General features: G+C 38.2%; 55 protein-coding genes (2 of these 55 cut by a window edge). 16 read left to right on the top strand and 39 right to left on the bottom strand.

All coding sequences use genetic code 11. The features are described from left to right. A protein-coding gene (gene pdxK, locus BT1A1_RS04915; RefSeq protein ID WP_034768686.1) for a pyridoxine/pyridoxal/pyridoxamine kinase crosses the window boundary here: on the bottom strand, positions 1–716 show its 5' portion. 124 nt of this gene lie to the left of the window's left edge; 716 of the gene's 840 nt are visible here — the first part of the coding sequence; the start codon lies at positions 714–716; the stop codon falls past the left edge of the window. Between the two features lie 378 nt (positions 717–1,094). Between pdxK and orr the strand changes: the two genes are divergently transcribed. Further along, positions 1,095–2,228 (top strand): ornithine racemase Orr, encoded by a 1,134-nt coding sequence (gene orr, locus BT1A1_RS04910; RefSeq protein ID WP_072012642.1) that lies wholly within the window; start codon positions 1,095–1,097, stop codon positions 2,226–2,228. A gap of 93 nt (positions 2,229–2,321) precedes the next feature. Here orr and BT1A1_RS04905 read toward each other — a convergent pair whose 3' ends face one another. From BT1A1_RS04905 to mutY, 5 genes are all read right to left on the bottom strand, one after another. Then, on the bottom strand, positions 2,322–4,067 hold the full coding sequence (locus BT1A1_RS04905) for an ABC transporter ATP-binding protein (RefSeq protein WP_034768684.1): 1,746 nt from the start codon (positions 4,065–4,067) through the stop codon (positions 2,322–2,324). Positions 4,068–4,299: 232 nt separating this feature from the next. Continuing rightward, a complete protein-coding gene (locus BT1A1_RS04900; RefSeq protein WP_034768682.1) occupies positions 4,300–4,833 on the bottom strand; it encodes a nucleoside tri-diphosphate phosphatase in 534 nt (177 codons plus the stop codon). A 319-nt stretch (positions 4,834–5,152) separates the two neighbouring features. Further along, positions 5,153–5,392 (bottom strand): gamma-type small acid-soluble spore protein, encoded by a 240-nt coding sequence (locus tag BT1A1_RS04895; RefSeq protein WP_034768680.1) that lies wholly within the window; start codon positions 5,390–5,392, stop codon positions 5,153–5,155. A gap of 206 nt (positions 5,393–5,598) precedes the next feature. Beyond that, positions 5,599–6,348, bottom strand: a complete 750-nt coding sequence (fabL, locus tag BT1A1_RS04890) for an enoyl-[acyl-carrier-protein] reductase FabL (protein ID WP_034768678.1) — start codon at positions 6,346–6,348, stop codon at positions 5,599–5,601. 54 nt (positions 6,349–6,402) lie between these two features. Then, entirely contained in the window at positions 6,403–7,500 is a 1,098-nt protein-coding gene (mutY, locus tag BT1A1_RS04885; protein WP_034768676.1) for an A/G-specific adenine glycosylase, read from the bottom strand. Between the two features lie 208 nt (positions 7,501–7,708). On the opposite strand from mutY, the gene BT1A1_RS04880 reads away from it, so the two are divergent. Together BT1A1_RS04880 and BT1A1_RS04875 are read left to right on the top strand one after the other, a co-directional pair. Next, entirely contained in the window at positions 7,709–8,689 is a 981-nt protein-coding gene (locus BT1A1_RS04880) for a metal-dependent hydrolase (protein ID WP_034768674.1), read from the top strand. A 185-nt stretch (positions 8,690–8,874) separates the two neighbouring features. Continuing rightward, entirely contained in the window at positions 8,875–9,039 is a 165-nt protein-coding gene (locus BT1A1_RS04875; RefSeq protein ID WP_034768730.1) for a small, acid-soluble spore protein K, read from the top strand. Positions 9,040–9,106: 67 nt separating this feature from the next. On the opposite strand, the gene BT1A1_RS04870 is transcribed toward BT1A1_RS04875, so the two are convergent. Further along, complete coding sequence (locus tag BT1A1_RS04870) at positions 9,107–9,481, bottom strand: YfhH family protein (RefSeq protein WP_051989009.1); 375 nt, start codon at positions 9,479–9,481, stop codon at positions 9,107–9,109. Positions 9,482–9,540: 59 nt separating this feature from the next. Further along, a complete protein-coding gene (gene recX, locus BT1A1_RS04865; RefSeq protein ID WP_051989008.1) occupies positions 9,541–10,374 on the bottom strand; it encodes a recombination regulator RecX in 834 nt (277 codons plus the stop codon). 134 nt (positions 10,375–10,508) lie between these two features. Between recX and BT1A1_RS18575 the strand changes: the two genes are divergently transcribed. Together BT1A1_RS18575 and BT1A1_RS04860 are read left to right on the top strand one after the other, a co-directional pair. After that, positions 10,509–10,619, top strand: a complete 111-nt coding sequence (locus BT1A1_RS18575; RefSeq protein ID WP_072012641.1) for a YfhE family protein — start codon at positions 10,509–10,511, stop codon at positions 10,617–10,619. Positions 10,620–10,723: 104 nt separating this feature from the next. Beyond that, entirely contained in the window at positions 10,724–10,915 is a 192-nt protein-coding gene (locus BT1A1_RS04860; protein WP_034768673.1) for a YfhD family protein, read from the top strand. A 497-nt stretch (positions 10,916–11,412) separates the two neighbouring features. Here BT1A1_RS04860 and BT1A1_RS04855 read toward each other — a convergent pair whose 3' ends face one another. From BT1A1_RS04855 to BT1A1_RS04795, 13 genes are all read right to left on the bottom strand, one after another. Continuing rightward, complete coding sequence (locus tag BT1A1_RS04855; RefSeq protein WP_034768671.1) at positions 11,413–12,870, bottom strand: alanine/glycine:cation symporter family protein; 1,458 nt, start codon at positions 12,868–12,870, stop codon at positions 11,413–11,415. Between the two features lie 563 nt (positions 12,871–13,433). Further along, complete coding sequence (gene nhaC, locus BT1A1_RS04850; RefSeq protein ID WP_034768670.1) at positions 13,434–14,813, bottom strand: Na+/H+ antiporter NhaC; 1,380 nt, start codon at positions 14,811–14,813, stop codon at positions 13,434–13,436. Between the two features lie 604 nt (positions 14,814–15,417). Further along, positions 15,418–16,479 (bottom strand): Gfo/Idh/MocA family oxidoreductase, encoded by a 1,062-nt coding sequence (locus tag BT1A1_RS04845; protein ID WP_034768668.1) that lies wholly within the window; start codon positions 16,477–16,479, stop codon positions 15,418–15,420. Between the two features lie 12 nt (positions 16,480–16,491). Continuing rightward, complete coding sequence (locus BT1A1_RS04840; protein WP_034768666.1) at positions 16,492–17,460, bottom strand: sugar phosphate isomerase/epimerase family protein; 969 nt, start codon at positions 17,458–17,460, stop codon at positions 16,492–16,494. A gap of 100 nt (positions 17,461–17,560) precedes the next feature. Further along, positions 17,561–18,586, bottom strand: a complete 1,026-nt coding sequence (locus tag BT1A1_RS04835) for a Gfo/Idh/MocA family protein (protein ID WP_034768664.1) — start codon at positions 18,584–18,586, stop codon at positions 17,561–17,563. Positions 18,587–18,765: 179 nt separating this feature from the next. Further along, positions 18,766–19,527 carry a sugar phosphate isomerase/epimerase family protein gene (locus BT1A1_RS04830; RefSeq protein ID WP_034768662.1) on the bottom strand — a complete coding sequence of 254 codons (762 nt, stop codon included), beginning with the start codon at positions 19,525–19,527 and terminating at the stop codon, positions 18,766–18,768. A gap of 5 nt (positions 19,528–19,532) precedes the next feature. After that, positions 19,533–20,258 (bottom strand): ThuA domain-containing protein, encoded by a 726-nt coding sequence (locus BT1A1_RS04825; RefSeq protein WP_034768654.1) that lies wholly within the window; start codon positions 20,256–20,258, stop codon positions 19,533–19,535. Positions 20,259–20,339: 81 nt separating this feature from the next. Beyond that, positions 20,340–21,218, bottom strand: a complete 879-nt coding sequence (locus BT1A1_RS04820) for an AraC family transcriptional regulator (RefSeq protein WP_034768652.1) — start codon at positions 21,216–21,218, stop codon at positions 20,340–20,342. Between the two features lie 594 nt (positions 21,219–21,812). Then, on the bottom strand, positions 21,813–22,610 hold the full coding sequence (pstB, locus tag BT1A1_RS04815; RefSeq protein ID WP_034768724.1) for a phosphate ABC transporter ATP-binding protein PstB: 798 nt from the start codon (positions 22,608–22,610) through the stop codon (positions 21,813–21,815). Between the two features lie 78 nt (positions 22,611–22,688). Next, positions 22,689–23,567, bottom strand: a complete 879-nt coding sequence (pstA, locus tag BT1A1_RS04810) for a phosphate ABC transporter permease PstA (RefSeq protein WP_034768651.1) — start codon at positions 23,565–23,567, stop codon at positions 22,689–22,691. A 53-nt stretch (positions 23,568–23,620) separates the two neighbouring features. Continuing rightward, positions 23,621–24,562 carry a phosphate ABC transporter permease subunit PstC gene (gene pstC, locus BT1A1_RS04805; RefSeq protein ID WP_034768650.1) on the bottom strand — a complete coding sequence of 314 codons (942 nt, stop codon included), beginning with the start codon at positions 24,560–24,562 and terminating at the stop codon, positions 23,621–23,623. Between the two features lie 117 nt (positions 24,563–24,679). Then, positions 24,680–25,657: a PstS family phosphate ABC transporter substrate-binding protein gene (locus tag BT1A1_RS04800; RefSeq protein WP_034768648.1), complete on the bottom strand. Its 978-nt coding sequence runs from the start codon at positions 25,655–25,657 to the stop codon at positions 24,680–24,682. A 422-nt stretch (positions 25,658–26,079) separates the two neighbouring features. Further along, positions 26,080–26,892, bottom strand: a complete 813-nt coding sequence (locus BT1A1_RS04795; protein ID WP_051989006.1) for a serine/threonine protein kinase — start codon at positions 26,890–26,892, stop codon at positions 26,080–26,082. A 398-nt stretch (positions 26,893–27,290) separates the two neighbouring features. On the opposite strand from BT1A1_RS04795, the gene BT1A1_RS04790 reads away from it, so the two are divergent. Beyond that, entirely contained in the window at positions 27,291–28,655 is a 1,365-nt protein-coding gene (locus BT1A1_RS04790) for a cobyrinic acid a,c-diamide synthase CobB (protein WP_034768646.1), read from the top strand. Positions 28,656–28,995: 340 nt separating this feature from the next. Continuing rightward, positions 28,996–29,793 carry an ABC transporter substrate-binding protein gene (locus BT1A1_RS04785; RefSeq protein WP_034768644.1) on the top strand — a complete coding sequence of 266 codons (798 nt, stop codon included), beginning with the start codon at positions 28,996–28,998 and terminating at the stop codon, positions 29,791–29,793. A 147-nt stretch (positions 29,794–29,940) separates the two neighbouring features. Here BT1A1_RS04785 and BT1A1_RS18570 read toward each other — a convergent pair whose 3' ends face one another. The 9 genes from BT1A1_RS18570 to BT1A1_RS04760 all read right to left on the bottom strand — a co-directional run bounded on the left by BT1A1_RS18570 (position 29,941) and on the right by BT1A1_RS04760 (position 38,388). After that, on the bottom strand, positions 29,941–30,078 hold the full coding sequence (locus BT1A1_RS18570; RefSeq protein ID WP_156103186.1) for a hypothetical protein: 138 nt from the start codon (positions 30,076–30,078) through the stop codon (positions 29,941–29,943). Positions 30,079–30,126: 48 nt separating this feature from the next. Further along, positions 30,127–30,390, bottom strand: a complete 264-nt coding sequence (locus BT1A1_RS18565; RefSeq protein ID WP_156103185.1) for a hypothetical protein — start codon at positions 30,388–30,390, stop codon at positions 30,127–30,129. 278 nt (positions 30,391–30,668) lie between these two features. Next, positions 30,669–30,806 (bottom strand): hypothetical protein, encoded by a 138-nt coding sequence (locus BT1A1_RS18560; protein WP_156103184.1) that lies wholly within the window; start codon positions 30,804–30,806, stop codon positions 30,669–30,671. A 70-nt stretch (positions 30,807–30,876) separates the two neighbouring features. After that, positions 30,877–31,065: a hypothetical protein gene (locus BT1A1_RS18555; protein ID WP_156103183.1), complete on the bottom strand. Its 189-nt coding sequence runs from the start codon at positions 31,063–31,065 to the stop codon at positions 30,877–30,879. A gap of 203 nt (positions 31,066–31,268) precedes the next feature. After that, positions 31,269–32,996 (bottom strand): thiol reductant ABC exporter subunit CydC, encoded by a 1,728-nt coding sequence (gene cydC, locus BT1A1_RS04780; RefSeq protein WP_034768642.1) that lies wholly within the window; start codon positions 32,994–32,996, stop codon positions 31,269–31,271. Further along, positions 32,997–34,718 (bottom strand): thiol reductant ABC exporter subunit CydD, encoded by a 1,722-nt coding sequence (gene cydD, locus BT1A1_RS04775; RefSeq protein WP_034768640.1) that lies wholly within the window; start codon positions 34,716–34,718, stop codon positions 32,997–32,999. Beyond that, entirely contained in the window at positions 34,718–35,734 is a 1,017-nt protein-coding gene (gene cydB / locus BT1A1_RS04770) for a cytochrome d ubiquinol oxidase subunit II (protein WP_034768638.1), read from the bottom strand. The genes cydD and cydB overlap by 1 nt, the downstream gene beginning before the upstream one ends. After that, positions 35,725–37,131 (bottom strand): cytochrome ubiquinol oxidase subunit I, encoded by a 1,407-nt coding sequence (locus BT1A1_RS04765; RefSeq protein WP_034768636.1) that lies wholly within the window; start codon positions 37,129–37,131, stop codon positions 35,725–35,727. The genes cydB and BT1A1_RS04765 overlap by 10 nt, the downstream gene beginning before the upstream one ends. A 321-nt stretch (positions 37,132–37,452) precedes the next feature. Next, a complete protein-coding gene (locus tag BT1A1_RS04760; RefSeq protein WP_034768634.1) occupies positions 37,453–38,388 on the bottom strand; it encodes an MBL fold metallo-hydrolase in 936 nt (311 codons plus the stop codon). 300 nt (positions 38,389–38,688) lie between these two features. On the opposite strand from BT1A1_RS04760, the gene BT1A1_RS04755 reads away from it, so the two are divergent. The 4 genes from BT1A1_RS04755 to BT1A1_RS04745 all read left to right on the top strand — a co-directional run bounded on the left by BT1A1_RS04755 (position 38,689) and on the right by BT1A1_RS04745 (position 42,028). Further along, a complete protein-coding gene (locus BT1A1_RS04755; RefSeq protein WP_034768632.1) occupies positions 38,689–40,038 on the top strand; it encodes a cytochrome ubiquinol oxidase subunit I in 1,350 nt (449 codons plus the stop codon). Beyond that, a complete protein-coding gene (locus tag BT1A1_RS04750) occupies positions 40,035–41,045 on the top strand; it encodes a cytochrome d ubiquinol oxidase subunit II (RefSeq protein WP_034768630.1) in 1,011 nt (336 codons plus the stop codon). Before BT1A1_RS04755 ends, BT1A1_RS04750 begins: the two co-directional genes overlap by 4 nt. An 18-nt stretch (positions 41,046–41,063) precedes the next feature. Beyond that, positions 41,064–41,177 carry a cytochrome bd oxidase small subunit CydS family protein gene (gene cydS, locus BT1A1_RS19630; protein WP_375293555.1) on the top strand — a complete coding sequence of 38 codons (114 nt, stop codon included), beginning with the start codon at positions 41,064–41,066 and terminating at the stop codon, positions 41,175–41,177. 83 nt (positions 41,178–41,260) lie between these two features. Continuing rightward, on the top strand, positions 41,261–42,028 hold the full coding sequence (locus BT1A1_RS04745; protein WP_034768629.1) for a MerR family transcriptional regulator: 768 nt from the start codon (positions 41,261–41,263) through the stop codon (positions 42,026–42,028). Between the two features lie 180 nt (positions 42,029–42,208). Here the strand turns inward: BT1A1_RS04745 and ftsH are convergent, their stop codons facing one another. After that, the gene (ftsH, locus tag BT1A1_RS04740) at positions 42,209–44,041 is read right to left on the bottom strand and encodes an ATP-dependent zinc metalloprotease FtsH (protein WP_408917230.1); all 1,833 of its coding nucleotides are present in this window, start codon (positions 44,039–44,041) and stop codon (positions 42,209–42,211) included. A gap of 27 nt (positions 44,042–44,068) precedes the next feature. Beyond that, positions 44,069–44,512: a MarR family winged helix-turn-helix transcriptional regulator gene (locus BT1A1_RS04735; protein WP_231553292.1), complete on the bottom strand. Its 444-nt coding sequence runs from the start codon at positions 44,510–44,512 to the stop codon at positions 44,069–44,071. Between the two features lie 178 nt (positions 44,513–44,690). Here BT1A1_RS04735 and BT1A1_RS04730 point away from each other — a divergent pair, with 178 nt between their 5' ends. Continuing rightward, positions 44,691–45,623 (top strand): aldo/keto reductase, encoded by a 933-nt coding sequence (locus tag BT1A1_RS04730; RefSeq protein WP_034768625.1) that lies wholly within the window; start codon positions 44,691–44,693, stop codon positions 45,621–45,623. 347 nt (positions 45,624–45,970) lie between these two features. Then, the gene (locus BT1A1_RS17770) at positions 45,971–46,129 is read left to right on the top strand and encodes a GHKL domain-containing protein (protein WP_081912272.1); all 159 of its coding nucleotides are present in this window, start codon (positions 45,971–45,973) and stop codon (positions 46,127–46,129) included. A gap of 78 nt (positions 46,130–46,207) precedes the next feature. On the opposite strand, the gene BT1A1_RS04725 is transcribed toward BT1A1_RS17770, so the two are convergent. Together BT1A1_RS04725 and BT1A1_RS04720 are read right to left on the bottom strand one after the other, a co-directional pair. After that, a complete protein-coding gene (locus BT1A1_RS04725; protein WP_034768623.1) occupies positions 46,208–47,785 on the bottom strand; it encodes an ABC transporter permease/substrate-binding protein in 1,578 nt (525 codons plus the stop codon). Next, positions 47,785–48,909: an ABC transporter ATP-binding protein gene (locus BT1A1_RS04720; protein ID WP_034768622.1), complete on the bottom strand. Its 1,125-nt coding sequence runs from the start codon at positions 48,907–48,909 to the stop codon at positions 47,785–47,787. Before BT1A1_RS04720 ends, BT1A1_RS04725 begins: the two co-directional genes overlap by 1 nt. Positions 48,910–49,192: 283 nt before the next feature. On the opposite strand from BT1A1_RS04720, the gene BT1A1_RS04715 reads away from it, so the two are divergent. Next, entirely contained in the window at positions 49,193–49,813 is a 621-nt protein-coding gene (locus BT1A1_RS04715; RefSeq protein WP_034768620.1) for a GntR family transcriptional regulator, read from the top strand. Between the two features lie 139 nt (positions 49,814–49,952). Here the strand turns inward: BT1A1_RS04715 and BT1A1_RS04710 are convergent, their stop codons facing one another. Then, positions 49,953–51,461, bottom strand: a complete 1,509-nt coding sequence (locus BT1A1_RS04710) for a DHA2 family efflux MFS transporter permease subunit (RefSeq protein ID WP_034768618.1) — start codon at positions 51,459–51,461, stop codon at positions 49,953–49,955. A gap of 181 nt (positions 51,462–51,642) precedes the next feature. Between BT1A1_RS04710 and BT1A1_RS04700 the strand changes: the two genes are divergently transcribed. Continuing rightward, positions 51,643–52,533, top strand: coding sequence for a TetR/AcrR family transcriptional regulator (locus BT1A1_RS04700; RefSeq protein WP_034768614.1), 891 nt, complete (start codon positions 51,643–51,645; stop codon positions 52,531–52,533). Positions 52,534–52,576: 43 nt separating this feature from the next. On the opposite strand, the gene cyoE is transcribed toward BT1A1_RS04700, so the two are convergent. The 4 genes from cyoE to BT1A1_RS04680 all read right to left on the bottom strand — a co-directional run bounded on the left by cyoE (position 52,577) and on the right by BT1A1_RS04680 (position 57,111). After that, positions 52,577–53,485, bottom strand: coding sequence for a heme o synthase (gene cyoE, locus BT1A1_RS04695; protein ID WP_034768612.1), 909 nt, complete (start codon positions 53,483–53,485; stop codon positions 52,577–52,579). Between the two features lie 326 nt (positions 53,486–53,811). Then, positions 53,812–54,780 carry a cation diffusion facilitator family transporter gene (locus BT1A1_RS04690; RefSeq protein WP_051989004.1) on the bottom strand — a complete coding sequence of 323 codons (969 nt, stop codon included), beginning with the start codon at positions 54,778–54,780 and terminating at the stop codon, positions 53,812–53,814. 102 nt (positions 54,781–54,882) lie between these two features. Further along, the gene (locus BT1A1_RS04685; RefSeq protein ID WP_034768610.1) at positions 54,883–55,767 is read right to left on the bottom strand and encodes a DMT family transporter; all 885 of its coding nucleotides are present in this window, start codon (positions 55,765–55,767) and stop codon (positions 54,883–54,885) included. A gap of 141 nt (positions 55,768–55,908) precedes the next feature. Then, the gene (locus BT1A1_RS04680) at positions 55,909–57,111 is read right to left on the bottom strand and encodes an MFS transporter (RefSeq protein ID WP_269147484.1); all 1,203 of its coding nucleotides are present in this window, start codon (positions 57,109–57,111) and stop codon (positions 55,909–55,911) included. A gap of 388 nt (positions 57,112–57,499) precedes the next feature. Here BT1A1_RS04680 and BT1A1_RS04675 point away from each other — a divergent pair, with 388 nt between their 5' ends. After that, positions 57,500–57,671 carry the 5' portion of a DEAD/DEAH box helicase gene (locus tag BT1A1_RS04675; RefSeq protein WP_034768606.1) on the top strand. The gene runs 974 nt beyond the window's last position, so only the first 172 of its 1,146 coding nucleotides appear in the window; the start codon lies at positions 57,500–57,502; its stop codon lies off the right edge, out of view.

Genomic DNA, 57,671 nt, shown 5'->3' with positions numbered 1-57,671 from the left:
TTGGCTTTGAGTACAGCCGTAAATACCTCTTCACCTTTTGCCAAGTTTGCTGTTATCGCGGCAGCAAATGTACAGCCGGCACCATGGTTATACGTTGTATCAATTTTTTCCGTTTCTAAAAGGACAAACTCTTTTCCATCGTAGAACAGATCCACCGCTTTTTCATGATCCAAAGCTTTCCCGCCTTTAATAACAACATTTTTTGCACCGAGGGCATGAATTTTTTCAGCCGCTTTTTTCATATCAGCTACCGTTTTAATTGGACCTACTTTTGATAATTGCCAAGCTTCAAAAAGATTCGGTGTTGTAACAAGTGCTCTCGGTAAAAGAAGCTCTCGGGAAGCATCGACCGTTTCCGGTAAAAGGACTTCATCTTCACCTTTGCAAACCATAACCGGGTCGATGACAACATTTTTTAAACTGTATTGGTCGATATACTTTGCTCCAAGTTGAACGATTTCAACCGAACCGAGCATACCGGTTTTCATTGCATCCAAACCAACGGAAAAGGCACACTCCAATTGTTTATCAACGATATTCGCTTCAATTGGAAAAACATTATGTTTCCACCCTTCATTCGGGTCCATTGCTACGATTGATGTAAGGGCAGTCATGCCATATGTTCCGTGTTCTTGGAATGTTTTCAAGTCCGCTTGTATTCCTGCTCCGCCACTCGTATCAGATCCGGCAAGCGTTAATGTTTTTTTCAAACTCATTGCTGTTCCCTCCTAAATCAAATCTGGTAGTTTAAAAATTTCTATGTTTTTATCCCACTCTAAACAGGGTGTTAAAACTCCCTTGGTTAAACAAAAAGGATTGATGGAAATAGTATAACACTGTTTTTTATGTAAAATAAATAAAAATACTTATCGTTTTGAGGAAAAAAACATTATTTTGGCATAATCAAGGGGAGTTCGGTCATTCGTGATACTTGTTTTGAAAGGAGCATCTTCCTTGCGTCTTTTGTAATCTCTATTCTAAAATAAAAGTAAGCCAAGTAGTGAAGAGTGGAAATGTTTCATCATTTGCTTTCCTTTTGAAATATCGATCTTATGTTTTTACTAGTCAATTGAGTTTTAAAAGGAGGTATTTGAATGAATCCAAAAATTATTATTGACCTGAACAAATTTACGGATAATCTTGATTATATTGGCAAAAAAATGAAAGCAAAAGGTTTAACGTTAACTCATATAACCAAGGTATACGCCGCTGATCCGAATATTGTCAAGGTAGCGGACGAAAATAAATATGTTGATTATCTAGGCGATGCTCGAATTGAAAACATTAGAAATTATCCCCAAGTCAGCAAACCAAAAATTCTTATTCGCATTCCGATGCATAGTGAAATAGAGGATGTGATTCGCTATGCTGATATTAGTTTCAATTCCGAAATCAGTACGATCCGTTTTTTAAACAATGAAGCAAAAAGACAAAAGAAGATCCATAAAGTTGTCCTCATGGTTGATTTAGGCGATCTTCGCGAAGGCTATTTTGATGTGAAAGAATTACATAAAGCGGTTGCCGAAATACTGACCATGACAAATATTCAATTATTCGGGTTGGCTGTCAATTTAACCTGTTTTGGTGGCGTCATTCCTGATAAAGGTATTCTACAAAAACTTGTTGATTATAAAAATTCAATCGAGTCCTCATACGGCTTGTCACTGTCAATGATTTCCGGCGGCAACTCAAGCTCGCTTTATTTACTGGATAAAGATGGAATTCCTGAGGGCATTAATAATTTACGTTTGGGTGAAGCGATTGTCATTGGAAAGGAAACCGCTTTCGGACAATTTTATGACGAAATGCATCATGACGTATTTACCCTTTCAGCTGAATTGGTAGAAATAAAGGAAAAGCCTTCTGTACCCATTGGAAAGATCGGTATGGATGCATTTGGTCAAAAACCGGTATTTGTCGATAAGGGACAAATGCTCCGGGGAATCGTCGCAATCGGCAGACAGGACATTAATCATTTAGGTCTTATTCCAATCGACAAAAGAATTGAAATCGTAGGGGCAAGTTCCGATCACCTTATTTTGAACTTAACAAAATGTAAAAAGGATTACAAAGTTGGAGATTCCGTACGGTTCTATATGAATTACTCAGCTTTACTTAGAGCTTTTACAAGTAAATATGTAAATCGGACATACATTCAACAACAATACAACATGCGGAACTTCTTTTACAAAAAAGGAGACAGGCCAATTGTACTTTGTCACCATTAACAAGAATAGTGGGACTTTGTTCAACCTTTGGCAATTGAAATTATCATTGCACGATTGCTCTATCAATCTGCCAAAATACGACAACCTGTCTTCTTAATCAAATTGTTGGACCGTAAATAAATCATAATAATGACCTTTTTTTGCCATCAATTCATCGTGCGTTCCTTTCTCGACAATTTTTCCATGCTCGATAAGGACGATACAATCAGCATGGGTAATTGTCGACAATCGGTGGGCAACGATTAAAGTTGTCCGATCTCTCGCTAAATTATCCAATGCTTCTTGGATCAAGTGTTCACTTTCCAAGTCTAGTGCGGAAGTGGCTTCATCCAATACAATTATTGGCGGATTTTTCAAAAAAACTCGAGCGATCGCGATTCGCTGTTTTTGCCCACCAGATAATTTCACCCCCCTTTCCCCGACCTTTGTATCGAATCCTTGAGGTAAATTCATAATAAAATCGTAGGCATTGGCGAGTTTTGCAGCATGAATCACTTCCTCATCTGATGCATCCGGTTTCCCCAATAAAATATTTTCTTTTACCGTATCACTGAATAAAATGTTGTCCTGGAGAACCATTCCAATTTGATCCCGCAAGTCCTTCACTTTCAAATCACGAATATCCGTACCATCAAGTAAAATACTTCCTCCCGTTACATCATAAAATCGTGGAAGCAAACTGACTAAAGTTGATTTGCCACCCCCACTCATTCCAACAAAAGCAACCGTTTGTCCCTTTTTTATTTGTAAGTTAATATGTTCAAGAACGGGGCGCTCCGTTTCTTCATAGGCAAAAGAAACCGAGTCAAACTCAATATTTCCCTCCGTTTTCTTAATCGGTTTTGCATCTATCTTATCAACGATGTCATACTCTTCGTCCAGCAAATGAAAGACGCGATCCATTGATGCAATTGCTTGGGTTAATGTTGTCGATGAGTTGACGAGTCTTCGAAGTGGATTGTAGAGTCGGTCTATATAACCAATAAAGGCAACCATTGTACCAACCGTTAAATTCCCCAGAATGACTTCATAACTCGCAAAAGCAATTATCAAGAGCGGTGAAATATCCGTAATCGTATTGACAACAGCAAACGCTTTTGCATTCCAGCTTGTATGTTTTATCGCTCGATGTAAGAAATTGTTATTCGTTTTATAAAATCGTTTTTTCTCATGTTCTTCAATGGCAAAACTTTTAATAACGGAAACGCCTTGAACACGTTCATGCAAATATCCTTGAACTTCTGCTAAAGCTTGTGATCGTTCTCGAGTTAACTTCCTTAAATTCCCAAAGAAGTATTTGACGGAAAAACCATAAAACGGAAACATAAGTAAGGAGATTAGTGATAATTTTACATTCATTGTGAACATAATCGTTACCGTAATCACAATAGTGGCCAAGTCTATCCATACATTCATAAGACCGGTCACAACAAAATCCTTCGTTTGTTCGACATCATTTATTACCCTGGAAATAATTTCTCCGGTCTTCTTATTTGAATAATACTTTAATCCCAGTTTTTGCAAATGTACATATAATTTTTCACGAATATCAAATAACACTTTATTTGCAGTCCATTGAGCAAAGTATTGGCGATAATATTCTACCGGTGGACGTAAAAAAATAAAAATAAGGGCCATTAGTCCCATTGCTATCCCTAATTGGGAAAATTTTTCCTGTTTCGATAACGCTTCATTAACAATGACATCATCAATCAAATATTTCGATAGTAGTGGAATTAGTAATGGTATGGCGAATTTAATCACACCGATAAACAGTGTAGCAATGATTTGAACTCGATACGGTTTCACGAATTGCATGTACCGTTTGATACTCCCCATTTTTTTCTCTCCCTAAAAAATCATTCCACGTTATTCCAAACTAAACGAAAATGACTAAGATTGCTTCTTTCAAAACGAATCCGAAATAACCATTTATTGATTCGGTTCTTGTATCTTCAGTATTTCAAAAATTCATTTTTCACCACTTGATCAACATGGCGTGAAGAAACGATATCCTTTAATTGTATTGACAAAAAAATTCACGGACCTTTTTTTACCAACAGAATTCTTATTAAAAATTTCTATATGTTAAAAATCGTTCATACCATTGATCAACAAAATCCGGTGCAAACGGTCCCTTTTTTTGACGAATCCAATCAATTAATTTCTCCATATTTGCTTTCAAAATTTTATCGATAACATCCGGGTATCCCATTAATTTTCGGTGTTCTTCATATTCATCTTCATCAAGTAAAACATAAGTCATATCCGGAAATACTTTTATATCTAAGTCATAATCGATATATTTTAATGCTTCATCATCGAACACAAATGGTGAACTTAAATTACAATAATAGTGAATTCCGTCTTCTCGAAGCATGCCTAAAATATTAAACCAATATTGGGAATGGTAATAACAAATCGCCGGTTCTCTCGTGATCCAAGTTCGTCCATCTGATTCTGTTACCATTGTTCGATCATTTCCCCCAATGACGACTGTGTTTGTTCCTTTTAACACCGTTGTTTCTTCCCATATGCGATGAATATGTCCATTATGTTTATAACTATGTATTTGGATTGTTTCTCCTTCCATGGGAACTCCCATTTTTAATCCCTACTTTCTACATCCCGCTCAAGTTTTCTATCTGACAATAAAATAATTGTTTCCAATTTATATTCGTTATTTTTATATTATAACGTTTCAACCAAATTTTTAAAACCGGGATATAAAGAAAACTCGGCGATTGCCGAGACTTTAGGCGAGAGCAGAGCCGCAAGAGCACTTATGCGTTAGGAAAGTAGAAATTAAAAAATTTCTACTTTCCTATTAGCCAAAAAAGGTGCTCCGATAATGAAGCACCTTTTGGAACTTATAAGGGGTTGGTTCTTTATGGTTCACCCTAGATGTATATGTGATGTATATGTTATGAATTTTTATTTTTTTTAGCCTCTGCTTGTTGATTTTGACGACGTACTTCTTGTGCATTCGTTTCACTAGCAAACTCAGTACCAAATTGACCTTGTCCACCTTGTGCAGATTGAGCATTTTGTTGTCTTACTTTTTGTACATTCGTTTCACTAGCAAACTCGGTACCGAATTGGCTTTGTCCGCCTTGTGCAGATTGAAAATTTGTACCAGCTTGTGTTTTATTGTTTTTTGCCATCTGTTATCACCTCCACGTTCTTAACATATCCAAGTGGAGGGATAAGTATCCAAAGATTTTGTGGAAATTTTTGGTATCACCAATTAATTGACGATTTCACTTTTCAAATAACCAAAAGTTTATTTTTCCGGCATTTCTATTCCTATAGAACGCATTGAAAAATACGGTAATGTTTTGTTCATGAAACATCCATGGCAAAAAAACATTCAAACTAACAGTGATCTTCCACCGTCAACGATCAACGTTTGCCCACGAATCATGGATGATTGATCGGATATGAAAAACATAATTGCATTGACCATATCATCCATCTCCACCATTCTTCCGGCCGGCGTGTTTTTTCTGGCATCTTCCAGCAATTTCTCTCGATTTGGGAAATGTTGAAGTGCTTCTGTATCTATCGCACCCCCGGAAACGGCATTCACAACAATATTTTTCGGTGCCAATTCAACAGCCAAATAACGGGTTAATGCTTCGAGGGCTGCTTTTGAAACACCAACAAGTGTGTAGTTTTCCAAATAACGGATGGAACCAATCGAACTAATACTGACTATTTTGCCGCCACCGTTCCGTTCCATTAATTTTGCCGCTTCTTGTGCACAAAACAGCAGTGCCTTACTATTTATATTCATTGTCCAGTTCCAATGAGTTTCTTCAATCTCCATTACCGGACGTAAAACACCGGAAGCTGCATTATTAATAAGGACATCCAGACGGCCAAATGTTTCATCAATCGTTTGAAACATTGCTTTGATTTTATCTACATCCCCTACATGGGCTCTGACAACAAGCGCTTTTCTCCCCATTTGTTCAATTTCTTTAGCCGTTTCCTCTGCAGCTGATTTACTGCGAACATAGTTAATGACAATATCATAACCTTCTTCTGCCAAGCGAAGAGCTGTTTTTTTGCCGATCCCGCGGCTGGCCCCGGTTACTAATGCTACTTTGTTCGACATATACTCATTCCTTTCTAAAGTAAATATTGTGGGACATTACATATGGACGCATACTTATATAGCGATCTTCTTTTTATACTCTTTCCACATCTTTTGATACGGAACCGGAAACGGATATTCATCTACTTCCTCAAAAGCCACAACTTTCATATTTTGTGGCAACTCCCCCTTTACCAAGCCGACAAATGCATGAATCTTCCATGTTAAATGGGAGAACACATGCTCAACAACACATAATGGTTCCAATAAATCCACATTTGCCCCATACTTGTCCAACCATTCATTTTCAAAATCGATAATCATATTTTTCTTTCCGCTAATAACTTCTTCGTTTGGAAATTCCCAAAGACTTGCCAACAATCCTTCATCAGGGCGTTTACGAATAACGACTTTTCCTCTTTCATCCAGCAAAATTGCTGCAATATACTGAACGGTCCTTCCCTTTTTCTGTTTGCTTTTTACCGGAAGCCTCGTTTCTGTACCGTGTTGAAAGGCACGGCAATGGTCACGAACCGGACATAACAAACAGTCCGGTGAAGTCGGTTTACAAATCAATGCACCGAGTTCCATCAACCCTTGATTGAAACTGGACGGATCTTCACGGGAAATGATCTCTTCCACTAATTCTTCAAAAAGCTTTCTTGTCCTTACCTTTATAATATCATCCTCAATTTCAAAAATCCGGGATAATACCCGCATCACATTGCCGTCAACAGCCGGAATCGGTTTGTTATAAGCAATACTTAAAACGGCTCCGGTCGTGTAAGGTCCGACCCCTTTTAACTTACTGAACGTTTTTTTCTCATCAGGGACAACCCCGCCGTATTGAGTTTGCACCTCCTTTACCGCTGCTTGTAGATTTTTCACACGTGAGTAATAGCCTAATCCTTCCCACGTCTTCAACAGCTCTTGTTCATCCGCATTAGCTAATGCTTCGATATTCGGATATTTCTCAATAAAGCGGTAAAAGTAAGGGATCACCGTATCGACCCGGGTTTGCTGTAACATGACCTCTGAAACCCAAATCTTATAAGGGTCCTTATCTGCACGCCACGGAAGGTTCCGCTTTTCCTCTTGGAACCATTCAATTAAAGATTTTTGAAATTCCTCTATGTTAAAATTTTTTAAAAGTACGGATACTCTTTCATTCACAGCTTGTCCTCCACATGATAAAATCTGATTAAGAGTTGGTTAAAATAAAATTTGTATATAATGCGTTCTTTGAATTATGCTAAAAATAATCATATCATTTTTAATAAAATTAAGCAGAGTTTATTATTCGCACAAAATTTATTTGATATGGTACATATATTAATCGTATGCTTGTCATCTAAAGAGTTATCATACTGGAGGTATTTTTGTGGATACTGGTACACATTTTGTCATGGGTATTGCCCTTGGTGGATTGGCCACCATTGATCCGGTTGTATTCAATCATCCTGATACCTATCAATCCGTTTTGATCGCAACGATTGTCGGTTCACAAATTCCGGATATTGATACAGTATTAAAATTACGTAATAATGCGATATATATCCGAAATCATCGCGGTATTACTCATTCAATTCCCGCAGTTGTTTTGTGGCCGTTCATCATAGCCTTACTATTGTATTTATTTTATCCTGAAGTTAATCTGCTGCATGTTTGGTTATGGACTTTTCTTGCTGTTTTCTTGCATGTATTTGTTGATATTTTCAATGCCTATGGGACCCAAGCTTTACGTCCGTTTTCCTCCAAATGGGTTGCACTCGGTTGGATTAACACGTTCGATCCGTTTATTTTCGGCATTCATGCACTCGGTATCGTATTCTGGATATTCGGAAATGATCCAAGGGTAATCTTTTCTACTATGTACATTGTCTTGATTGGCTATTATTTGTACCGGTACTCTATAAGGAAAACATTAGTATCTGTAATTAAAAAACGAATTCCCGATACAGAACAAGTCATCTTAAGTCCAACGATGAAATTTTTTCAATGGCGTATTGCCGTTATTACCAAAAACAAATTTTATGTTGCCTACGCTTATCAAAGCAGTTTTACAATCGTTGATGAATTTGAGCGAATTCCTTTACCGGATACACCGGTTATGAATACAGCTATTAAAGATACTAATGTCGCCGCCTTCCTTTCTTTTTCACCGGTTTATCGCTGGGAAATAGAAGAAGGAATCCGTTATATTGAAGTTCGCTTTATCGATTTACGCTATCGCAGTAAAGATCATTACCCGTTTTTTGCTGTTGTTAAGATGGATCATAATATGAACATTCTAACTTCATATACCGGTTGGATTTATAGCAAAGAAAAAATTCGCAAAAAGCTGGAAATCCTTCCCCAATAATTCCCTGAAAAATTGTCGTAAACGAAATCTTTTTTTAGCCATACTATTAGTGCGTATTATTTGCGCACTATTTTTTTCTGTTTAGTTTAACGTGATTTGTCAAAAACTCTATACCATTATATGTAAATTTACTGTTTCCGACAACTGGTACGGTAAATAGCATCCTTATAGGAGGAATAACGATGGTGCGTAACAAGGAAAGAGGGTTCCCCAATCAAAAGGACCAAAAATTGGAAGGAATGCCCCGTGCACAAGCAAGATTTGCCTCATTAAGGGCAGACGGGACGATCAATACAAGACCACAGGAACGGATGCACGCCTCAAATCAAAGAGAAAGAGACGATTCATAGCTCTTGAAAACGGAAACGGGAGTCCAGGAAGTGCGGGCTCCCTCCAGTTAATCTTCATGCTCATCTTTTACTCCACTATGCTGCTTCTATATAAATCAGCCCGTCCAGTAAGTTTAGTACATTTTTTTACTTTTTCCAAAAGCGAAATCGGAATTCCTTCTTCTTTTCCTTCACCATTCAGACGATTTCCCCAAGCAAAGAAACCTTTCAAATATTTTATTCGGAAGTAAGTATCCGGTTCATTACGCAGTCGATAGATTTCACCCTTTTTAAAATCTTCCGGGTTCAGTAAATAACACTCAGCCATCAAAGCTTTCCTTTCAAGCACGGCAAATTCATTTATAATACCGAGCTGCTCTGCTTTCCTTGCCTGCTCCCTTAAATGTGCAATTTCTTGTTTCAATTCAATTTCCGACATTTCACTATACCTTTTTTTAGTCATTGAAAACACCTTCCACATCATTTTTTGTCTTTTTTTCTGTAAACGTGCTAATACATTCTTTATTCATGATTATTTATGTCAATTCCATCAAGAAATTTTTCAATATCAGCAAGTTGGAATCCTTTACGATAAAGAAATTGCTTAACTTTCATAATCCTTTTTTCAGGTGGTACTAGTCGATATTTTTTCAACGCTTTCTCACCTTGAATTTGAATCGTTTCTTCATCACGGTGATCGGGAACATTTTCCAATGCAAGTGAAACGGCTTTCTGAATCGTTACCTGTTCAAACCCTTTCCGGACTAAAAAAATACGCAAATGACTGCTCAACTGCTTAGTGGAAACTGTTTTATTTTTCAATATTTGTTTTTCACAAAGCTTAACTGCTTTTTCCAGTTTTTCTTCATTCGTAAAAAGCGCCAATGATTCATCAATGATACTCGGATGGATTCCTTTTTTCCGCAGACCTTCTTTAATAACATTCGGACCTTTATCCGAGGTATTGATTTGTGTTTTTACAAAAGCAAGTGCAAATTCCCGATCATCTAAATATTTTTGATTCAAAAGGCGCCCAATCACTTCTTGAATTACATTTTCCTCATAACCTTTTTCCTGTAAATGTTCTTTAACTTCTTTTATCGATCTCATGCGGAATGATAAGTAATGAACAGCTTGAATGTACGCCTTTTGTATTTCCTCATTATAAAAAATTTCCGCAAGTTGTTGTTCATCCAATTCTTTCCCTTTTCGTAAATCATATTTTATTAAAATATCCTCACTGACACTAAAGGCGTATTGACCATCTTTTCCATCGTCAAAAAACACATTATAGCGATCCGTATTTCTTTTCTGAACGGTAATCTTTTTTATGATTGGCAGGATGAACACCTCCATTCATGTTTCTTTAGCACAAATGTATCATAAAATAGAAAATTTGTATGCAATTTCGCTCGTCTACGTATGCTTTGCCGGGGAATGGAAAAACTAAAAATATAGTGTGTACACGAAAACACGGAGGTGTAAAAGCGATGGCTAATCCAAAGAAAAACCGGGGAGAAGAAAAGAAACAGTTGAAAAAAGCACAGGAAATTATTTATGGTCGCGATTTTAAACGAGCTGACAGAGCTGCCCGGGAATAATAACAGACTTGCTAACACTTACCTGTCATATTCGCGAGTTACTTGGCTAATCTAAAAGATGAAGATCATTTATCTTCAAAACTCCTGACGAAAGGGGTCTCAACATGGGACGAGCTCGTGGACAAAGAACTCGCGACAAAAATAAAGCAAACTTACCTCAAGTTCCGAAAAATATGAAGTCAGATGGTCTTGATATCGAGTATGCACAGGAATTGGCGGACTTGCAAGACCGAGAAGCTATTGCGCGATCCAATGCAGCCGACAGTCGGGTAAAAGCGCGAGGAAAAAGAAAATAAATTGACTCGTGAGCCAACTTTTCGTTTTTCAAAAATTATCTATTGCTAAACAATCATAAATAGATTTTTTAGGAACTCTTCTTCATCTGAAGGGTTCCCTTTCTTTTGCTCCTATTACATCTCACCCTTCCTGCGATAAATTTTAACGCGATTAAGAAAGTGCAAGGCGCCCGCTTAGCGTCGTACATCTTGGCCGGCTTAAATCGCACCCTCCTGTTGCAATGCCGGCCCCACTTTACCTTTTGTCATAAAAAAACTTAACACATGATCCGTTAGTAAAAACGGCGACTGCCAAGCCTTTAGGCGAAGGCAGAGCCGTAGTCAGCGAAAAAACATTTTCGCTTGCGAGGTAATGCTACCGAAGCCTCTCTAGTTGTAGCATTTTGCACTTATACTTATACTAAAATTTCCAACAACGTACAATCTTTCCTGGAAATTTATACTTTCTGGTGTAAAAAAGTAGCCAGGTTTTGTGGCTACTTGAAAGGAAATCTTGGTTAAACAGCTTCTTCTTCTTTCTTATACCCGTCTTCCCAAAAATCAGCATTCTTCACACCAAGTTTTGTTGAATTATATTCCGGGTCAAGACCTTGCTTTTTCTGTTCTTCATAATCTTTTAATGCCTGAATGGCCGGTTTGTAAAGGAATACTAAGCCGATTAAGTTAGTCCAAACCATGAAGCCGAGACCAATGTCACCCAATGTCCAAGCCAGTGTTGAAGTCCTGACCGTACCATAGAAAGTTGCCGCAATCATAGCTATTTTTAAAATCATCATCGGAATTTTTAAATTACGGCCTTTAAATAAGTAAACAACATTCGATTCAGCAATATAGTAATAAGCCATAATAGTTGTAAAGGCAAAAAAGAACAGAGCTATTGCAACAAACGGTGAGCCGAAACCAGGTAATTGACTGTCAACGGCCATTTGTGTATAAGCTGTCCCTACTTCTACACTATCACCGATATTATTGACAATAAGCGTTGACTGGTCAGATTCATATACATTATAGGAACCAGTAAATAAAATCATAAATGCAGTTGCGGAACATACGAGCAATGTGTCAATATAAATCGAAAACGCTTGAACCAATCCCTGTTTTGCAGGATGAGATACTTCAGCGGCACTGGCAGCATGCGGTCCGGTTCCTTGTCCTGCCTCATTCGAATAAATTCCGCGCTTTACTCCCCACGCGATGGCACTTCCTAAAATACCGCCAAACAATTGATCAGCACCAAATGCACTAGTAAAAATCAATTTAAAAACGCCCGGAACAGCTTCAATATTCATAAAAATGATTACGAGCGCAACAAGAATATAACCAAGAGCCATAAATGGAACAACCAATTGGGCAACATTGGCAATCCGTTTAACTCCCCCAATAATGATAACACCTAATAAAACTGCTAAAAAGATCCCCGTAATCCACGGACTAATCGAAAATGCATTATCAAACCCGGCAGAGATGGCATTTGATTGAACCCCCGGCATAAGAACAGCCATTGCTAGCAAACCGGCAACCCCAAAAATCATTCCTGCCCAACGACGATTCAAACCTTTTTCAATATAATAAGCAGGACCGCCGCGATACTCACCATCGACTTTTTCTTTATAAATTTGGCCGAGCGTAGATTCTACATATGCAGTCGCAGCTCCGAAAAAAGCGATTAACCACATCCAAAAAACAGCACCGGGACCACCATAAGCAATTGCCGTTGCTACCCCTGCAATATTCCCCGTACCGACACGACCGGATAAAGCTAAAGATAATGCCTGAAATGAGGAAATTCCGGATTTTGAACTTTTTCCTCTAAACATTTGTTTGATCATGTCCCCAATTAATCGTACTTGGGCAAATTTCGTCATTAATGTAAAAATAACCCCAGCTGCAATACAGAACACAATCATTGGTGTACTCCAGAGCCAGCTATATAACGTATTAATAAAATCAGCCATTGCACTACCCCCTTGTTTTTATAAACAATACTTTTTCAAAAAATTAGAAACTTGGCGATATAATAGATTATTATAATTTATCATTTGTTATAAGACAATATGATTTTCAAATATATTTATACTCTTCTACATATTGGAAAATATCCCCAAAAAGAAAAGAGGATTTTAATTGATGGCGGAAACGGTCAAACTGAACTGCAAAAGACATACTACAAACGAATTAATTTGGAATTATCTTTCACTTCTTTTCAAACAAGAAAACTAGGGCGTCTATGCCTTTAGGCCACATGTGATGCGTAAGTTCACCGAAAAAATATAAAATTTTTTCTGGTACGATGTATTCGTTGAAAAAGACATTGCTTTTTCAACTACGGAGCCTATACTTTCGGTTCTTCATAGCCTTTCTTGTGAGCTTATACTTTTTCTCACTACTTCGAATTCGCATCTCTGCTGAAAATTTATAATTCTTAACATAGAACACAAGCCAAAAGCACCACAACCTTATGACAACACTTGTGTGACCAACATCCTTTCCTCCCTAGCAATCATGCATTCTTCATACCTTATTTTAAATACGTCAATGTTTTCCCGGAAATACCAAATAGTATAGATAATATTGGAGATAACCAACAAAAAATTGCAAAAGGAATATAGCTCAAAACCGGCACTTCAAGCATACTCGTAATAAAAACACCGCAAACACTCCATGGCACAAGCGGATTAATTACTGTACCAGCATCTTCTAATACACGGGACAAGTTTTTGTTTGCCAAACCAACCTTAGCAAATTGGGACTGGAACGATTCGCCGGTAAGTAAAATCGCCAAATATTGCTCACCAATCATGACATTTAGGCCAATTGCAGTCATTGCTGATGCAGTAATCACACTTCCGACATTATTTAAAAGGCCTGCAATGGATTCTATAAGTCGCGGGACAATACCAAGCGTAAAGAGCAGACCACCCATTGCTAAAGCAAGCAAAACCAGGCTTACCGTAAAAAACATGCTGCTGACGCCACCCCTTGTCAGCAGTTCATCTAGTGCTGTATTTCCGGTTTCTGACACATAGCCGTTAAACAAAACATTAAGTAAGTCTCCAATTGGCAACATTTGATTAATAAAAGAAAGAACAACGGCCAAAAGTGAACTTGCTGCCAAAGAAAGAATCGCAGGGACATTTTTTATCGAAAGGACAATTAATAAAACTAGAGGCAGCCAGCTATACCAATGAATTAGCCCTGTTGAGTACAATGAATCTTGAAAATGATTAATATTTGATAGATCCGCTTCCTCTACGGGTGGGGAAACAAAAATAAAAAAGAGCAATGACAATAAAAATGCCGGTACAGTTGTCCATCCCATATTACGAATATGTTCAAACAGATCAACTTTTACAATTGTCGATGCCAAATTGGTTGTATCGGATAACGGTGACATTTTATCCCCGAAAAAAGCACCGGAAACAATGGCTCCGGCTGTGATCGCCATAGAAAGGTCGATCGTTTGGGCAATACTAATAAAAGCAACACCGATAGTCGCGACTGTCGTCAGTGAACTGCCAATACTCACGCCGACAAGTGCCGTTATTACAAACACAATGGCATAAAAATAGTGGCTCGTGGCCAGTGAAAAACCTGTAGACACTAAAGTTGGAATGGTTCCACTAATCATCCAACTTCCGATCAATAAACCGATAAACAGGAGCAATATGACCGCCCCAATACCTGCCATTGCTCCATTAATTAATCCTTCTTCCATTACTTTAAAAGGGATTTTCCTCAATAAGCCATAAAATAATAAAAAGATAATAACAACTAAAATGGGGATATGTGGTGCAGCCTCGAATTTAATGATGCCAAAACTTAGTAAGAAAATACTTATTGCCGAAAGCAGCACAGCTTCTACTACAGATGGAGTATAATAGGATTTTTTTATATTCATGCTGTTCCTCCTGAGTCGTAATTCAAATTATAATGCTACAATATTTACTTTATCACATAAAAGCGTTTAAGTGCTAAAGTTATATTTTAATATAATTTTATCTTTACAAATTGTCAAGAAGGCGTTTTTTCTCATAAATGGCAGGGTTAGCTTGTGGTTACGCGGTTGCTTGGGTTGAGCCGATTTCTCCTTGGTAGTCACTGCCAGCCCGCGAGATAGGTCTCCCCTGGTCCGCGAGATTGGCTTTATCCAATATAATGGTTCTTATAGACAAAATGTGAGGGAAATTTACTAAAACTGTCCATTAAAACAGCTCTTTTGGACAAAATTAAAAGCCAACCTCCTAAAACTGTCCATTAAAACAGCTCTTTTGGACAAAATTCAAAGCCAACCTCCTGAAACTGTCCAATAAAATCGTTCTTATGGACATATTACGAGGGCAACCAGCCGAAACTTACGGACAAATTGAGCAGCGATAAAAGGAAGAACGGTCTCGAAACGCTCTAGAACAAAAGAAGCAACAATAGAAGAACAAATATCCCCGAGATTGACTCTCGGGGACAAATGAAGAGGGGTTGAATTCAATCCGAATACAAAATTGAATCTACAAACTGGTTTTAACCACTTCATTTTTTTCTGCAGATTCAAAAATAATTTCCATCAGCTTTAATACACGCAGTACTTCGTGATTTTTAACAATGGCTTCGGTACGACCTTCAATAACTGATACAAGGTTATCATAAAAATCTTGAGATAATACGGAAGCTGCCGGAAGATTTACCATTGTAGTTGCTTCCTCTGATGGAGGGGCCATCGTCTTCGTTAAGCCCTGCCCTGCTTTAATCGGCTTCGGTGCAGAAGCTATGATATCTTTATTTTGTTTAACAATTTTTCCGTTAAGACCCCAATCCTCGATAATGGCGGTTCCTTCTGTTCCTTTTAAATACCATCTCGGCAGCGAGATAAAGTTCGTTGTTCCTACTTCTACAAGTGCGGTTATTCCGTTGGCAAAAGTCAAATAGGTTTGGAAGCCATCATCCACCTCATCGCCCAGTACATAACTTAAATTTGCATATACACTCGTAACCGGGCTATGAATCATAAACAACAGCTGATCAAGCAGGTGAACGCCCCAATCCAACACCATGCCGCCACCGTTTTTCTTTAAATGGCGCCAATCACCCGGAATCCCATTGGCACCATGGACACGGGATTCAATATGAAAAATTTCACCCGTCATTTTTTCATTATATATTTTTTTCACGGTTAAAAAATCCTCATCCCAGCGTCGGTTTTGGTGAACCATAAACACTTGTCCGGTTTCCTCAGCTACCGTCATAATTTCCTCTAAATCACGGGCATAGATCGTTACAGGTTTTTCGCAAACTACATGTTTGTGAGCTTTTAAAGCTTTTATTGCAATTTCTTTATGGACGTCATTTGGTGTTGCAATTAATACAATATGAATCGACTTATCCGAAAGCAAGGCATCCAGACTCTCGTACACCTGCAGCCCCTTTGATAGTGCCACATCATTTCTTTCTTGCTTAATATCAAAAATGCCTTTCACATGAATTTGCGGATTACTTTTAAGCAAATGGTCGACATGGTAGCTGCCCATGCCGCCATAGCCAACGACTGCTAAATTGTATGTTCTCGTTGTCATAGAAGCCTCCTCTTATGCCCACCACATATCAGCAGGTGTTTCACGAATGATCACATCTTTTAAGTTTTTAACGGCACGATTGAAGCCTTCATCAATGGACATTAATGGGTCTTCATGCTCAATACTTACAACATAGTCATACCCATAGGTACGTAAGGCACTCATCATATCCGACCATTCTTGCATACTATGACCACAACCGACACTTCTAAATGTCCAGGCACGGGTTTGTACATTTCCGTATGGTTGCATATCTGTTAGGCCATACATGTTGACATTATCCTGGTCAATATACGTATCCTTTGCATGAAAATGGTGAATGGCTCCTGCTTTTCCTAAAATTTTAATAGCGGCAACCGGATCGATACCTTGCCACCACATATGGGACGGGTCTAAATTGGCACCGATCGCATCACAAGTTAATTCACGCAATTTCAACATGGTATATGGTGTATGGACGAGGAAACCGCCATGCAATTCAAGGCCAATTTTGACATGATGTTGTTGGGCAAATTCGCCAATTTCTTTCCAATACGGAACTAATTTATTTTCCCATTGCCATGTTAAAATATCGGCATATTCCGTTGGCCAGGCAACAACCGGCCAATTTGGCTGTTTAGCATCCTCGCTGTCTCCCGGCGTTCCTGAAAAACCGTTTACGACTGGCACACCTAACAATGATGCGAGTTTAATCGTTTTGCGCAGCGTTTCATCCGATTGTTTGGCAAATGCTTTATCAGGCGAAAGCGGATTGCCATGACAACTAAAGGCACTGATGGTTAAACCTCTGGCAGTAACCGCATTCAAATAATCTTTTCGTTTATTTTCATCTTCTAAAAGCTCATCTAATGGACAATGGGCATTTCCCGGATAGCCTCCTGTTCCGATTTCAACTGCATCCAGACCGGAAGCCTTCACATGATCCAGCATTTCTTCAAAGGATTTATTGGAAAATAATACGGTAAATACACCTAATTTCATTGAAAAACCTCCTAAAATTAATTTTCAGACAAACAGTGGGACCCGTTCAAAAATCAACATCACTATGGGAGTCGTTGGGTCCATTATGTTTATTGAAAAATTACAATATGACAATCCGCTTTGTTTCTTGTGATTCGATGGCTGCTAAGATAATTTCCAACGATTTTTTCCCTTCTTCACCGGTAATAAGTGGCTCTTTGTCTTCTAAAATACATTCAACAAAATGATTAATAACATGGGATGTCGTCTGGCCGCCTTCTTCATTGGTTTGGATTCTGCTTAATTGATGTTTGACAACCTCGCCGGTACGATATTGTTCGATTAACGAATACTCAGGATCAGCTTCCAGTTTCAAAATCCCATTTTCTCCATAGATGACCGTCGAGTTATCATCACTTCCTGCTGTATATGCCCAGCTAGCCGTCAATGTACCGATGATGCCGCTTTCTGTACGTAACACACATACTGCATTATCATCTACTTCAGAATAAGATTTTGCATTTGTTTCAATGAAGCTTCCAACTTCTTTAAATTCACCAAGCAAATACCGCATTAAATCGGCTTTATGTACACCAAGGTCGCCCATTGCCCCGATAAAGGCTTTTTCTTTATTAAAAAACCAACTGTCTTTACCGTCTGCACTCCAGCCTTCCGGACCACTATGACCAAAAGTAGTTTTAAAACTGTATATTTTGCCCAACTTGCCGCTCTCAATAATTTCCTTTGCTTTTTGATGAGATGCCACAAAGCGTTGATTATGAGCAATCATTAATTTCTTTCCGTTTGCTTTTGCCGCTTGGATCATCGCCTCTGCTTCTTCCCTTGATGTGGCCATCGGTTTTTCACATAACACATGTTTGCCGGAATTCAATGCAGCAATGGATACCGGTGCATGCAAATAGTTAGGCAGGCATACACTGACAGCGTCCACCTCTTTTAGCTTCAGCACCTCTTGGTAATCTGTAAAAGCTTTTGCACGATATTGGGCAGCCATTGTTTCGGCTCTTTCCGGAACAATGTCGCAAACCGCTACAATTTCTACATTGGCATTCGCAGCGTATTCCGGTAAATGCCGATATTTTGCAATACTTCCGCAGCCAATGACACCGATTTTTAATTTACTCATATGCCAATTCCTCCCGTTTGCTTTTTTCATGATTCATCCCATTTATATAGGGACGTATGAACTTGCTTCAAATTACAAAATTTTCCTTTAAAAGAAAAAGATTTCTTTACGTCAATGTTTAAATAAGGCGATTTCGTTTTTCATCTCTACAAGATGGAAAACATCATATATCTAGTTTTCTATTTGTTTAGATAAGGCAATTTCGTTTTTAAATAGTTCAAGCTCATTTCAATACTTTCGAAAGGATCACGCTGACAAATATCCTGCTCCACAACCCACCAGTTTATGCCGGCTTTTTCGCCCAGCGATAAAACGGTCTCAAGATCAACGCCGCCTGTCCCCAATTCGGCAAAGCTTTTTAACTGATCGGTTGTCATATCTTTTAAATGAACAATAGGTACCCGGTTCATATATTTTTCAATCCATTCAACCGGATTTTCCCCCGCCTTCTTCAACCAGTAGATATCGAACTCGGCAATAACTGACTGTGCTCCATCTAATATCGTTTCTAATACGGTTTTCCCATTATTCAGCCGTTCCAATTCAAAATCATGGTTATGATAACCGAGGACAAGACCTTCCTCTCTAACTCGTTCACCGGTATCCTTTAAAAATGAAATCAAACCCTGATAGGCTGGTTCATTCCGTTCATCCGGCATTAGGAACGGGCAGATAATATAAGTGCTTCCTAATGTTTTTTGCTCCTCTATTACCTTAGTTAAATCATTTTTCAACTCCTGAAGCGGAACATGACTTGATGAAGCCTTTAACCCCAGCCGATCTAATAAGTTGCGTATCTCTTTTGCTGATCTGCCATAAAGTCCGGCAAACTCAACCCCGTCATATCCCAATTCCGCTACTCTTTTTAATGTTCCTTCAAAATCTTTCTCACACTGTTCTCTTAATGTATATAATTGGACGGACACAGGGATTTCCTTCATAAACATCACTCCTCGGATAAAATTTTTTCAAGCGGTTTTGCATTTCCGTAGACCGGGTAACTGCGTTTAACCGGCTTTGCCCACTTCACGGCATTGATAATAACCTGTTGAACTTGTTTATGATAATAGGTCGGATAAGTTTCATGTCCCGGACGGAAATAAAAGATTTTTCCATTTCCCCGCTTAAATGTACAACCACTCCGAAACACCTCCCCGCCTGCAAACCAGCTTGTAAAAATGACCTCATCCGGTTCCGGAATATCAAAGTGCTCCCCATACATTTCTTCGTGGTCAATTTCGATATATTCGGGGATTCCTTCAGCGATTGGATGACCTGGACTAATTACCCATAATCGTTCTTTCTCCCCCGCTTCCCGCCATTTTAAATTACAGCTTGTTCCCATTAGCGATTGAAAGATTTTTGAAAAGTGACCGGAGTGAAGTACAATTAAGCCCATACCGTTTAATACCCGCTGTTTCACTTTCTCCACGATTTGATCATCTACCTCATGATGTGCCATATGTCCCCACCAAATCAAAACATCGGTATGATCTAATACCTCACTTGTTAAGCCATGCTCCGGTTCATCCAATGTAGCCGTTTTCACACCAAACCCGGCCTCATGTAAAAATGATGCAATTTGGCCGTGAATTCCTTCTGGATAAACTGCTTTTACCTCCGAGTTGTGCCGCTCATGACGATATTCATTCCAAACAGTAACCCTAATCATCTCATTCTCTCCAATCAAAAAAGACCTAGTTTCTGTACATTTAGCATACAAAACTGTTAGGTCTTTTTCTTCCTGGAAAATTTATATGTTATTCCCGTATTTTGACTTTTTATATTTTAAAGGTGAAGTTCCAAATTTGGTTTTAAATAAATGATGAAATGTTTTGACACTGCTAAAACCGGCTTGTTCAGCCACTTCAATAATTGGCAGATCCTCATTTAACAACAGCCACTTTGCTTTATTTAAACGGTAATCATTTAAAAATTTCACAAAGGTTTGTCCTGTTAATCTTTTAAAATAACGGGAAAAATATTGAGCGTTAAAGCCCATATGGCGAGCGATGTCATCCAATGTAATTTTCTGTTGATAATATTCTTCAATATATGCAAAAATTTTACTTAAAGACTCAACAAATGATTTTGGGTTGGAAACCAGCTCCGATTTCAATTCATTCGGTGAAATATCTTGATAAACATTGCGATACAAAGTAACAATCATTTCATACATTTTTGCTTTGATGGCAAATAAATATCCCCTGTCTTTATTCACCATTTCTAAATAGATTTCTTGAATTAGCTCCTCGATTTTTTGTTTAATTTTTCCCGGCCATGAAAGACTGGACTTTTCAATGCCGTTAAAGATATCAAGCATGGAAAGCTCTTCGTTGTTGATTAATCTCATGTCTTTAAAAAATGAGATGTCAAACATAAGCACGATTCTTTCGCTATCGGGGGAGGAAAGATAGTAGTGGACCTCCCCACCATTAATAATTCTTACTTCCCCCTCCTGCATGGTGAAAATAGTATCATTGATCCCAACGTTCAGTGTTCCGTTTTTCACATAAATGATTTCTATTTCTTTATGCCAGTGGGGGAGCAATGTCATATCCCCACTATTTAAAAAGCAATCCATTGGAAATTCATTATGGTCCTTGCGAATTTCTAAATACGAGCTTCTCATCGGCAAAATCTCCAAATCAAGCGTTTTCCTTTTATCTTATCATTTTTTGAAACGAGATAGATGTTATTTCTGTGAGTTTTCATTTATATGTGTACCGTTCCTCGGGGGTTGTTCTTGTTTTGGCGTGGTACTGGCCGGCCAATAGCGCAAGAGCAAACGGATTATTCGACTCATCTTTTTTAAAATTATATTAAAAACAGAAGGATTATTCTAGTAAAAATCTAGCCTCGATATCTCATCAAGCAAGGGACAAAAGAATAAAGAAAACTCGGCGATTGCCGAGCCTTTAGGCGAGAGCAGAGCCGTAGTTGCACTTATGCGTTAGGAAAGTAGAAATTGAAAAATTTATACTTTCCTATTAGCTAAAAAAATTTTATAGCAGGTCAAAAAAGTACGCAATTTTTGGCACTAAAAAACCCGCAGAAAATGCCTTAACAACGGGGCTTTCTGGGGTTTTTACTGTCAACTTAAGATTAGTCTAGTGAAAATCTAAGCAAACAATAGTAGTACAGCACTCATGATCTACTCTACAAAAATGGTTTTTAAAAAAAGGATTGAAACGGCGCCTCCGGATGAAGAATATCACCTATTATATCAGCCAAATCGTCCGGTAATATAATCTTCCGTCCGTTTATCACTAGGTGTTGAAAAAATTTTATTCGTTTGGTCATACTCAATAACTTCACCGTTCAGGAAAAATGCAGTTTTATACGAAATCCGTGCCGCTTGCTGCATATTGTGGGTGACGATAATGATACTGAAGTTTTTTCTCAATTCTTGAATAAGTTCTTCCACCTTCAATGTTGAAATCGGGTCAAGAGCGGAAGTCGGTTCATCCATCAAGATAACATCCGGCTCAATGGCAAGACATCTGGCAATACAAAGTCGTTGTTGCTGACCACCTGACAAACCGTAAGCATTTTCCTTCAGCCGATCTTTTACTTCATCCCAAATGGCCGCCCCCCGCAAACTTTTTTCAACAATTTCATCCAGAATTTTTTTATCTTTAATGCCATGGATACGTGGACCATAGGCGATATTATCATAAATTGATTTAGGAAATGGGTTTGGCTTTTGAAAAACCATACCGACTCGGGTTCTTAATTCCTCTACTTCATAGTTTTTATCGAAAATGTTCCTGCCGCGATAGTATATTTCCCCGGATGTTTTTACGGCCGGAACAAGCTCGACCATCCGGTTCAATGTTTTAATAAAGGTTGATTTTCCGCATCCGGACGGACCGATAATAGCTGTAATTTCATTTTCAAAAATATCCAGATTAATATGTTTTAGTGCATGATTATCCCCATACCATAAGTTCAAATCCTTTGTTTGGTAAACCTCTTCTTTATTGACCTCTGGTTGCTCTATCATTAATTCTTCTTTCCTCATTTCAACCAAAATTGCCATTATAAAAACCTCCTTTTTTAAAATACGTAAAGTTCACAAAACACCAATCTTCAAGCACTGTTAATACCGTTTGGAAAATTTATTTCGAATCATGATGGCGACCGAATTCATAACGATTAACAACGCTAATAATACGATAATTCCGGCTGCTGCCAATGCATGGAATTCATCTTGCGGGCGGGATGTCCAGTTGTAGATTTGCATCGGTAATGCCGTGAATTCATCAAAAACCGAATTTGGCAAAAAGGCTAAAAATAGTGGAATACCGAGAACAACAAGTGGTGCTGTTTCCCCAATCGCACGTGATAAGGCAAGGATGGATCCCGTTAATATCCCCGGTAAGGATGCCGGTAAGACAACCCGCAAAATTGTCGTCCATTTTGTTGCCCCCATGGCGTATGAGGCTTCCCTAAAACTGCTCGGCACAGCTCGGATCGCTTCCTGGGCAGATACGATAATCACCGGTAAAACTAACAAACTCATCGTCAATCCGGCTGCCAAAACGCTTTTACCGAAAGCAAAAGTGCGGACGAATAAAGTTAACCCTAATAAGCCATATACAACAGAAGGAACACCGGCCAAATTCGAGATATTGACTTGGATAAATGTGGTAAAACGGTTCTTTTTTGCATATTCTTCCAAATAAATTGCCGCACCGACTCCTAAAATCATCGTGACCGGTACCACAACCACCATCAGCCAAATGGTTCCATTTAGTGCCGTATAAATTCCGGCCTCTTCCGGTTTTCTGGATGGTAAACTGTTCATGAATTGCCAATCTAAGTACGGCAAACCTTGTATAAAAATTCGACCAAATAAAACCGCTAAAACAATGAGACATAATCCAGTTGCTAAAAGAAATAAATATTTAAAAAATGTATTACGAAATAATCTTGGTTTCATGCGACGAATGACTTGCTCCTGGTCAATCAGTTTCATTGGTGTATACCTCCTTGGCAAAGCTGCAGAAATTACGGCAAATGATCAGCAAATTAATAATCCTCCTTAACCCGGTTTGAAATCCACTGGGCAAGCAGATTCATGATTAATGTAAAAATAAAGAGTGCAAAACCGACCGCATATATACTGTAATAAATCGTAGTTCCGTAACCTGCATCACCTTGAGCAACTTGGACGATATAGGCAGTCATTGTTTGAACGGAACCGGTTATATCTAGACCAAGATTTGGTGTCGAACCTCCGGCAATAGAGACAATCATCGTCTCACCGATGGCACGGGAAATCCCAAGAACAATCGAAGCAACAATCCCGGATACGGCTGCAGGAAGAACAACTTTCAACGTCACCTCTAGCTTGGTTGCGCCTAAAGCGAGGCCCCCTTCTCGAATCGCTATTGGAACAGAACCTAATGCATCTTCGGAAAGGGAGGCAATTGTCGGGATAATCATAATCCCAATCACTATCCCCGGACTTAGTGCATTAAAAATTTCCAATGAAGGAATTATTTTTTGTAAAATTGGTGTGACAAATGTTAACGCAAAAAATCCATATACAATCGTTGGAATTCCGGCCAGCACTTCCAAAACCGGTTTAATAACTCTTCTCACTTTGTCCGATGCAAATTCACTTAAATAAATGGCCGCGGCAAGACCGATTGGAACTGCTACGAGGATGGCAATACCGGTAATCCTGAGTGTTCCGGATATTAACGGCATAATTCCATATTGACCAGGTTCAGAAAAAGGATACCAGGTGTTACCGGTAATAAACTCTTTTAATGAAACATCTTTAAAGAAGGCAAAAGTTTCAACAAGTAGTGTAAAAAGGATACCAAGTGTGGTTAATACAGAAATAATCGCTGTCAACTGTAAGATCACCGGCATGATCTTTTCGCTCCAATTTTTTCTTTGTCGTTTCTTTTTTGCGATCATTTCTTGAACCGATAATGTTGCAGCATATTTTTGCGAGGACATGTTGAAAACCCCTTTCATCCATAACAAGTTGGGACAATCCTCCCAAATCGAAAAGCTCTAAACATGTTATCCTTTTTGCTTTATATCTCCGGGATTGTCCCACTTTGATTATTTTCTTTATTTTAAATCTTCAAGCGTTGATAAAGCTTTATCATATTTTTCTTTCGGCAAGCTGACATAGCCAACTTCTTCAGATAGGGTTCCTGCGTTTTCAAGAGCAAATTTTACAAAATCATAAACTTCAGGTTTTGACAAGGATTCATTTTTTACATAAATGTAAAGCGGACGGGAGAGTGGAGTGTATTTGCCGCTTTCAACCGTTTCATTTGTCGGTTCAACTGCTCCATTCCCGTTATCAATCGGGACTACTTTTAATTGATCTTTGTTTTCAGCATAGTAAGCATAACCGAAATAGCCAATGGCGTTTTTATCTCCGGTTACACCGGTAACAAGTGTGTTATCATCTTCTGACAAAGTGGCTTTTTCAACAATTGGTTGTCCGTCCAAAACAACTTCATCGAAATAATCAAATGTACCGGAGTCAGTACCCGGTGAATAAAATTTGATTTCTTCTTCCGGCCAGCCATCACGAATATCAGACCATTTTTTTGTCGTACCATCTTCCACCCAAATCTTTTTCAAATCATCAACTGTTAAATAGTCAACCCAGTCATTATCTTTATTCACAACGACTGATAAGCCGTCATAGGCAATTTCAAATTCCGTATATTCAATTCCTGCTTTTTCTAATGCCGCTTTTTCTTCGTCTTTTATCGGACGGGAGGCATTAGAAATATCGGTTTCTCCGGCAGCAAAGGCTTCAAATCCGCCGCCAGTACCGGACATACCGACAGAAACTTTTACATTCGGTTGATTCATATTGTATTCTTCAACGACCGCTTCCATAATCGGAAAAACAGTAGAAGATCCGTCCACTGCAACGGTTCCTTTCAGTTGTTGATCGGATTGTTCTGAAGCTTTATTTCCATTTGATCCTGATTCGTTTCCACTCGTTCCTTCTTGAGGTCCGCATGCAGTTAGTAGTACCGCTCCCGTGATGAGTGCAGATAATGCCAGTTTCTTATAGTTTTTCATTTTCGTTTCCCCCTAAGAAATTTGCTTGTTTATCTTACATAACTAACAATAAAGGGGAAAAATTAACTTGGTATAAATGGTTTGTTAAGGTTTGTTAAGATTCTGTAAATTTGTCGTTTTGGATGATTAATAAAAAAACATCGTGGAAATAGTAAATTTTTTGAAACCAACATGGACTTACAATCGTAAGTGTTTATATAGGGATTTATTTTGAGAAGGGAGGATGAATATTGAAGAGGATTTTAAAACATTTGTTAGGCTCACACTCCAGCAGCAGACGAAGACATCATGCCCATTTTGGCAGCAGCAGTCGACACCGCCACGGCCATTCATCTTTTTTCGGTAGCAGCAGCAAACGTCGTTATAGTCACAACCCGTATAAGGGAAGCGACTATTTTAAAAGGAAAAAGTATCGCAGCAGTTCATAACTTTTCTATAGCGACATCGATATCCTCCAAAATTTCATTAATCGATGAATAAGGTACATCAATTCCGAGCAGCCGTTTTAGCAGATTGGTCGTTGAATGATGGAGTTGAAGCTCTTCTGTCCAGGGGAGGGCTTTTTTATGTTTCTTTTCAAAAGTTGTATATAGAAGGAATAATAATAGGTCGCCTAAATCATGATAATCATCTTGTTTCCTTTCTTCCTGAGTCTTTTTTGATTTTAAAATGGATGAGAGATTTCGTGCCACAAAATCTTCTTTTTCCCCGTAAGCCAGACCGAGATCAATTATAACCGGTTTTTCTTCTCTTAGCATAATGTTTGGAATTCTTAAATCACCGTGGTATATTTCGTGGCGATGGAGATACCCTACCGCTTCCGTCAACGCACGAATAAATTCCAATGCCGCTTTTCCATCGTACACACGTTTTTCTTCAAAAATTACTTCTTCCATATTTTTCCCGTCAATATATTCCATGACATAAAAATGTCCGAGATTACCTGAAAAAGAATGCAACAATTTTGGTAGTGCCTTATGGTTTAATTGTTCAAGCATGCAAATTTCCCGATTGAAAAGGGCAACTTCCTTTTTGAACTTTTGCTTAGTGGGACGCAGTTGTTTGACAGCAACCATTTGATTTTTTTGTAAATCTTTACATTTGTACACCAGACCAAAACTACTGGAACCGAGTAATTTGATAATTTGATAGCGGTTATCGATATGAACACCCGGTGCCAACGATTTATCAACAAAAAATTGAATAACTTTACGAATCGGACGGAACAAACTCAAGCCGGGGGCCCTCCTTTCCTATTCTGTGAAAAATGGTATATATTTAAAACTTACCAATTTGTTCGAGGATACACAAGAATTATTGTTTTTTAAAATACATTTTTCAAGTTGGTGGACAACTTTTGCTACCAGAATACAGCAAATATTTATGAAATGAATAAAAAAGAAACATTTATCTGGCAGTGGAAAAAACGTATAATGTATATAAGCATGATATACCCGTTTATATAGCGATAGCATTTTGTGAGGAAAACGGTGTAGACTATGGCAAGTGATTGTTATGTAAAAGTAAGCGTTTATAAGTATCGCTACTAACCTATTATTGATCATTCGTTTTTCAAATTGTTTATAATGAGTGGAATGTTGGTGAAATGAAAAACGAAAAGGGATGTGAATAGATGGCTGCAAAAAGAATTGTGATTGCCGGGACTGGAAGCGGTGTCGGCAAAACAACGATAACGATTGGACTTATGGCGGCACTGCGAAAAAGAAATTGGCAAGTTCAAGGTTTTAAATGCGGGCCGGATTACATTGATCCGACTTACCATACCGCCGTAACAGGCCGGCCTTCAAGAAATTTGGATAGTTGGATGTTCGGAAAAGATTTGTTAAAGGAAATTTATTTACGGGCAAGTGAAGACGCAGATATTTCCGTTATCGAAGGAGTAATGGGATTTTTTGATGGACATTCGCCGGAATCGGATGTAGGAAGTACAGCAGAAATTAGTACCCTTTTGAATTGCCCGGTAATTCTTGTTGTCGATTGTGGGAGTATGGCGAGGAGTGCAGCGGCTGTTGTGAAAGGGTTTCAAGCTTTTACAGAGAAGGCAAACATTGTTGGTGTTATCGCAAATCGTGTCGGTGGAGAGGGGCATTTTCACCTTGTCAAAACAGCCATTGAAAAAGAATGCCAAATTCCTGTCATTGGTTATGTAAATAGTGAGATTGATATATCTCTTCCGGAACGGCATTTAGGTCTAATTCCCTCTATTGAAAGAGGCGATTTAAACAGCTTTTTTGAAAAACTTGGTGAAATTGTTGCGAAAACGATTGATTTGAATTTACTGACTCAACTAGCAGAAGTACCGGCAATTACGAAGACAGGTTCTTCAATTTTTGATGTAAAGTGTGAAAAAAAGGTGAACATCGCCGTTGCAAAAGATGCGGCCTTTCATTTCTATTATCAAGAAAATTTGGATCTACTGGAATCATTTGGGGCAAAGCTTTCTTTTTTCTCACCGTTAAATGGAGAAACAGTTCCCGATAATGTGGACGGTCTTTATATTGGAGGAGGTTTTCCGGAACAATTTGCAAAAAATTTATCAGAACAAACAGTAGTTAAACAATCAGTAAAAATGGCGATAGCTGACGGAATACCAACCCTTGCAGAATGTGGTGGTTTTATGTTTTTAACAGAAGCAATTGAAACACATGATGGGAACCGATTTGAAATGGTTGGGGCGATTCCGGGAAAAACCGTTATGCAAAACCGATTAGCGGCAATTGGATATCGAGAAATAAAGGGGATGAACGGGAATCCTATTTTAACAGACGGATTAACAGCAAGAGGACATGAATTTCATTACGCTGTTTACATTCCAAGCAGGGATGTCCCTTATGCATATGAAACAGAAAGTACATATGGCAAAAAACACGAGGGCTACCAATCTAGAAATCTGGTTGCGGGATTTACCCATATCCATTTCGCCACCTGTCCGGAAATAGTTGAAAATTTTATAGCATTGTGCCGGACATGGAGATAGAAATTTATCTTACGGTTAATGTTTGTGCTTAGCAGTGAACAAAATACTTTTCTGTGATTATTTTTCAATGAAGGTATTGAGCGCATAAAATTTTATAGCATTGTGCCGGACATGGAGATAGAAATTTATCTTACGGTTAATGTTTGTGCTTAGCAGTGAACAAAATACTTTTCTGTGATTATTTTTCAATGAAGGTATTGAGCGCATAATAAACAAACTACCTCCCTGTGGCGTGTTTATCAATGAAAGTGTTGAAATCGTTTAACGCATAATGTCTCTTTGTTACTGGTTGACAATCGTTGCACACGATTTTTAAAAATGATTGAATGAGGTGAGAACCTTGCGTATCGTTTCACTTTGTCCAAGTAATACAGAAATATTAGCTTGTCTCGGGTTAACCGCTCAGCTAATCGGTGTTGACCATTATTCTGATTGGCCGGCTGACGTTAAAAAACTGCCAAACCTCGGTCCTGATTTAAATATTAATATAGAGAAAGTGATCGAATTAAAACCGGATTTCATTGTCGGTTCTTTAAGTGTTCCCGGTATGGAAAAAGTTGTGGAACGTGTTAAAAGCTTAAATACACCTTTTCTCATACTCGACCCGCATCGACTGGGTGATATTTTTAATGATATTATTAAGGTAGGTGAGGCAACTGATCGTTATCAAAAGGCTTGCGATTTAGTAGATTGGATGAAAGAAAGGATTGAAGAAATCCGACAAAAATGCCCGAAAGCAAATCCGCCTCTTCGCCTCTATTGGGAATGGTGGCCAAAACCAGTCGTTTCTCCCGGTGGAAAAAATTGGCTCACTGATCTTTCGGAAATAGTTGGGGCAACAAATGTTTTTGCCGATATCCCGGAAGATAATGTGAAAACCGACTGGGCCGGAGTCGTAAAGGCAAATCCGGACTATACAATGGTTGTTTGGACAGGAATCCCGTTGAAGAATGTGAAAATCGAAAAAATCATCAACCGCCCCGAGTGGCGAGGGTATCCTTTTGCGAAAAAAGACAGGATCCATATTCTTGAAGAAGGCTGGTTTTGTCGCCCATCACCGCGATTAGTTACAGGTCTGGAACATTTAGCACATATTTTATATCCGGAAATTTTCCCTGAAGCCAAAAGTTTTATATAACCGGACTTTTGCTATTTTTATAGTGATGGGGAAAATTTGTTGTTATATGTCGGTCCTTTACTTCAAAATTGGTTAATTGTGTAACTTGAGGTGCACGATCCTAAAGGCGGGTGGATTTTTCGTCGCCAAAAATAGGTGTTTTCCTACCTAAAATGGTGACGAGTTTGATTCTCGTCGCCAAAAAATAGTGTTTCTCGCCCCAAAATGGTGACGAGAACGAGGCTCGTCGTCAAAAATTGGTGTTTTCCTACCTAAAATGGTGACGAGTTTGATTCTCGTCGCCAAAATAGAGCATTTTTCACTTCAAAACGGCGACGAGAATAGGGCTCGTCGTCAAAAATTGGTGTTTTTCGCCTTAAAATGGTGACGAGAACGAGGCTCGTCGCCAAAATAGGGTGTTTTCCTACCTAAAATGGTGACGAGTTTGATTCTCGTCGTCAAAAAATAGTGTTTCTCGCCCCAAAATGGTGACGAGAACGAGGCTCGTCGCCAAAATAGAGCATTTTTCACTTCAAAACGGTGACGAGAATAGGTCTCGTCGTCAAAAATTGGTGTTTTCCTACCTAAAATGGTGACGAGTTTGATTCTCGTCGCCAAAATAGAGTGTTTTTCGTCTAAAAACGGCGACGAGAACAAGTCTCGTCGTCAAAAATTGGTCTTTTCCAACCTAAAATGGTGACGAGTTTGATTCTCGTCGCCAAAAAATAGTGTTTCTCACCCCAAAATGGTGACGAGTTTGATTCTCGTCGTCAAAATAGAGCATTTTTCACTTCAAAACGGCGACGAGAACGATGCTCGTCGCCAAAATAGAGTGTTTTTCGTCTAAAAACGGCGACGAGAACAAGTCTCGTCGTCAAAAATTGGTCTTTTCCAACCTAAAATGGTGACGAGTTTGATTCTCGTCGCCAAAAAATAGTGTTTCTCGCCCCAAAACGGCGACGAGAACAAGTCTCGTCGTCAAAAATTGGTGTTTTCCAACCTAAAATGGTAACGAGTTTGATTCTCGTCGCCAAAATAGAGTGTTTTTCGTCTAAAAACGGCGACGAGAACAAGTCTCGTCGTCAAAAATTGGTGTTTTCCGACCTAAAATGGTGACGAGTTTGATTCTCGTCGCCAAAATAGAGCATTTTTCACTTCAAAACGGCGACGAGAACGAGGCTCATCGCCAAAATAGAGTGTTTTTCGTCTAAAACGGTGACGAGAACAAGTCTCGTCGTCAAAAATTGGTGTTTTTCGCCTTAAAATGGTGACGAGAACGAGGCTCGTCGCCATCAAAAATAGTAATTAGAGAAAGTGATCGAGTTAAAAAAGCCATCTGCACATACCAGATAGCTTTTGGGTCGTCCAATATTTCATAATTATTAATCCGGGATATTGTTTATTTTTTCTACCCAGAAACAGTTCATCGTCCTATATTCTCCTAAATTGCCAATCAGGTACATAGTTTATTTTCTACCCAAACACAATTCATCATCCTATATTTCTCCTAAGTCTAAGCGATATAATTTCCGGTAGCGTTCGTTTTCCTTAAGCAGAGACCGATGATTTCCATGCATTGAAATCGCCCCATTGTCCAAAAATACAATTTGGTCCATTTTTTCCATCCCCATTAGATGATGGGTAATGAGAATAACCGTTTTTCCTTCCAAAGTTTTAAAAATGGTGTCCAGTAAATCCCGCTCCGTCAATGGATCAAGACCGACAGTCGGTTCATCCAACACAACAATTGGCGTATTCTTCAATAAAATTCTTGCCAGCGCGATCCGTTGTCTCTCCCCACCGGAAAAACGTTGCCCGGATTCTTCCATTTGGGTATCCAGTCCTTTTGGCAAAGAATGAATATATTGATCCAATTTCACTTGCCGGATAACGTCTTCAATTTCTTCCCTCGTTGCCTCCTGATTCCCCAAACGAATATTGTTTTCCACCGTCGTTGCAAATAAATAAGGTTTTTGGTTCAATACACTGATAACTTCATAAATCTGTTCACCATATCTGCTTGCCGACAAGTCACCAATCTTAACCGTACCATTATCCGGTTTCATTGCCCCGATTAACAGCTGTAATAAAGTAGATTTACCGGCACCGCTCTTACCTAGCAAAGCTACCTTCTCTCCGGGGCGAATTGTCAGATTGATATTTTTTAAGGCCGGTTCTTTATTCGACCCATACGTATAATCAACATGTTCAAAATAAATGACAGGATTCGTTGCAATTTCAAACGATCCAACCACACCTTGAGTTCCATTATATTGATCGATATTTTCCAGCCGCTCTAATGACTCTTGATAAGCCGGAATTTTTTCGATTGCATTCGAAACCGGAATTAAACCTTCTAAAATCGGCAAAGTCACCAGCGTGAAAGAAGCAATGTACGCCGGCAGTATTTCTCCTTCAAGCGCTTCAAAACCTGCCCAAATACCGACAAATATCAAAATAAGTCCGGATATCACTTGCAGTTGAAATGTGCGGGCATGATTCCAATCCGCTAACTTTTTCTCAATCTTATTCGTCTCCCTGCTTTCCTTCATAAATTGGAAGATAAATCGCTCCTTGTTTCCGCTAATCATCCAATCGCTAATGCCAAGTACTGCGTCGGTAAACATTTTGTACAGTCGATTCCGCTTTTCCTTCACTTGAATTTGTCGCTTCTTCAAAAAATACAAGGATAAAAGTGGATAAACGACGATGATTACGGCAAGACATACGGCAATCCAAAGAGCAAAAAACGGATCAAATATCGCTAAGCTTGTAACCGAAAAAACAAATAAGAATAACGCAACAATAGTTGGGAAAATTGTTCGAATATACGCATCCTGCAAATGTTCAATATCATCGGCCAGCGTTCCGACCAAGTCCCCTGTTTGGAATCGCGAACGAATAAACAAAGCTTGCGGCTCCAGTGCGTCGTACAACCGCACACGCATATCCGCTAAAATTTTCAATACCGTATTGTGCCCAACCAATCTTTCCATATAACGGACGACCGGGCGAGCAATACCAAACGCCCGCACAAGAACAATCGGTACATATAACATTAAAATATTGTAAGGCGCCTCAGCTGCTCGTGTGATTAAGAACCCTGAGGTGAAGGTAAGCATCGAAGCAGTTAAAAAGGTTAAAAAACCGAGAAAAACGGTTGCCAGCATGAACCATTTATACTGTTTTATAAATGGACGAATATATTTATTAAAGTTTCTCATCTAACTTACCTCCCCTCGATGAACCTTGACTAACTGTGTAAATACACCATTTTTTCTAAAAAGTTCATCCGGTGTTCCGCTTTCTGCAAGCCGACCGCCATCCATAACGAGAATATAGTCCATTTCATTCATCCAGTGCAGCCTGTGCGTTGCAAAAAACACTAACTTATTATCAAGCAATGGAAGCATGATTTCTTTTATATCATGTTCCGTTTCAATATCGAGATGGGCGGTCGGTTCATCAAAAAACATGATCGGACGATTCGTCAACAGTGCCCGAGCCAGAGCAATCCTCTGTTCTTCGCCGCCGCTTAACGCTCTTCCACCCTGTCCGATTTTTTCATTAAGGCCATTCGGGAATTGACTGATTAATTCTGAAAGACCGGTTCGTTCCGCTGCTTCTGTAATTTCTTTGTCTGTCGCATTCGGTGCATACCACATAATATTTTCCTTGACCGTCCCTGAAAAAATATATGGATGTTGCGGAATGTAAGTTACTTGATCTTGCCAAGCTGCCACTGAAAAATCCGGAATTTCAACCCCATTAATAAAAAATGACCCGCTTGTCGGCTTTGTAAACCCTGATAAAAGATCAATCAATGTAGATTTCCCGGCTCCGGATAATCCAATAATTCCTATTTTTTTAAAACCGCGAATGGTAAAATGAATATCCGCTAATACTGTACGATTTTCCTCTGTAAATGTTTTTGTTAAACCACGAACAACTAATTCTGACTCTTTGTTCCAATCGGGTAAATTGACAGTCATAACCTGCTTCTCACCGTCATCCAAATTAAGTAATCCACGGATTTTTTCCCCTGATTCCTTTCCGTCCATCGTTGCGTGATAATCATTTCCCAGTTCACGAACGGGCAAGAAATACTCCGGTGCCAAAATTAATATCGTCAACGCTGCCAAAAAATCTATTTGTCCATTAATTAATCGTAATCCAAGTTCAACCGCAACCACCGCAACAGACAAACTGGAAAAGAAATCCAAGGAAAAGGATGAGAGAAAGGCTACCCGCAATGTACGTACCGTTGAAATCCGGTATTTATTGCTCACCGAATAAATGGCCTCGCGATGTCCTTTACTCCGCCCTAAAAATTTCAATGTCACCAAACCCCGTAAGGAATCAACAAAATGTCGAGACAATAATTGATAATTTTCCCATTTATTATCTTTCTGCTTTTGGGCAACAAGGCCTAATAGAATCAAGAAGATGATAAGAATTGGCATCACAACAATTAATACAACAGCTGAGGTTACATCCATCGTAAAAACATAAATAACGATACTTGCCGGTATAAGTAAACATGATAAAAATCTTGGGATAAATAATTCAAGATATGTTTTATAGCTTGGAATGCCTTCTAAACATAAAGCAATAATATGACCGGAACCTTGCCTGCTGATTGTTTTCGGACCGATCATAAAAACTTTTTCTACTAAATCATTTTGAAGTTGAGAGGATGTTTGATCAGCAAAACGATAAGCGATACGTGATTTTAACCATTGGAGAAAATGTCTGAATACATGGGCAAGGAAAAACATAGCAAAAAAGGGAAGGGCACTGAACCCCGCCCCTTCATATACAGTTATAATGGCCTTAGCAAGGAACCCTGCCTGCGCGATAATTGCTAAACTTTGCAATACGGTCAGGATTCCAATCAGCACAAATGTTTTTTTACTATCTTTATAAAGAAACAGATTTTTATCCATCAGTATTCCAAATGCTCCTTATGTGACACACGTTTTCTAAAAATATAGTAGCTCCAAATCGTATATGCTAATACAATCGGTACCATTGTTAAGGCAACAATAGTCATCACTTTAAGTGAGTAGGCTCCCGAAGCTGCTTCATAGATCGTGATATTATTTACCACATCCGTCGTGCTAATCATGACATTCGGGAATAGTGCAATGAAAAACGATGCCGTCACAAGGACTAAGATGAGCCCGGTTAAAGTAAAGCTAAATCCTTCTTTCTTATCTTTAACCATTTTATATAAAGCTAAATAAAGAAGTACTGCTACAGCATACATTGGAATAATGATTGCTCCACGGTTGGCGTAAGCATCTGTGAATATCCCTGTTAACACAACGAACAAAACAATGACTGCACCGGTTACCCAATAAATTTTTAACGCTTGTTCGCGGGCACGGGCACGCAATTGGCCGTTTGTCTTCATCGTAATAAACATTAAACCGTGCAAATAGGACAATAGAACAAAAGCAATTCCACCAACTAATGTAAATAGATTTACCATATCTCCGAAGAAAGTGGCGTGCATATTCATATTTTCATCAATCGGAAGTCCTTTAATCAATCCTGAAAAGAGTACGCCGACCAAAAACGGCGGGATTAAACTGCCAAGAAAAATCGACCAATCCCATGTAGTTTTCCATTTGGCCGCGTGATGTTTTCCCCGGAATTCAAATGCCACCCCTCTGGCAATCAGCGCAAGCAAAAGCAGCACGAATGGCAAATAATAGCCGCTAAAAAGCGTTGCATACCAATGTGGGAAAGCAGCAAACATCGCACCACCGGCTGTCAATAGCCAAACTTCATTCGCATCCCAGTGCGGTCCTATCGTATTGATTAATACTCGTTTTTCTGTTTCATTTTTTGCTAAAAATTTCGTACTCATACCAACGCCAAAGTCAAAACCTTCCAAAAAGATAAACCCGACCCATAAGACGCCAATCAATAAAAACCACAATTCACTTAATTCCATTTAACAGCACCCCCTGCATTTGCATCAAAAGGATCTGTTGCGGTTGTGTCGTCTTTCAATTTTTCATGTGGTCCTTGTTTAATCGTTTTGATAAACAAATAAACCATCGCAACAGCGAGCAATGTATAAATTAATGAAAACGCAATTAACGAGAAGAGAATTTGTCCGGAAGAAACACTCGGTGAAACACCGCTTTCCGTTAACATCAATCCGTTTACTACCCAAGGCTGACGACCAATTTCCGACATTATCCAACCGGCAGAGTTAGCAATATACGGTAAGAATAAAGCAGCCAGTAACCATTTCAGAAAATGTATACTCGTTTCAAGTTTTTTCCGCCATAGTAAAATTAAACCAATTAAGCTAAGTAAAATCATTAAACCACCGGAAGCCACCATAATCCGGAAGCTCCAGAATGTTGTTTTTACAGGTGGAATGTAGTTCCCTTCTCCGTACAAGTCTTCATATTGAGCTTGCAGTGCTTTCATTCCCGGAAGATCACCGGAAAATTTCCCATAAGATAAATAACTTAATAAATATGGAACTTCCACTGACCAATTATTTTTTTGATTTTCCGTATCAATACCGGCAACGACTGTCCATGGAGCCGGGTCTGTTGTATTTTCCCAAATTGCTTCAGCAGCAGCCATCTTCATCGGTTGAGCTTCTACTAAATATTGAGATTGTGCATGCCCGGAAAAAGCAATCCCCAGTGTTGATACTAGACCTACAATTAATGAAATGTTCATTGATTTTTTGAAAAACTCAATGTCGCGTTTTTTAATCATATTCCAAGCTGAAATACCTATAAGTAAAAATGCTGCAGTACAAAGACTTGCGAAAATTGTATGTGGATAAGCCACCAATAATTTTTGATTTGTTAACAAGCCTAAGAAATCATTCATTTCCGCACGACCATTGGCAATTTCATATCCAACCGGATTTTGCATGAATGAGTTAGCAGCCAGTATCCATAGAGCAGATAAGGCCGTCCCAATGGAAACTAACCAAATGCTGGCCAAATGTAGTTTTTTCGGTAACCGTTCCCAACCAAAAATCCATAATCCGATAAAGGTCGATTCCATAAAGAATGCAAGCAGTGCCTCGATTGCAAGCGGTGCCCCGAATACATCCCCAACAAAACGCGAATAATCAGACCAGTTCATTCCAAATTGGAATTCTTGAATAATCCCGGTCACAACACCGACGGCAAAATTAATTAAGAAAAACTTGCCCCAAAACTTGGACATTTTTTTGTACATTTCGTCCTTCTTCACCACATAAAGTGTTTCCATTACAGCAATGATGAACGCCAAACCGATTGACAATGGAACAAAAATGAAGTGGAACAGAGTTGTTGAAGCAAACTGTATCCGTGCCAGTAACACTTCTTCCATTTCCGCTTTCCCCCTTTGAAATTTTCAGTTCATTTTTACCTAATCTTATTTAAGAATTATAATAACTTACATATTAATCATATAGGTTTTTCCTATCGCAATGGTGGAATTATTGTGGAGTTATTTTGGAAATCCTGTTACAAATCAGACATACCATTTCGTCCAATTTGTGACATTTTTTACAATTCACGGCATATATTTACCTTTTTGTGATTTTTATCACAGCAAAGGTAATTTCATTAATATAATTGAATGACAATTATCAAAAAACCCGAACCGGTAAACGGAAACCGATTCGGATCATTAAGCATATAACCTAATTCATTTTTTAACAGCTTTAAATTTAAATACGTTATTTTCCTCTATTCTCTCAATCTCTTTGTTCTTTTCCAAATAAATCAACCGTGTTAAGGACGCCATAAATGGACTGACCATTTTCTCAAGGCTTAATAAACCGTATACATCCAAACATACTTCCAATGCCGTTTTTGGGTTCGTTTCGACAGATTGATAAACTTGTTGCAATCTTTTTTGATGGCTGTTCTGAATCTCTTCAACTCGACCTTGTAAATCGTAAATCATCTCACCATGACCGGGCAGTGCAATATTCGTTGGATAGGCATCCAGTTTTTTTAATGAATCAAAATAATATTTTAATAAATCCATCTCTTCCCCGACCCATAGACCAATCACCGGTGAAACCTGTTTTAACACATGATCACCGAGAATCATAATTTTTTTCTCACGGTTGTAAAAACAATAATGGTCGTATGCGTGACCGGGTGTCCAAATCACTTCATACATATCCATACCTAACTGAATGTGATCCCCTTCATCAAAAAATGCATCTGGTTCAAATTCATAGATAAAACGTGTATCCGGCAGTCGGTCAGGAACAAACGGAACACCGTGGCTCATCACCAGTTTTTTAAACCGTTCATTAAAATTAGGACGACGATATTTTTTTATTTCACCATAACTTAAATTGGCTACAACAATAGGAACCCCCTTTTCCTGCTGAAACCATTTGGCAAGTCCGATATGGTCTTGATGAACATGGGTAAGGACCACTTTTTCAATTTTATAACCGGTCTCCAAAATTTCTTCCCATAAACGGATTGCTTTCTTTGAATACATACCGGTATCAATTACCGTATACCCGTCTTCTCCTTTAAGTAAATAACAATTTGTCGCACCCATTCCGCCTGAATAAGTTACGACAGCAAATTCTATATTTTCAGTTACTTTTTTTAACATGGAATCCCCTTCTTAACTAAATCTGATTTTAAAAATTGATTATATTTTATCGAGAATTGCAGGTTTTTGCAAAAAGAGCAACCTGAAAAGCGATTCATTGAAATATTCTGCTTAAAAATGGAGATTTTTGGAATACTATAAGTGAGGTGAAGGGGATGTATAAAAGTCACGAACGAAAGCTGTTTTGGCTTACGTTTACGGTTGCTTTTCTATTACTATTGTCCATTTTAGGTCGTATTTTTGGCGGATAAAATGATATTCTTCCCATAAATTCGCCATAATAGGAGGTTGTGTTACCAATTGATTAACGAGGAATCTGTTTTTTATAGTCGTGTATTAACGGAAACGACCCTAACTTTTCATATTATTTATGCCACCCTTGGCGTAGGCGTTCCACTAATGATTATGATCGCCCAATGGGTAGGCATTAAAAAAAATGATGAACATTATATTTTGCTTGCCCGGCGCTGGACACGCGGCTTTGTTATTACGGTTGCTGTCGGTGTTGTGACGGGGACGGCAATTGGATTACAGCTTTCCCTATTGTGGCCAAATTTTATGGAACTGGCCGGTCATATTATTGCTCTACCGCTTTTTATGGAAACTTTTGCTTTCTTTTTTGAAGCGATTTTTTTAGGAATTTATTTGTACACATGGGATCGCTTTGAAAATCAAAAGAAACATTTATTGTTGCTTGTACCCGTTGCCATCGGGGGCTCTTTCTCGGCTGTCTTTATTACAATTGTGAATTCTTTCATGAACAGCCCGCAAGGCTTTGATTTAGTCGATGGGAAACTGACAAATGTTAACCCGCTCCTTGCGATGTTTAACCCGGCTATGCCGACCAAAGTAACTCATGTCGTGGTAACAGCTTATATGACAGCAGCGTTTGTTCTTGCTTCCATTGCTGCTTTCCGAATGCTAACCGGTTCCAAACATGTTTACCATAAAAAGGCATTGTTTTTCACGATGAAACTGGGACTTATTTTTTCCATAGCAACAGCAGTAATCGGTGACTTTTCCGGAAAATTTCTTGCCGAATATCAGCCGGAAAAACTTGCCGCAGCCGAATGGCATTTTGAAACACACGGCGAGGCTCCGTTAATTATGTGGGGCATGCTCGATGAAAATAACGATATAAAATATGCGATTCATATTCCTTTTGCCTTAAGTATTCTTGCCCATTGGCTCCCCGGGGCAGTCGTTACCGGCTTGGATCAATTCCCGGAAGATGAAATCCCACCGCTTTATATTCATTATTTGTTCGATACAATGGTAACGATTGGTATGGGATTAGTCGTCCTTTCCCTCATTTATTGGATCGGTGTGAAACGGGGCTGGGCTTTTATTCACTCTAAATTTTTCTTAGTTTTAAGTGTACTGAGCGGACCGCTTTCGATGCTTGCCATTGAAGCGGGTTGGTGGCTGGCTGAAGTGGGCAGACAACCTTGGATTTTGCGCGGGATTATGCGGACATCCGAGGCGGCAACAACGAATAACCAAGTTGATTTGATGCTTATGCTTTTTTGTGGCTTATATATCATCTTGGGCATCGGCACAATTGTTGTTATGTCTCGCATGTTTAAAAGGAATCCGGTGGAACAAGAATTGAAAGATCGTGAAATGGAAAAAGGCGGTGTGCAAAAATGAACTTAGAAATAATCGGAATCTCCGTCTTATGGACATTTTTATTCGGATATATCATGATCGGCTCGATTGATTTTGGCGCCAGTTTTTTCAATGCATACAGCTTAATTGTTGAAAAACAACATATTTTAACAAAAATTATTCAACGATATTTGTCACCGGTGTGGGAAGTCACCAATGTTTTTCTTGTCTTCTTTTTTGTTGGCATCATCGGCTTTTTTCCGAAAACAGCTTTTTATTACGGAACAACCTTGCTTGTACCGATAAGTATCGGTGTTATTTTACTTGCCGTCCGCGGGTCATACTATGCCTTTGAAACTTACGGGGCAAGAGGTCATAAAGGGTATGCGTTGCTTTACGGTTTATCCGGGCTCCTGCTTCCGGCATCCCTTTCCATTGTTTTAACGATTTCAGAAGGCGGTTTTATTACAATGGAAAATGGAGCACCGGTTTTAAATTATTGGATATTGTTTACAGAACCGTTAACATGGGCTGTCGTTTTATTAAGTGTAACTGCGGTATTGTATATTTCCGCAACTTTTTTAACATGGTACGCGAATCAAGCCGGTGACTCGGAAGCAACGAGATTAATGAGAAAATATGCCTTGCTATGGGCGTTTCCACTGATTATTACGGCTGCCGGGATTATCGTTGAATTACGCGGGCACAATCCGGACCATTACGAAAAATTAATGAGTTTATGGTGGATGTTCGCCCTGTCGTTTATACTTTTTTTGCTCACGGTTTGGTTTCTTTGGAAAAAAAGAAATTACGGAAGTGCATTTATTTTACTTGTCATTCAATTTGCCCTCGCCTTTTTTGGCTATGGTATCAGTCATTATCCCTATTTGCTTTATCCTCATTTAACGTTATATGACAGCTTTACGAATAATGCAATGGCGATTAGTTTAATTGTCGCCTTTATTCTCGGTTTTTGCTTGCTGGTCCCGTCCCTTTATTTACTGCTTAAGTTGTTCTTATTTAATAAACAATATGTTTCGGGAAAATAAGAAAGGTGGTTTTTGTAAATGAAGGAATTTCTTATATTTGTTGCCCCGTTTCTCGTTTTATTTGCAACGATTTTTTTCGCCTTTTGGGCTGCATTACAAGATGGATATAAAAATAAAGGTACGCCCCGCTGAAAAATATTCGCGGGGTTTAATTTTTTCTATTGACCTTTACGTTACGTTAAGGTGTATGTTTTTTTTAAAGGGAGGTGTAACAAATGGAATACACGATTCAAAAATTAGCTCAGTTGGCGGGCATTAGTACTCGAACACTGCGATATTATGATGAAATTGATTTATTGAAGCCTGCACGAATAAATTCATCCGGCTATCGACTATATGGACAAAAAGAAGTAGACCGGCTGCAACAAATTATGTTTTACCGGGAATTAGGATTTCCATTGGAGACGATTAAAGAGATAATGACAAATCCGCTGTTTGATGAAAGAAAAGCTTTACAAGATCACTTGAAACATCTTCTTGAAAAAAGAAAGCAAATTGATCTTTTGATAAAAAATGTACACCATACAGTAGAAAATTTAGAGGGGAGAAGAAACATGACTGATCAAGAAAAGTTTATTGGTTTCAAGAAACAATTAATCGAAGAAAATGAAAAGAAATATGGGAAAGAAATTCGAGAAAAATACGGCGATACGACGGTTGACGCATCTAATGCGAAACTAATGAATTTGTCGGAAAAAGAGTATGCCGAAGTTACTGAATTAGCGGAGTCAATAAATAAGCTACTTGCTGAAGCGATGAAAACCCAAGACCCAACCGGAGAACTTGCCCAAAAGGTAGCCGACATGCACAAACAATGGCTAACCTACTATTGGAATGACTACAGTAAAGAAGCACATCAAGGACTTGCACAAATGTATGTCGATGATGAACGGTTTAAAGCTAACTATGATAAAATTGCCCCGGGTGCAGCTGAGTTTTTACGGGATGCGATTTTTGTTTATACAGGAAATGGAAAAAGTTGATTGCATGCTTTCTTAATTTTAATTCAAAAAAGGATACCTAATTTTGAAGTTTAAAACCTTGATTTTATAATCGGAAATGTCTGATGATACGCAAGCTTTCACTGAACAATTTGCCATGAACCTTCGAACAAGCAAAGGGGACTTTTGTCCAAAATGGATAGAAGTCCCCCTGATTTCTTTTTATGCGGTTGTTTTTCCCGTCAAAATATCCATAAACTCTTCACCGGTAATGGTTTCTTTTTCAAATAAATATTTCGTAATTTCATGGAGCTTATCTTTATTATCTTCTAAAATTTGAATGGCTTTTTCATGACATGATTTAATAATCGACAATACTTCTTCATCAATTTTTGCCGCTGTTTCCGAGGAGACCAGTAACGTGGTATCTCCTCCTAAATACGGATTGTTCACCGTTTCAAGAGCCATCATATCAAATTTTTCACTCATACCGAAGCGAGTAACCATCGCCCGGGCAATTTTAGTCGCTTGTTCAATATCATTGGATGCACCGGATGTGATCGAACTGAAAATAATTTCTTCAGCAGCCCGGCCACCCATGAAGGTTGTTATTTTATCCAGAGCCTGCTCTTTACTCATTAATACTTGCTCATCTTGTTCCACTTGCATTGTATAGCCAAGGGCACCGGACGTCCGGGGGATTATCGTAATCTTATGCACCGGAGCCGTATGTGTTTGTTTGGCTGCAACTAGGGCATGTCCAACTTCATGGTACGCAATTCGTAATTTATCTTTCGTTGACAATACTGCATTTTTCCGTTGATAACCGGCAATAACGACCTCAACCGATTCTTCCAAATCTTCCTGGGCAACGATGTTTCTGCCGAATTTTACCGCACGCAATGCCGCTTCATTAATAATATTGGCCAAATCGGCACCTGATGCCCCGGGTGTCGCACGAGCAATTGCATTCAAGTCGACGTCACCGGCCATTTTTACTTTTTTCGCATGAACTCTTAAAATTGCTTCCCGACCGCGTAAATCCGGTAATTCAACCGGGACTCGCCGGTCAAATCGGCCCGGTCTGAGTAACGCTTTATCTAAAGTTTCCGGTCTGTTTGTTGCCGCCAATATAACGACACCTTTATCCGGATCAAAACCATCCATCTCGGTCAACAATTGGTTTAGCGTCTGCTCCCGTTCATCATTACCACCGTAACCACCGGCATTCCGGCTTTTCCCGATCGTATCAATTTCGTCAATAAACACGATACATGGCGCTTTCTCGGTTGCTTGTTTAAACAAGTCACGAACACGAGCTGCACCCATACCGACAAACATTTCAACAAACTCAGAACCGGAAATAGAAAAGAACGGAACTTTCGATTCACCTGCCACCGCTTTTGCCAGTAACGTCTTCCCTGTTCCCGGCGGTCCGACAAGCAGTGCCCCTTTAGGAATTTTTGCGCCGATATCTTTGTATTTGGACGGATTATGCAAAAAGTCAACAATTTCTTGTAAGGCTTCTTTTGCCTCATCTTGCCCGGCGACATCAGCAAAGGTAATTCCTGTCTGAGCTTCTACATAAATTTTTGCGTTACTTTTCCCGAATGTCATCGGACTCGCTCCACCTGCACCTAATCGGTCACCTAATTTTTTTGAAAGATAACGTCCGATTAAAATAAAAATCAATAAAGGTAAAATCCAAGAAATTAAAAATGTCATTAACGGAGAAAGCTCCCGCGGAACGATTTTTGTAAATTTCACATTTGCATCATGCAGGCGATCGACTAAATCAGGGTCTTCAATTACCCCGGTACGATACATTTTTTTATCATTTGCATCTTTCGGTACAAAGTTAATATAGTTGTTTTCAATTTCCACTTCAGCTACTTGATTATTTTCAACCATATCTAAAAAGGTACTGTAATCAACATCTTTGACATATCGACCGGATATCGTTGGAAATACAAAGGCATTCAATAAAATGATGACTAATAAAATTATACCGTAATAGTATAAATAAGATTTTTTCGGCGGTTTTACTTCTTTCACTTTCATTCCTCCAACTTGTTGTTCAATTTATTTATTCCCTATTTCTATCTTTTCAAATAAAATATCCAATAATTTTAGGCCTTTGATAATTGCATCCAAAGTTTCCTGTTTTTCCCCGGCTAAGATGGATTGAATTTTTTCTTCAAAGATCTGATCGATTTCGCTCATAACGGATAATCCTTTGTCAGTTAAAGATATATTAACGATTCTTTCATCTCGTTTATCCCTATTTCTTGTCAAAAATCCTTTTTGCTCTAATTTTTTACACATTGATGAAATATTTGCTCCGGCTACACGAGTATGTTCTGCCAAATTTCCAATCGTTGTCGTCCCATCCTTAAATAATTTCAACAATAAAATCACTTGCATGCCGGTTAAACCAAACTCGAGTCCGGTTTTATTTAATGAAGCGGTAAGATGGTCATTTATTTTTCTCGAATAATTTAAAATAGAAAATTTAAATTCATCCACATTCAAACCATTCACCCCTTAAACAGTTATATATTATATATATTATAATCTATAATTACAATGAAATGAAACCATTATAAATAAAAAGGGATAACCCACAATTTTCCAAAATTAATCTCATTGTGTTATCATAAACGTAATAACAGGGCAGTTTTTTAAAGAAAGGAGAAATGTGGCAATGTCTATTCATGTTAAATTGGGGAAATCTGATTTATATGTTAATCCGATTGGTCTTGGGACGAATGCAGTCGGCGGTCATAATCTGTATCCAAATTTAGATGAAGAAGTTGGAAAAGAAGTTGTTCGAACCGCATTAACGCACGGGATGAATTTTCTGGATACTGCTTTTATTTACGGACCGAAACGTTCCGAAGAATTAATCGGTGAAGTTATTCAAGAAATGGGGAACCGTCAAGAAGCAGTCATAGCAACAAAAGCTGCTCATAAATTTGTCGATAATAAAGTTGTTTTTGATAATTCACCAACGTTTTTAAAACAATCGGTAGAGGATAGTTTGTTGAGACTTAAAACTGATTACATAGACTTATTTTATATTCATTATCCGGATGAACATACACCGAAATATGAAGCAGTCGGTGCTTTAAAAGAATTGAAGGATGAAGGAAAAATTCGTGCCATCGGTGTTTCTAATTTTTCGTTGGAGCAATTAAAAGAAGCAAATAAAGATGGCTATGTTGATGTTTTTCAAGGTGAATATAATTTGCTAAATCGCAGTGCTGAAAAAGAAATATTCCCTTATACAATTGAAAACCAAATTTCCTTTATCCCATATTTTCCTCTCGCATCCGGTTTACTTGCGGGAAAGTATACAAAGGATATGGTATTCAATGATTTACGTGCCAAAAAACCGCATTTCCAAGGTGAAGCATTTATTCGCAATTTGGAGAAAGTTGAACAATTGCGGCCAATTGCCGAAGCGAAAAATGCTGAAGTCGCCCACGTTGTCCTTGCTTGGTACCTGGCCCAAGCCGGAATTGATGCAATCATCCCGGGCGCCAAAAAACCGGAACAAGTCCTATCCAACCTCAAAACATTGGATGTACAATTAACGGAAGATGAAATTGTACGGATTGGTGAGATTTTTCAATGAGTTATTCAAAATAAAAGACCTTGATCAGGCTATGACCAAGGTCTTTTTGTACCACTTTATTTTTAATGAAAAACTTAACTCATCACCCACTTATCCTTCAAAAGCAAAATTCGGATCAGTACCGGTTTGTTCCAATCTGTTTGAGACAATCATTTTTTCATACGAAAAAAAAGCATTCGTTACTAATGTCATCAAAGTAGAAGAATTTTGACTAAATGAGTTTCCAATCAGAGTAATCGTAGCCTTATCCCCGCTTTCAATGCTTGCGGAAAAAGCCGCTATTTCCCCTTACAAGAATACAATTAAAAGGTGAATATTTTGCAAAACATTTGTTACTGGGCACTTAGTTGTTTGTTACATATGAAAACACAACAAAAGGTGCCGGACATGAAGGAGTTGGGACAAAACTTATCCAAGACATTGTAAAAAAACATGATGGCTTCCTCGATTTTATCCATAAAGATGAAACATTTACAGTAAAAATAAAAATCCCGGCAATTCAATAATTTTATAATAAAATGAAAAAGGCATTTCTATCGGAACATCCATGCCTATGTTCTCGATAGAAATACCTGTTTTCCAAATTATTTATTATCAATCAAACCCGCTTCGATTAAAAAGTCTTTGGCTACTTTTTCAGGTGATTCATTTAAACTATCTACCTTATAATTCAGTTCCCGCATTTTTTCATCCGTTAATTTCCCGCTAAGGAGATTAAGAACTTCCTCCAATTCAGGATGCTCTTTTAATGTTTCCTCTTTAATAACTGGAACTGCGTAATATGGCGGGAAAAAGTGTTGGTCATCTTCCAATACAGTTAGCTTGAATTCCTCTAAAAGTCCATCCGTTGAAAATGCATCGATCACATCTGCTCGATTATTATTGATTGCTGTATAGCGCAAACCGCCATCGACCGCTTCAACACTTTTAAAGTCCATATTATATTTTTCACTGAGACCTTTTAAACCATCCACACGGTTTGTAAATTCAATCGTTCCGCCCAATACCAACTGGTCACTAACCTTGGCGAGATCAGAAAACGTTTTTAATCCGTATTGTTCCGCCGTTTCCGGTTTTACCGCCAATGTATAAGTGTTATTGAAACCGAGCGGCTGTAAAATTTTCAAATCATATTTCTCGTTAAAATTCTTTTGAACAATTTTGTACACCTCATCAGGATCATTCACCAGTTCCTTTTTCAAAAGATTAATCAATCCTGTCCCAGTGTATTCAACATACATATCAATTTCCCCGCTGTTAATCGCATTAAAGACAACTTGGGTTCCACCGAGATTTAATTTTCTTTCCACGTCCAAATCCGTTTTTTCCTCAATTAAATCGGCCAACATATTACCTAAAATCATTTGCTCACTAAAATTTTTCGAGCCGATGACAATCGAATCTTTTTTATTCATCATGGAATAACCAACGCCGGCACTTAATAAAAGGACAAAAACAATCGCAGTTACTATTAAGCCTTTCTTTTTAGATTTCTTTTCTGTCCTCTTTGCGGCAGTTTTGTTGTTTCCAATATTATTTGTATAAGATATCCCATTTTCAATTTTTCCGATTAGATAATCAATAATTAAAGCTAAAATACAGGCAGGGATTGCACCGGCCAAAATCATATTATTGTCAACTGATGAGACACCGGAAAAAACGAGATAACCTAAACCACCGGCACCAACGAAAGCTGCAATCGTCATTAATCCGACCGCCGTCACAGCCGAAATACGGATACCGGCCATAATTACCGGCATTGCTAACGGTAACTGAATTTTCGTCATTGTTTGCCTGCTTGTTAGCCCGATTCCTTTCGCTGCTTCCAGTATATCCTTATCAATATTGGCCAGACCTGTATAAGTGTTTTTTATGATGGGAAGTAATGAGTATAAGACAACCATCACAATTGCCGGCGTACTTCCAATACCGATAAACGGAATAAGAAAACCAAGTAAAGCAAGACTTGGTATCGCCTGCATCACATTAGCAAACCCAATAATTGGTTTTGCTAAATTTTTATTTTTAGAGATAAATATACCCAAAGGTACACCAATTACCGTTGCAACAAATACGGAAAAGATTGTTAAATAGATATGCTCCCATAATAAACTTAAAACTTGCCCACTATTATTTCCTACATATTGGAAAAACTCACTCATTAAAATGCCACCTCCAAATCAAGCAATTGACCGCTTAATACGGACAAGATCGAGCTTCTTGTAATTAATCCCGTTAGCTGATTTTTTTCACTGACCACTGGCAGGTAGCCGATTTTATTTTCGTTCATAATTTGTAATACAGTAATCAAATTTTCATCTTCCGTTACGGATAAAATATTTTTCTCCATTATTTCTCCAACCGTTGTTGCACGGTTTTGTAATTGGATTGATTTTAACGTAACCAGGCCAATTAAAGATTGTTGTTTATCCGTCACCAACAAACTGTCCACTTTATTTTCTTTCATAATCTCAATGGCTTGAAAAACGTTCCTTCGCGGTGAAACTTTAGCCGGGTCTGAAATCATAATGTCTTTTGCCTTTAAAACTTCAGGATTATTCCAAACCCGCCTTTTTCCAATAAATTCTTCAACATATTCTGATGCCGGATTTTTCAATATTTGATCTGGGGTATCATATTGGATGATATGACCTTCATTCAAGAGGCATATTTTATCAGCAATCTTAATTGCTTCATCCATATCGTGGGTAACAAAGACAATGGTTTTATTTAATTCCTTCTGCATGGAAAATAATTCGTCTTGTAAGGAGTTTCTTGTGACGGGGTCCAATGCACTGAACGGCTCATCCATAAGAATAATATCTGAATCTGTTGAAAAGGCTCTGGCTACACCGATCCGCTGCTTTTGCCCACCACTTAACTCACTTGGATATCGGTATAAATATTCATCTGGTGCCAGACCAACCAGTTCAAGAAGATCGTTCGTTTTCCGTTTAATTGAATCGGAATCTTCCCCCTTCAATTTCGGAATCAACTCTAAATTTTCCTTAATAGTCATATGCGGAAAAAGTCCCGTACTTTGAATCACGTAGCCGATATTTCTTCTTAACTCAATTGGGTCTTGTTTCGAAATATCTTTTTCATTGACATAAATTTTTCCGCTCGTCGGTTCTAAAAGACGGTTTATCATCTTTAATAGAGTCGTTTTCCCGCATCCGCTTGGCCCGATAAAGACGACAAGCTGTCCTTCCTCAATATCAAGATTGAAATCACGTATAACTGTTTTTTGATTATATTGTTTCGTAATGTTTTCAAATCGAATCATTAAATTCCCCCCTAACAAAAAAGTAACAATCCAATTATAACAGATAGATTGTTACTTGTCTAAGGAAAATACTTTTTTCCCATGATTTGGAAGGATCTGTCCCTTGCTGCAATAACATTTGAATTCCGACAAAGCGAGCTTCTTTATAACATTTTTCCCAGCATTTGATACATGTGGCTACTGTCGGAAAAAACCTTTGAGTAAGGATGAAAAGAATGGAAGGTTCATTTTATGGTAAGATAAGGGTAAATAGGCAAAAAGATTTTTGTAAAGGATGAAAGACATGCAAATACGAACTCAAATGCCGGCTTATCAGAGAATTGCGCTTGATATTGCAAACCGGATTTACAATGACGAATTAAAAGTTGGAGATAAAATATTCGGACGTTCAACACTGGCTAGTGAATATCATGTCTCCCCGGAAACCATTAGAAAAGCAATTAAAATATTGGAAGATGTCGAAATTGTAAAATCAACAAAAGGAAGCGGTGTTGTTATCACTTCAAAAGAAAATGCATATAAGTTCATCCACCGCTTTTCAAATATGGAAAGCTTAAAGGATTTAGAGAAAAAGACAAAGGAATATTTACGAGATAGAGAAACACTTGATAAGAAAATATTTGAAACAATTGAAAAGATCATTGATTATTCCGGGAAGTTGCGGAATACAAATCCTTTAATTCCAATAGAAGTAGAGATTCCGGAAACTTGTCGGCATATTGGTAAAACCGTAGGGGAAGTGAAGTTTTGGCAAAATACAGGCGGAACTGTTGTGGGAATGAAAAGAAACGGGCAATTAATTATTTCTCCGGGGCCTTTTGCGACATTCCAACCGGGAGATATTCTCCTAATCATTGGTAGTGAACAAGTTTTACAGCGGGTCACCCATTTTTTTAATGAATAAGATGCATATCTGTATAGATTGCTGCAAAACCAAAAAAATCGTCCGTTTCCTCTTGACATAGTTATTAAAAACACAAAACAAGCACTAAAAAAAGACCGTTCTTGACATCCCATAAAGGTATCAAGAATGGTCTCATTTTTTAATTCTCGGCAACTGCCTCACGAAAAGATTGATCGTTCTGTTTTCTGTCTTTTTCTTCAATAGGTCTGGCACGTTTAATGAAAAAGGCCAGCACTAATGCGATGACTATAATAAATGTAGAAACTAGGAATGTATGATTAATCCCTTCCAATAAAGCTTCTATTTGAATATGTCCGATTTGTTCAGGGGTTAATGCCCCGTGTGCTTTTGTCATGGCTGCTTTCATCAATTCTTCAGCATGGCTTTCTTGTCGATTAGACATAACGGTAATTAAAAATGCCGTACCAATAGCAGCTGATACTTGGTTAAATGTATTGTTCATCGCTGTTCCGTGCGGGTACAGGCGTGGCGGTAATTGGTTTAATCCATTGGTTGATGTCGGCATCATAACCATCGACATACCGAACATCCGAAAAATATGCAATATGGCTACATGCGTAAATGTTGTATCAAATGTTAATTTACTAAAGAAGTATGTGGTAATTGTTAAAATGGATAATCCCGTTACAGCTAGTATTCGTCCTCCTAATTTATCAAACAACCGCCCGGTAACAGGGGACATCAAACCGTTGATAATGGCTCCCGGAAGTAACATCAATCCGGACTGCATAGGGGTCAGTCCAATGACCGACTGAGCAAAAATTGGTATAAGCATAAATCCGGAGAATAAGGCCATGTTTACAACCATTGTAATAACAGCAGCCAATGAAAACATCGGGTACTGAAATACACGGAAGTTAAGCATCGGTTGTTCGAGCTTCGATTGACGCAAAATAAAAATGAATAAGGAAACGACACCCACAGTTAGAGTTGCATAAACCTGTACATGATTCCAACCGGAATTACCGGCCGTACTGAAGCCGTAAAGCAGCCCGCCAAAGCCGAACGTCGATAATACGAGAGAAAGAAAATCCAAGTGAATATCAACTTTTTCCTTTTTATCTCTTAACATCATAAAACCAAAAATCCAAACAGCCCCTGCAATAGGCGCAATTAAATAAAATAATGCACGCCAGTTAAAATGTTCGACAATCCAACCGGATAATGTCGGTCCAATTGCCGGAGCAAAAGTTAAGATTAACCCAAGTGTTCCCATTGCAGCACCCCGTCTTGAAACAGGGAAGCTAACCAATAATACGTTCATTAATAATGGCATGAGAATGGCTGAACCGGATGCTTGGGTCATCCGTGCCAATAATAAAATTGAAAAGGTAGGTGCAATTGCCCCAACGATTGTCCCTGCCGTAAACAACCCTACTGCTGTTAAAAATAAACGGCGGACAGAGTATTTTTGGATTAGAAAAGCAGTTGTCGGGATCATAATTCCGTTTACTAACATAAATCCCGTTGTCAGCCATTGTACAGTTGACATTTTTACGTCCAAATCCTTCATAATTGAAGGAAGTGCGACATTCAAAAATGTATTATTTAAAAACGAAATAAATGCTCCGACCATTAATATCGCAATGATCCCATAAGGTGGTTTTTTCGTAATGGAATCGTCCATAAACCTTCCTCCTTTTATACTAGCAGTTCATATTTTTATACCTTTATTTCACATAATGATTATCATATACCATCAATTTGATTTTTGCAATAAAAAAACTTTACCTATTTTTATTTGTAATCATAAAGAGTTTCCTATAGAATTTTGTATAGGTAAACTAACTAATGACTAGGTGATTTGGATGCATGAGCGGAAAAAACAAGTAATAAAAATGGCTCATCAATTATTTATTGATAAAGGATTTCATGCTACTTCCATTAATGACATCATCGAATATAGCGGTATATCGAAAGGCACATTTTATAATTATTTTTCCTCAAAAAACGAATTAATAATAGAACTTTTTAAAACCAATTATAAACAATTGGAAAAAGATCGTAACGATTTACTAATCGGACAAGATCCGTCTAACTTTGATATTTTTATTAAACAAGTTGAATTACAAATATATATGAACCAGAAAAATAAATTGATTTCTATTTTTGAGGAGATTATTGTTTCCCGAGACGAGGAATTAATGCGATTTTTTAAAAGAGGGCAACTTCGAATTTTAAAATGGTATTACAATCGGTTTATTGATCTTTTTGGTGAAGATAAAAAACCGTATCTTTTAGACTGTGCGATTATGTTTATCGGTATTTTACACAATAATTTGAAGTATTATGCGATGGCCTATGAAGGAAGAGATGAACTGCGTATACAAGACGTCATTCGTTACAGTTTAAATCGGATTATCCGTGTCGTCGATGAGGTGGAAAAGGCAAAGGAAAGTTTATTTTCCCCCGAGCTGCTCGATCAATGGCTTCCCGAGTCGAACATTAATAGCATGGACGACCAACAAATCTTATATCGGACGATTTTATCCTTAAAAAAACCGCTCGTCCATAGAAAAGAAGCGGCAAACTATATAGAACTGTTAGATTTTATTTATGATGAATTACTAAATAAAGAAGAGCCGAGACAATTCTTAATTTCTCTTGCCATTCGCTCATTAAAAGAAAGTAAAGAGCTCTTTGATCAAGCTCAACTGGAAAAATTGGAAAAAATTGTAGTGAATTTTAATAAGAAGTGAAAATGCAAAAGACCGGGTATCCCTCTCCCGGTCATTTGCAGCTTTACACAGTAAGCAAAATCATGGTGAAAGAAAGCCAAACTAAATAGTTTAATGAATAGATTAAATTCATCTGTGCCCATTTTTCCAAGTTTTTTGTACTGAATCCTTTGGCGGCTAAAAAAATCCAGCCGACCGTTAATAAAGACGAAACAATCACAAGTATCGGACCGAATAAATGGTATAAGAAAAATGGGATCGGCAGTAAACAAATAATATATAATAAATTTTGTCTTATTGCCGTACCCATTCCGGAGACCACAGGTAACATCGGCACACTTGCCGCTTGATAATCATCAAATCTTTTTATGGCAACGGCCATCGTATGCGGTACTTGCCAAATAAATAATATGGCAAACAGGACAATCGGAACAATATGATCAGCAGGCTGAACGGCTGCCCAACCGATGAGTGGAGTAAAGGCGCCGGAGATACTCCCAATCACGGTATTTAGTGTATATTTTCGTTTTGACCAAAATGTGTAGAGAACAACATAGACGAACCAGCCCAACAATGAATAAACGGTTGCCTCCAACGTAGTAGCCAACATAGTGACCAGTCCTAAGATTGTTGTCATAATTCCGGCCCACAATACTGCTCTCATGGAAAAATGACCGGTAACAGTTGGCCGTTTTTGTGTGCGTACCATTTTCCGATCAAGGTCAACTTCATACCAATTGTTAATAATAAGGGCGCCGGAAATAACCAGCGTACTCCCGATCATTGTTAACAGAAATAGCGATATATGGTCACGAAAACGTTCTCCTGCAAAATATAAAGACAGCCAATATGCTGTAAAAACCGGTAAAACATTAGCAACAAGTACTTTTCCCTTTAATAGATACTTAACATCTGTCAGGAATTGAAGGATGTTACCCACTCCTTTGTTAGAAAGAACTACTCTTTCCTCCATAAAATATATCATCCTTTTATAAATTTATTCTTTGTTATAAAGTAAGAATGCATAGCTACTTTACTATCATAACATGGAATATTAAACTTTGTGAATGCTTTTGATTTGCTTGGGATGATAAGGAAAACTTACCTGGATGTGTCTGGACAAGGGCTTTTCCCTATTTAAACTGAGATAAAGCAGATTCCCCGGGAAATTTTATCCCGCCTTAACAGGTAGTAAGATAACTACTTCAAGTTTTTCGAGTGATAGGTGGGGATGATGTCCGATTGGTTCAACTAACCATCAGTGAAGGATGAAGACCCCCCACTGATGGAAGTTTCACTTTACTGAGGTGATCGAAAATCCTTTTTTAATAAATCCGGATTTTCGTCGATATCTTTTACCGGGTCAATATGAATCACGATTTCAATTCCTAATTCCTGTTCAATTTTTTGTTCCAGTCCATGAATGATAAAATGGGCATCTGCCACGGTCATTTCCGGCGGTACAACGACATGCATGGAGGCCATTAATCTCCCCGGGCCATAGTCATGAATTTTTAAATCATGAACATAATTGATGGTTTGATTTTGATCAATGAGATATTGAATTTTGTCAAGTAATTCCGGATCCGGGGAAGTGCCTAACAGAACATTGACCGAGTCTCTTGCGGTTGTAAACCCCGTATAAATAATTAAAATAGAAATAATAACCCCTAATATTCCGTCAACCGGAAATTCAAGTACAGCTCCAATAGCCGTACCTGCAATTACGCCTGTTGTTGCAATCGCATCATTTAAACTGTCTTTAGCCGTTGCTTTATTCATACTTGAATTGATTAATATACCAATATAGCGATTATACGAGTACATCCACAATTTAATTAAAATCGACAGGGATAGAATGATTATTGAAAACAAATTGATTTGAATGGCTTCCGGATGAATAATTTTATTAATCGAATTCCGCAATAGTTCAATACCCACTCCGAAAATAATAAAAGAAACAATTAATGAGGCGACATACTCAAATCTTCCATGACCATATGGATGTTCCTTATCCGGCGGCTTACTGCTAAATTTTGCCCCTAAGATTGTAATGAAGGAAGAACCGGAATCCGTCAAATTATTAAAAGCATCCGAAATTATCGCAATGCTATTCATCAAAATCCCTGTCACAATTTTAATAGAGAACAAAATCAAGTTGCAAATAATTCCCAGAATTCCGGAAAGAATACCGTAGTTTTTACGTACATTATTATCTTTTATATTTTCATAGTCGGAAATAAATTTTTTGATAATGAGCTTTATCATGTAAAGTCTCCTAACTAAAACAATTAAACAACAACTTTATTATGGCACGAAACCAGTTATTTTTAAACAAAAACAATGAATTTTTGCAATTTAACCTATGACTCATTTTTTGCCGTTTGCCGGAAAGGAAATTGTTTTTCTTTCGCTTAAATAGGTCGAACTTAAAATCAATATCCCACCAATCATTTGGGCAAAGCTCATCCCTTCTCCTAAGAAAATGGCGGCCATAATGACTGCGGAAATCGGATCAATATAGCTGAAAATAGCGATTGTATGACCATTTAATTCTTTTAAAGCTGAAAAATAGAGAACATAGGCTAATCCCGTATGAATAATCCCAACAATAATCATGAATAAAACTGATTTTCCATCCAGTGAACCGATATTAACCGTTTCATTCAGGAAAACATAGGGCAGCAAAACAAGAGAAGCGAGGGACAATTGAGCAACCGTCGTCTCGTAATCCGGTAAATTTTTAATAAATTTATTCATTACTATCACACTTGCATAAAAGGCAGCCGCCAGTAAACCATACATAATCCCTGTTACATGATCATATCCTTCTCCGGCATCGGTATCCGTCCCGACGATAAGAAATAATCCAACCATGGCACTTACGATACTCGTTACCTTCATCCATGTTAATTTCTCTTTTAAAATTAACGGAGCTAGTATCATGACAAAGATTGGCGCGAAATAATAACTTAAGGTTGCATTGGATATCGTTGTGTAACGATAAGCTTCAAACAAAAAAATCCAATTAAAACCGATTGCCCCACCGGACAAAATAAGGAGTGCGATATTCTTTTTTGATGTATGAAAACGGATTTTTTTCCTTAAGACGGAACTGGCAACAAGTAAAAATATACTCCCGATGATCCCCCGAAACAATGCAATTTCACTGGAGGAAAGATGAATATTTTTTACAAATAAACCGATGCTGCCGAAAATCAACATGGCGGTAATCATCTTTAGTTTCCCCGGCATATATACTTCCTCCAACTAATTCTATATAATCTTGCAATTTAGCGGTTAATTATTATTTTACAATAAAACGAACAAGGTATTATATAACTTTTTATAAAACTAGACCCAAGACAAGATGTCCCAAGTCTAGTATGAGCTAATTTAGGCAGCGGATTTTTTTACACGATGATCGAGTGCCGATCCGATTTTCATGAAAATAAACACACCAAAAAATCCGATAGCGGCAATAAAAACAGTTGTAGCCAAATTATTTAAATACGCACTTATCATAACTGTGATGGAACAGATCAATTGAGCCAAATTATATCCCATCCCACTGACAGCTAAATAGGAACTTCTGGCGTGAACCGGCGGGAGACTTGCTTGATAGTTTTGCTCAACCGGAACACGGACAACCTCGGCAACAGAGGCTAATACCATTGCGATAAATAAAAATGGAATATTGTTCGAGTAGGATATATAAGCATACCCAGCGACAAAGACGAACGATCCGAGAATAATCACATGACGATCTTTGAAGCGTGAAACCATTTTTGCAGCAAATAAAGCCATTAATACGACAAGTACAGTATTTTCCGTCCGCAAAAGACCGGTCATCTCAATGCCATCAAGTTCCCACCAAAGAAATCGTTGTACCGGCATTTCGCTTTCTAATCGAATTCCGACATAATTACTCAATTGAAACTCTAATGACATAACGAAAACAATGGCCATACAATACAGAATGAACAGATGATCCCGGAAAACTTCCCGATAATTGCGCAACATTTGACATATATGCTGAAAAACTTTCTGATCTGCAACTTGTTCCGGAACATAGCTCTCATCAATAAAAAAGACAATAAGTATAACAGTAATAAGTGCAGTTATTGACAAAGCAATTAACAATTCAAAAAGGTAATCTTTAAAAAGAAATCCGCCGAGTGACCCTCCAATTGCAATCGATAAATTATTCGCCCAATACATAATGGAAAACATATATTTTCGCTCATCGGGTTTACTGACATCAATCAACATTGCTTGATTTGCCGGACCACCCAATGACCAGCAAATTGTGTTAATCGTCATCATGAAATAGGTAATTAGCGGTGACGTAAACCAAGGGGAATTACAAATCATCATAACTGTAAAAGCGAAAAACCGTAACATTTCCGCAAAAACGATTAATTTCTTCCGGCCAAAACGGTCAGAAACATAACCGCCAAAAAACGATAAAGCAATGCCGATAAAAACATTGACAAGAAGAAGAATTCCGGTAATTTTTACGCCAAAGTGATTCGACAAGTAGATGGCCATGAATGGAAAAATCATATTACTAATTGCCGTACTTAAGAAAGATTCAATAATTCGAATTTTAATCGTCCGGTGAAATTGAAAAAATATTATTTAAACTCCCCCCTTAAAAAGGCTATCTTTACTAATTTTACGGTAGATGATAAATTGTTAAAATCCCTGAAGATGGTATCTTCAAGGTTAGTAACTTATATGGGACTTAAGTGCCAATTACCTGATCCGGCGATCGGCTCTCATTTGGCGGCACAAAATAATTTTTCCATATAATAATAGAATAACCAATATATAATAATTGTAAGTTTAAGTATAATTTGAATTCGCCTTTAAAACAATAGCCAATTTTCCTTAAGATGAACAATTTAATGCAAATTTTGTACTTTCCTTATAAATCCTATACAATAGAAGACACTGAAAAGAAACATGAAAAAGGATGATTATCATGGCAAACTGGACTGCCTTGCAACAAATGAAACCATTTTTACAGGAAAATTGGGAGAAATCGGGCTTTACCGACGCAACATTGATCCAAAAGCAGACTGTTCCACTTATTTTAGCCGGAAAAGATGTAATTGCAGAATCACCGACAGGAACCGGGAAAACATTAGCCTACA

The organism is Caldibacillus thermoamylovorans (assembly GCF_000751775.1).
GTDB lineage: Bacteria > Bacillota > Bacilli > Bacillales > Caldibacillaceae > Caldifermentibacillus > Caldifermentibacillus hisashii.
The sequence above is the reverse complement of the archived record's forward strand: the minus strand, read 5'-3'. Positions and strand labels throughout refer to the sequence as shown.

What these genes read in the sequence shown, in the direction of transcription:
- pstB (WP_034768724.1), bottom strand. Translation starts at nt 22,610, where the DNA reads ATGAGGAAAGAAGAATTAATGATAGAGCAACCAGAGGTCAATAAAGAA.
- BT1A1_RS04790 (WP_034768646.1), top strand. Translation starts at nt 27,291, where the DNA reads ATGGCTGCAAAAAGAATTGTGATTGCCGGGACTGGAAGCGGTGTCGGC.
- fabL (WP_034768678.1), bottom strand. Translation starts at nt 6,348, where the DNA reads ATGTCGAACAAAGTAGCATTAGTAACCGGGGCCAGCCGCGGGATCGGC.
- BT1A1_RS04765 (WP_034768636.1), bottom strand. Translation starts at nt 37,131, where the DNA reads ATGGAAGAAGTGTTACTGGCACGGATACAGTTTGCTTCAACAACTCTG.
- BT1A1_RS04690 (WP_051989004.1), bottom strand. Translation starts at nt 54,780, where the DNA reads ATGATAAAGCTCATTATCAAAAAATTTATTTCCGACTATGAAAATATA.
- BT1A1_RS04860 (WP_034768673.1), top strand. Translation starts at nt 10,724, where the DNA reads ATGGGACGAGCTCGTGGACAAAGAACTCGCGACAAAAATAAAGCAAAC.
- pstC (WP_034768650.1), bottom strand. Translation starts at nt 24,562, where the DNA reads ATGTCCTCGCAAAAATATGCTGCAACATTATCGGTTCAAGAAATGATC.
- BT1A1_RS04845 (WP_034768668.1), bottom strand. Translation starts at nt 16,479, where the DNA reads ATGACAACGAGAACATACAATTTAGCAGTCGTTGGCTATGGCGGCATG.
- BT1A1_RS04835 (WP_034768664.1), bottom strand. Translation starts at nt 18,586, where the DNA reads ATGAGTAAATTAAAAATCGGTGTCATTGGCTGCGGAAGTATTGCAAAA.
- BT1A1_RS04900 (WP_034768682.1), bottom strand. Translation starts at nt 4,833, where the DNA reads ATGGGAGTTCCCATGGAAGGAGAAACAATCCAAATACATAGTTATAAA.
- BT1A1_RS04730 (WP_034768625.1), top strand. Translation starts at nt 44,691, where the DNA reads ATGTCTATTCATGTTAAATTGGGGAAATCTGATTTATATGTTAATCCG.
- cydC (WP_034768642.1), bottom strand. Translation starts at nt 32,996, where the DNA reads ATGAGAAACTTTAATAAATATATTCGTCCATTTATAAAACAGTATAAA.
- BT1A1_RS04830 (WP_034768662.1), bottom strand. Translation starts at nt 19,527, where the DNA reads ATGAAGGAAATCCCTGTGTCCGTCCAATTATATACATTAAGAGAACAG.
- BT1A1_RS04840 (WP_034768666.1), bottom strand. Translation starts at nt 17,460, where the DNA reads ATGAAATTAGGTGTATTTACCGTATTATTTTCCAATAAATCCTTTGAA.
- cydD (WP_034768640.1), bottom strand. Translation starts at nt 34,718, where the DNA reads ATGGATAAAAATCTGTTTCTTTATAAAGATAGTAAAAAAACATTTGTG.
- BT1A1_RS04750 (WP_034768630.1), top strand. Translation starts at nt 40,035, where the DNA reads ATGAACTTAGAAATAATCGGAATCTCCGTCTTATGGACATTTTTATTC.
- BT1A1_RS04760 (WP_034768634.1), bottom strand. Translation starts at nt 38,388, where the DNA reads ATGTTAAAAAAAGTAACTGAAAATATAGAATTTGCTGTCGTAACTTAT.
- pstA (WP_034768651.1), bottom strand. Translation starts at nt 23,567, where the DNA reads ATGAAACTGATTGACCAGGAGCAAGTCATTCGTCGCATGAAACCAAGA.
- cydS (WP_375293555.1), top strand. Translation starts at nt 41,064, where the DNA reads ATGAAGGAATTTCTTATATTTGTTGCCCCGTTTCTCGTTTTATTTGCA.
- BT1A1_RS04720 (WP_034768622.1), bottom strand. Translation starts at nt 48,909, where the DNA reads ATGATTCGATTTGAAAACATTACGAAACAATATAATCAAAAAACAGTT.
- nhaC (WP_034768670.1), bottom strand. Translation starts at nt 14,813, where the DNA reads ATGAATATAAAAAAATCCTATTATACTCCATCTGTAGTAGAAGCTGTG.
- BT1A1_RS04745 (WP_034768629.1), top strand. Translation starts at nt 41,261, where the DNA reads ATGGAATACACGATTCAAAAATTAGCTCAGTTGGCGGGCATTAGTACT.
- BT1A1_RS04870 (WP_051989009.1), bottom strand. Translation starts at nt 9,481, where the DNA reads ATGACTAAAAAAAGGTATAGTGAAATGTCGGAAATTGAATTGAAACAA.
- cydB (WP_034768638.1), bottom strand. Translation starts at nt 35,734, where the DNA reads ATGGAATTAAGTGAATTGTGGTTTTTATTGATTGGCGTCTTATGGGTC.
- BT1A1_RS18575 (WP_072012641.1), top strand. Translation starts at nt 10,509, where the DNA reads ATGGCTAATCCAAAGAAAAACCGGGGAGAAGAAAAGAAACAGTTGAAA.
- BT1A1_RS04855 (WP_034768671.1), bottom strand. Translation starts at nt 12,870, where the DNA reads ATGGCTGATTTTATTAATACGTTATATAGCTGGCTCTGGAGTACACCA.
- BT1A1_RS04820 (WP_034768652.1), bottom strand. Translation starts at nt 21,218, where the DNA reads ATGAGAAGCTCGTATTTAGAAATTCGCAAGGACCATAATGAATTTCCA.
- BT1A1_RS18555 (WP_156103183.1), bottom strand. Translation starts at nt 31,065, where the DNA reads ATGGCGACGAGCCTCGTTCTCGTCACCATTTTAAGGCGAAAAACACCA.
- BT1A1_RS04825 (WP_034768654.1), bottom strand. Translation starts at nt 20,258, where the DNA reads ATGATTAGGGTTACTGTTTGGAATGAATATCGTCATGAGCGGCACAAC.
- cyoE (WP_034768612.1), bottom strand. Translation starts at nt 53,485, where the DNA reads ATGGAGGAAAGAGTAGTTCTTTCTAACAAAGGAGTGGGTAACATCCTT.
- recX (WP_051989008.1), bottom strand. Translation starts at nt 10,374, where the DNA reads ATGGAGGTGTTCATCCTGCCAATCATAAAAAAGATTACCGTTCAGAAA.
- BT1A1_RS04905 (WP_034768684.1), bottom strand. Translation starts at nt 4,067, where the DNA reads ATGGGGAGTATCAAACGGTACATGCAATTCGTGAAACCGTATCGAGTT.
- BT1A1_RS04895 (WP_034768680.1), bottom strand. Translation starts at nt 5,392, where the DNA reads ATGGCAAAAAACAATAAAACACAAGCTGGTACAAATTTTCAATCTGCA.
- BT1A1_RS04710 (WP_034768618.1), bottom strand. Translation starts at nt 51,461, where the DNA reads ATGGACGATTCCATTACGAAAAAACCACCTTATGGGATCATTGCGATA.
- BT1A1_RS04800 (WP_034768648.1), bottom strand. Translation starts at nt 25,657, where the DNA reads ATGAAAAACTATAAGAAACTGGCATTATCTGCACTCATCACGGGAGCG.
- BT1A1_RS04715 (WP_034768620.1), top strand. Translation starts at nt 49,193, where the DNA reads ATGCAAATACGAACTCAAATGCCGGCTTATCAGAGAATTGCGCTTGAT.
- BT1A1_RS04725 (WP_034768623.1), bottom strand. Translation starts at nt 47,785, where the DNA reads ATGAGTGAGTTTTTCCAATATGTAGGAAATAATAGTGGGCAAGTTTTA.
- orr (WP_072012642.1), top strand. Translation starts at nt 1,095, where the DNA reads ATGAATCCAAAAATTATTATTGACCTGAACAAATTTACGGATAATCTT.
- BT1A1_RS04685 (WP_034768610.1), bottom strand. Translation starts at nt 55,767, where the DNA reads ATGCCGGGGAAACTAAAGATGATTACCGCCATGTTGATTTTCGGCAGC.
- BT1A1_RS04700 (WP_034768614.1), top strand. Translation starts at nt 51,643, where the DNA reads ATGCATGAGCGGAAAAAACAAGTAATAAAAATGGCTCATCAATTATTT.